Origin of the sequence: Citrobacter sp. Awk 2 (assembly GCF_028069815.1) — a bacterium.
Classification (GTDB): domain Bacteria; phylum Pseudomonadota; class Gammaproteobacteria; order Enterobacterales; family Enterobacteriaceae; genus Citrobacter.
Map to the genome: position 1 here is coordinate 1 of NZ_JANEWL010000027.1, position 48,828 is coordinate 48,828.

The 48,828-nt window shown below is 51.9% G+C and carries 39 protein-coding genes and 1 pseudogene; 24 read left to right on the forward strand and 16 right to left on the reverse strand.

Annotated elements, in window-relative coordinates:
- The first annotated feature begins 115 nt into the window (after positions 1 to 115).
- The 3 genes from NNO02_RS09410 to nhaR all read left to right on the forward strand — a co-directional run bounded on the left by NNO02_RS09410 (position 116) and on the right by nhaR (position 4,101).
- Positions 116 to 1,831, forward strand: a complete 1,716-nt coding sequence (locus tag NNO02_RS09410) for an aryl-sulfate sulfotransferase (RefSeq protein WP_271449987.1) — start codon at positions 116 to 118, stop codon at positions 1,829 to 1,831.
- A gap of 165 nt (positions 1,832 to 1,996) precedes the next feature.
- Positions 1,997 to 3,163, forward strand: coding sequence for a Na+/H+ antiporter NhaA (gene nhaA / locus NNO02_RS09415; protein ID WP_271440451.1), 1,167 nt, complete (start codon positions 1,997 to 1,999; stop codon positions 3,161 to 3,163).
- 38 nt (positions 3,164 to 3,201) lie between these two features.
- Positions 3,202 to 4,101: a transcriptional activator NhaR gene (nhaR, locus tag NNO02_RS09420; RefSeq protein ID WP_137383775.1), complete on the forward strand. Its 900-nt coding sequence runs from the start codon at positions 3,202 to 3,204 to the stop codon at positions 4,099 to 4,101.
- A 59-nt stretch (positions 4,102 to 4,160) separates the two neighbouring features.
- Here the strand turns inward: nhaR and rpsT are convergent, their stop codons facing one another.
- Complete coding sequence (gene rpsT, locus NNO02_RS09425; protein WP_003018940.1) at positions 4,161 to 4,424, reverse strand: 30S ribosomal protein S20; 264 nt, start codon at positions 4,422 to 4,424, stop codon at positions 4,161 to 4,163.
- A 105-nt stretch (positions 4,425 to 4,529) separates the two neighbouring features.
- On the opposite strand from rpsT, the pseudogene NNO02_RS09430 reads away from it, so the two are divergent.
- The 11 genes and pseudogenes from NNO02_RS09430 to caiF all read left to right on the forward strand — a co-directional run bounded on the left by NNO02_RS09430 (position 4,530) and on the right by caiF (position 18,053).
- A pseudogene (locus tag NNO02_RS09430) lies at positions 4,530 to 4,745 on the forward strand (DUF2575 domain-containing protein).
- Positions 4,746 to 4,752: 7 nt separating this feature from the next.
- Positions 4,753 to 5,691, forward strand: coding sequence for a bifunctional riboflavin kinase/FAD synthetase (ribF, locus tag NNO02_RS09435; RefSeq protein ID WP_271440452.1), 939 nt, complete (start codon positions 4,753 to 4,755; stop codon positions 5,689 to 5,691).
- Positions 5,692 to 5,728: 37 nt separating this feature from the next.
- Positions 5,729 to 8,545 (forward strand): isoleucine--tRNA ligase, encoded by a 2,817-nt coding sequence (ileS, locus tag NNO02_RS09440; RefSeq protein ID WP_271454645.1) that lies wholly within the window; start codon positions 5,729 to 5,731, stop codon positions 8,543 to 8,545.
- A complete protein-coding gene (lspA, locus tag NNO02_RS09445; RefSeq protein WP_048212740.1) occupies positions 8,545 to 9,042 on the forward strand; it encodes a signal peptidase II in 498 nt (165 codons plus the stop codon). Before ileS ends, lspA begins: the two co-directional genes overlap by 1 nt.
- A gap of 116 nt (positions 9,043 to 9,158) precedes the next feature.
- Positions 9,159 to 9,608, forward strand: a complete 450-nt coding sequence (gene fkpB / locus NNO02_RS09450; protein ID WP_137383771.1) for an FKBP-type peptidyl-prolyl cis-trans isomerase — start codon at positions 9,159 to 9,161, stop codon at positions 9,606 to 9,608.
- A 1-nt stretch (position 9,609) separates the two neighbouring features.
- Positions 9,610 to 10,560, forward strand: a complete 951-nt coding sequence (ispH, locus tag NNO02_RS09455) for a 4-hydroxy-3-methylbut-2-enyl diphosphate reductase (protein ID WP_271454646.1) — start codon at positions 9,610 to 9,612, stop codon at positions 10,558 to 10,560.
- 66 nt (positions 10,561 to 10,626) lie between these two features.
- The gene (gene rihC / locus NNO02_RS09460) at positions 10,627 to 11,541 is read left to right on the forward strand and encodes a ribonucleoside hydrolase RihC (protein WP_271454647.1); all 915 of its coding nucleotides are present in this window, start codon (positions 10,627 to 10,629) and stop codon (positions 11,539 to 11,541) included.
- Between the two features lie 173 nt (positions 11,542 to 11,714).
- Positions 11,715 to 12,536, forward strand: a complete 822-nt coding sequence (gene dapB, locus NNO02_RS09465; RefSeq protein WP_271454648.1) for a 4-hydroxy-tetrahydrodipicolinate reductase — start codon at positions 11,715 to 11,717, stop codon at positions 12,534 to 12,536.
- A gap of 454 nt (positions 12,537 to 12,990) precedes the next feature.
- Positions 12,991 to 14,139 (forward strand): glutamine-hydrolyzing carbamoyl-phosphate synthase small subunit, encoded by a 1,149-nt coding sequence (carA, locus tag NNO02_RS09470; RefSeq protein WP_271440458.1) that lies wholly within the window; start codon positions 12,991 to 12,993, stop codon positions 14,137 to 14,139.
- A 17-nt stretch (positions 14,140 to 14,156) separates the two neighbouring features.
- Complete coding sequence (gene carB / locus NNO02_RS09475) at positions 14,157 to 17,384, forward strand: carbamoyl-phosphate synthase large subunit (protein ID WP_271454649.1); 3,228 nt, start codon at positions 14,157 to 14,159, stop codon at positions 17,382 to 17,384.
- Between the two features lie 273 nt (positions 17,385 to 17,657).
- The gene (gene caiF, locus NNO02_RS09480; RefSeq protein ID WP_271454650.1) at positions 17,658 to 18,053 is read left to right on the forward strand and encodes a carnitine metabolism transcriptional regulator CaiF; all 396 of its coding nucleotides are present in this window, start codon (positions 17,658 to 17,660) and stop codon (positions 18,051 to 18,053) included.
- 76 nt (positions 18,054 to 18,129) lie between these two features.
- Here caiF and caiE read toward each other — a convergent pair whose 3' ends face one another.
- The 6 genes from caiE to caiT form a co-directional block, all read right to left on the reverse strand.
- Positions 18,130 to 18,726 carry a carnitine operon protein CaiE gene (caiE, locus tag NNO02_RS09485; protein WP_271440460.1) on the reverse strand — a complete coding sequence of 199 codons (597 nt, stop codon included), beginning with the start codon at positions 18,724 to 18,726 and terminating at the stop codon, positions 18,130 to 18,132.
- Positions 18,727 to 18,825: 99 nt separating this feature from the next.
- Positions 18,826 to 19,611: a crotonobetainyl-CoA hydratase gene (gene caiD, locus NNO02_RS09490; RefSeq protein ID WP_271454651.1), complete on the reverse strand. Its 786-nt coding sequence runs from the start codon at positions 19,609 to 19,611 to the stop codon at positions 18,826 to 18,828.
- A 54-nt stretch (positions 19,612 to 19,665) separates the two neighbouring features.
- Positions 19,666 to 21,219 carry a crotonobetaine/carnitine-CoA ligase gene (caiC, locus tag NNO02_RS09495; RefSeq protein WP_271454652.1) on the reverse strand — a complete coding sequence of 518 codons (1,554 nt, stop codon included), beginning with the start codon at positions 21,217 to 21,219 and terminating at the stop codon, positions 19,666 to 19,668.
- A 63-nt stretch (positions 21,220 to 21,282) separates the two neighbouring features.
- On the reverse strand, positions 21,283 to 22,500 hold the full coding sequence (gene caiB / locus NNO02_RS09500; protein ID WP_271440463.1) for an L-carnitine CoA-transferase: 1,218 nt from the start codon (positions 22,498 to 22,500) through the stop codon (positions 21,283 to 21,285).
- A gap of 60 nt (positions 22,501 to 22,560) precedes the next feature.
- Entirely contained in the window at positions 22,561 to 23,703 is a 1,143-nt protein-coding gene (gene caiA, locus NNO02_RS09505) for a crotonobetainyl-CoA dehydrogenase (protein WP_137383761.1), read from the reverse strand.
- A 34-nt stretch (positions 23,704 to 23,737) separates the two neighbouring features.
- Positions 23,738 to 25,255, reverse strand: coding sequence for an L-carnitine/gamma-butyrobetaine antiporter (gene caiT / locus NNO02_RS09510; protein WP_271440464.1), 1,518 nt, complete (start codon positions 25,253 to 25,255; stop codon positions 23,738 to 23,740).
- A gap of 481 nt (positions 25,256 to 25,736) precedes the next feature.
- Between caiT and NNO02_RS09515 the strand changes: the two genes are divergently transcribed.
- The 9 genes from NNO02_RS09515 to folA all read left to right on the forward strand — a co-directional run bounded on the left by NNO02_RS09515 (position 25,737) and on the right by folA (position 34,066).
- On the forward strand, positions 25,737 to 26,507 hold the full coding sequence (locus tag NNO02_RS09515; RefSeq protein WP_271440465.1) for an electron transfer flavoprotein FixA: 771 nt from the start codon (positions 25,737 to 25,739) through the stop codon (positions 26,505 to 26,507).
- A 15-nt stretch (positions 26,508 to 26,522) separates the two neighbouring features.
- The gene (locus tag NNO02_RS09520; protein WP_271454653.1) at positions 26,523 to 27,464 is read left to right on the forward strand and encodes an electron transfer flavoprotein subunit alpha/FixB family protein; all 942 of its coding nucleotides are present in this window, start codon (positions 26,523 to 26,525) and stop codon (positions 27,462 to 27,464) included.
- Positions 27,465 to 27,514: 50 nt separating this feature from the next.
- Complete coding sequence (locus tag NNO02_RS09525) at positions 27,515 to 28,801, forward strand: FAD-dependent oxidoreductase (RefSeq protein ID WP_271454654.1); 1,287 nt, start codon at positions 27,515 to 27,517, stop codon at positions 28,799 to 28,801.
- Complete coding sequence (fixX, locus tag NNO02_RS09530) at positions 28,798 to 29,085, forward strand: ferredoxin-like protein FixX (RefSeq protein WP_096758345.1); 288 nt, start codon at positions 28,798 to 28,800, stop codon at positions 29,083 to 29,085. Before NNO02_RS09525 ends, fixX begins: the two co-directional genes overlap by 4 nt.
- A 146-nt stretch (positions 29,086 to 29,231) precedes the next feature.
- The gene (locus tag NNO02_RS09535; protein WP_271440469.1) at positions 29,232 to 30,575 is read left to right on the forward strand and encodes an MFS transporter; all 1,344 of its coding nucleotides are present in this window, start codon (positions 29,232 to 29,234) and stop codon (positions 30,573 to 30,575) included.
- A 90-nt stretch (positions 30,576 to 30,665) separates the two neighbouring features.
- On the forward strand, positions 30,666 to 30,899 hold the full coding sequence (locus NNO02_RS09540; protein ID WP_271440470.1) for a YgdI/YgdR family lipoprotein: 234 nt from the start codon (positions 30,666 to 30,668) through the stop codon (positions 30,897 to 30,899).
- 104 nt (positions 30,900 to 31,003) lie between these two features.
- Entirely contained in the window at positions 31,004 to 31,534 is a 531-nt protein-coding gene (gene kefF, locus NNO02_RS09545; RefSeq protein ID WP_048212726.1) for a glutathione-regulated potassium-efflux system oxidoreductase KefF, read from the forward strand.
- Entirely contained in the window at positions 31,527 to 33,389 is a 1,863-nt protein-coding gene (gene kefC / locus NNO02_RS09550) for a glutathione-regulated potassium-efflux system protein KefC (protein ID WP_271454655.1), read from the forward strand. The genes kefF and kefC overlap by 8 nt, the downstream gene beginning before the upstream one ends.
- A 197-nt stretch (positions 33,390 to 33,586) precedes the next feature.
- Positions 33,587 to 34,066 carry a type 3 dihydrofolate reductase gene (gene folA, locus NNO02_RS09555; RefSeq protein ID WP_003018873.1) on the forward strand — a complete coding sequence of 160 codons (480 nt, stop codon included), beginning with the start codon at positions 33,587 to 33,589 and terminating at the stop codon, positions 34,064 to 34,066.
- Between the two features lie 98 nt (positions 34,067 to 34,164).
- Here the strand turns inward: folA and apaH are convergent, their stop codons facing one another.
- Genes apaH through lptD form a run of 6 tightly spaced genes read right to left on the reverse strand, consistent with a single transcriptional unit; the run spans position 34,165 to position 40,913 of the window.
- Positions 34,165 to 35,013 (reverse strand): bis(5'-nucleosyl)-tetraphosphatase (symmetrical) ApaH, encoded by an 849-nt coding sequence (gene apaH / locus NNO02_RS09560; protein ID WP_271449973.1) that lies wholly within the window; start codon positions 35,011 to 35,013, stop codon positions 34,165 to 34,167.
- Positions 35,014 to 35,023: 10 nt separating this feature from the next.
- Complete coding sequence (gene apaG, locus NNO02_RS09565) at positions 35,024 to 35,401, reverse strand: Co2+/Mg2+ efflux protein ApaG (RefSeq protein WP_003018867.1); 378 nt, start codon at positions 35,399 to 35,401, stop codon at positions 35,024 to 35,026.
- Positions 35,402 to 35,403: 2 nt separating this feature from the next.
- Positions 35,404 to 36,225, reverse strand: a complete 822-nt coding sequence (gene rsmA, locus NNO02_RS09570; protein WP_048212723.1) for a 16S rRNA (adenine(1518)-N(6)/adenine(1519)-N(6))-dimethyltransferase RsmA — start codon at positions 36,223 to 36,225, stop codon at positions 35,404 to 35,406.
- Complete coding sequence (pdxA, locus tag NNO02_RS09575) at positions 36,218 to 37,213, reverse strand: 4-hydroxythreonine-4-phosphate dehydrogenase PdxA (protein ID WP_271440472.1); 996 nt, start codon at positions 37,211 to 37,213, stop codon at positions 36,218 to 36,220. The genes rsmA and pdxA overlap by 8 nt, the downstream gene beginning before the upstream one ends.
- Complete coding sequence (gene surA / locus NNO02_RS09580) at positions 37,213 to 38,499, reverse strand: peptidylprolyl isomerase SurA (RefSeq protein ID WP_271440473.1); 1,287 nt, start codon at positions 38,497 to 38,499, stop codon at positions 37,213 to 37,215. The genes pdxA and surA overlap by 1 nt, the downstream gene beginning before the upstream one ends.
- 53 nt (positions 38,500 to 38,552) lie before the next feature.
- Positions 38,553 to 40,913, reverse strand: coding sequence for an LPS assembly protein LptD (gene lptD / locus NNO02_RS09585; RefSeq protein WP_271454656.1), 2,361 nt, complete (start codon positions 40,911 to 40,913; stop codon positions 38,553 to 38,555).
- A gap of 450 nt (positions 40,914 to 41,363) precedes the next feature.
- Between lptD and djlA the strand changes: the two genes are divergently transcribed.
- Entirely contained in the window at positions 41,364 to 42,179 is an 816-nt protein-coding gene (gene djlA / locus NNO02_RS09590) for a co-chaperone DjlA (protein WP_202039525.1), read from the forward strand.
- Between the two features lie 84 nt (positions 42,180 to 42,263).
- On the opposite strand, the gene rluA is transcribed toward djlA, so the two are convergent.
- The 3 genes from rluA to polB all read right to left on the reverse strand — a co-directional run bounded on the left by rluA (position 42,264) and on the right by polB (position 48,370).
- The gene (gene rluA, locus NNO02_RS09595; protein ID WP_137383748.1) at positions 42,264 to 42,923 is read right to left on the reverse strand and encodes a bifunctional tRNA pseudouridine(32) synthase/23S rRNA pseudouridine(746) synthase RluA; all 660 of its coding nucleotides are present in this window, start codon (positions 42,921 to 42,923) and stop codon (positions 42,264 to 42,266) included.
- 11 nt (positions 42,924 to 42,934) lie between these two features.
- On the reverse strand, positions 42,935 to 45,841 hold the full coding sequence (gene rapA / locus NNO02_RS09600) for an RNA polymerase-associated protein RapA (RefSeq protein WP_271454657.1): 2,907 nt from the start codon (positions 45,839 to 45,841) through the stop codon (positions 42,935 to 42,937).
- Between the two features lie 177 nt (positions 45,842 to 46,018).
- Positions 46,019 to 48,370 (reverse strand): DNA polymerase II, encoded by a 2,352-nt coding sequence (gene polB, locus NNO02_RS09605; RefSeq protein ID WP_271454658.1) that lies wholly within the window; start codon positions 48,368 to 48,370, stop codon positions 46,019 to 46,021.
- Positions 48,371 to 48,828: the final 458 nt, after the last annotated feature.

Consider the following 48,828-nt stretch of genomic DNA (forward strand, 5'->3'; position numbering starts at 1 on the left):
CATATTTTCCATTGATAGTAATTGATGCCTTTTTATTATCTGATTGATGATTTTCCATGTATTTGTTTTATTGTTCCGCTGTGGAACGGTGAAATGAATACAATGGAGATTTATAATGGAAAATATTCCTGCGCAGAATCTTAAGTTACCGACTCCTCGCCCGGCAGTGAATCAGGGTATCGACACTAATAATGAGATAGTTCTCAGTCATACAGCTATTTACCAAGATTGTCTGGCGCAGATCACTGACGAGAATACACTAGATAATGCACTTATTATTCTCAATCCTTATGGCACCGCTCCCTTAAGTGCTTATGCCGGTGTTTGGAGCGATGAAGTACGCACCATTACGTTAAACATTCAGGATTTGGCGCAAAATGCGATGTTGATTACCCAAGAGGTTACGTTGAGTGTGGGGGAAAATTTGCTGCCTGTACTGGGTCTGGTGGCTGATACCGATAACCTACTTACCCTATTGGTTGATGAGGAGATCAATGCGACTTACACGATTGCAACTCAACCTTTGCCTGAAACAGATTCTGCAGATGTGCAGCTTGGGTTCCCCATTGTTAATGTGACGCAATCGGCGACTGACACAGATATGCTTGCGCCGGGCTGTTATTTTATTACACATTTCGATCGTTATAATTACGCTCTGGATCAGGATGGCGTGGTGCGCTGGTATGTTACACAAGACTTCCCATCCTTCAATTTGGTTCGTGTGGATAATGGTCATTTCCTGGCAACCTCAGAAGCCAAAAATACCTATCTGGATATGTATGAGTTTGACATGATGGGGCGGCTGTATACATTTTATATGTTGGACAACCAGTTCCACCATTCAATTTGGCAGTGGGACAGTAATACTATTGTTGCGCCCTCTGAATATACTTCTGGTCGTCCTGATTCGCTGAAAACGAATGAGGATGGCGTATCTGTGGTTGATCTTTCAACGGGACAGGAGATTGCTTATTACGATATGGCAACGATTCTGGATACCTCCCGTACAGCGCGTCCAACAGGGACCGCTCCAGGTGAAGACGCGACCGTTCAGGACTGGCTGCATATCAACCAGAGCTATGTTAATGAAACGAATAATTTGCTAATTGCCTCAGGACGCCATCAGAGTGCTGTTTTTGGTATCGATCTGGAAACTGAAGCGCTGCAGTTTATTATGTCCACGCATGAGGATTGGACAGAGGATTATCAGCCTTATCTTCTTACTCCTGTCGACAGCGAAGGCATTCCTCTTTACGACCTCAGTAATCAAGATGATGTGGATGCTGCAAACCGAGATTTTTGGTCGTGGGGGCAGCATAACGTGGTTGAGGTGGCTAATGACGAACCGGGAATTGTTGAGTTTATGGTCTTTGACAACGGTAACTTTCGCTCCCGTGAAGACAGTAAAAGTCTTCTCCCGCCAGATAACTACAGCCAGGTTGTGCATTTCATCGTTGATCTGAATTTGATGACGGTTATGCGTCCTTTCGCGTATGGGAAAGAGTTGGGATCTCGCGGTTATAGCAGCTGTGTGAGCGCTAAAGAAGTACAGCAAAACGGGAATATTGTGGTGCATTTTGGCGACTGTACGTTTGATGAAAATGGACTCGCTATTTCTTGCCAGCCGGGAGACAGTGATATTGATGACCCACGAGCGGGAAGTGAAGCAATGGGTAACTTGCTCCTGCAGGAGATCGATCCAGAGACGAAGTCGGTGCTTTTTGAAGCGACGATGACCTCCGGTTACTATAAGAGTGAAGACGTTAATGGCGCAGGTTATCGCTATGACATCACCAGTTTCCGTGTGTACAAAATGAATCTCTATGCTTAAGTGTGTGTTTTACGCTCCAGCGTGAATTTTTCTCAGCCCAACGAACAGTTGGGCTTTTTTGTTCGTAAAAACCGATCTGTTCATCATGAATAATCTAATATTAACGATGAATTATGCGGAGTAAGATAGTAATTACGAAGTATTCACCCAATAGAGAGAATAAAAGTGAAACATCTACATCGTTTTTTTAGTAGCGACGCCTCGGGCGGCATAATTCTGATCATCGCTGCAGCGGTAGCCATGTTGATGGCCAATATCGGGGTCACCAGTGGATGGTACCACGCCTTTCTGGAGACGCCTGTTCAACTGCGGGTTGGCGCGCTTGAGATCAACAAAAATATGCTGTTGTGGATCAACGATGCCTTGATGGCGGTGTTTTTCCTGCTGATCGGTCTGGAAGTGAAGCGTGAGCTGATGCAGGGATCGCTTGCCAGTTTGCGTCAGGCAGCGTTCCCGATCATTGCGGCGATTGGCGGCATGATTGTCCCGGCGTTGCTGTATCTGGCATTTAACTATGCCGATCCCGTCACTCGTGAAGGGTGGGCTATCCCTGCAGCAACGGATATTGCTTTTGCGTTAGGCGTGCTGGCGCTGCTGGGCAGTCGTGTCCCGCTGGCGCTGAAAATCTTCCTGATGGCGCTGGCGATTATTGATGACCTCGGCGCCATTGTGATTATTGCATTGTTCTACACCAGCGATCTTTCACTGCTTTCGTTGGGGGTTGCCGCTCTGGCCATTGTTATTCTGGCTGCGTTGAATCTGTGTGGCGTAAGACGGACGGGTATTTACATTCTGGTCGGCGTTGTGCTGTGGACTGCGGTACTGAAATCTGGCGTGCACGCGACTCTGGCCGGGGTGATTGTGGGCTTCTTCATTCCGTTAAAGGAAAAACATGGGCGCTCACCGGCGAAGCGTCTGGAGCACGTCCTGCATCCGTGGGTGGCTTATCTGATTCTGCCGCTGTTTGCCTTTGCTAACGCAGGTGTTTCGCTGCAGGGCGTTACGCTGGATGGATTGACCTCGATTCTGCCGCTGGGAATTATCGCTGGCCTGCTCATCGGTAAGCCGCTGGGGATTAGCCTGTTCTGCTGGCTGGCGCTCCGCCTGAAGTTGGCACAGCTGCCAGAAGGCACGAATTTCCAGCAGATCATGGCGGTAGGTATTCTGTGCGGCATTGGTTTCACCATGTCGATTTTCATTGCCAGCCTGGCGTTCGGCAGCGTTGATCCAGAGCTGATTAACTGGGCAAAACTGGGGATTCTGATCGGTTCTTTGCTGTCGGCAGTGATCGGCTATTGCTGGTTACGCACTCGATTGAACGTGTCAGCCTGATCGGCTGACGCTTTTGTGACAATTTTCAGGGAGAGAGTATGTCTCATATCAATTACAACCACCTGTATTACTTCTGGCATGTGTATAAGGAAGGTTCGGTGGTTGGTGCAGCAGAAGCGCTTTATCTGACGCCACAGACCATTACCGGGCAGATTAAAGCGCTTGAGGAACGCTTACAGGGAAAACTGTTCAAGCGTAAGGGGCGCGGACTGGAGCCTAGTGAACTGGGAGAATTAGTCTTTCGCTATGCGGATAAAATGTTCACGTTAAGCCAGGAGATGCTGGATATCGTGAACTATCGCAAAGAGTCTAATTTATTGTTCGATGTCGGTGTGGCGGATGCGTTGTCTAAACAGCTGGTCAGCAGTGTGCTGGATGCCGCTGTGGTGGAAGATGAACAAATCCACCTGCGCTGCTTTGAATCTACGCACGAGATGCTGCTAGAGCAGCTCAGTCAGCACAAGCTGGATATGATTATCTCAGATTGTCCGATTGATTCGACGCAGCAGGAAGGTCTGTTCTCGGTGAAAATAGGCGAGTGCTGTGTCAGTTTTTGGTGCACGAATCCCTTACCTGAGAAGCCATTTCCGGCCTGTCTTGAAGAGCGGCGATTGCTGATTCCAGGCCGTCGTTCAATGCTGGGGCGTAAGTTGCTGAACTGGATTAACTCTCAGGGGCTGAATGTTGAAATCCTCGGGGAGTTTGATGATGCCGCATTGATGAAAGCCTTCGGTGCCACGCACAATGCTATTTTCGTTGCCCCAACGCTCTATTCGAACAATTTCTATGCCGATGATTCGATTGTGGAGATTGGACGTGTGGAGAATGTGATGGAGGAATACCATGCCATTTTTGCGGAGAGAATGATCCAGCACCCGGCGGTGCAGCGTATTTGTAATGCGGACTATTCCGCGCTCTTTACGCCAGTGAGCAAATAAGCAGACATAAAAAAACCCGCTTACGCGGGTTTTTTCACAAAGCGACAACAAGCAGACGATTAAGCCAGTTTGTTGATCTGTGCAGTCAGGTTTGCTTTATGACGTGCAGCTTTGTTTTTGTGGATCAGACCTTTAGCAGCCTGACGGTCCACGATTGGTTGCATTTCGTTAAATGCTTTCAGTGCAGTAGCTTTGTCGCCAGCTTCGATAGCTGCGTATACTTTCTTGATGAAAGTACGCATCATAGAGCGACGGCTAGCGTTGTGCTTGCGGGCCTTTTCAGACTGAACGGCGCGCTTCTTAGCTGATTTGATATTAGCCAAGGTCCAACTCCCAAATGTGTTCTATATGGACAATTCAAAGGCCGAGGAATATGCCCTTTTAGCCTTCTTTTGTCAATGGATTTGTGCAAATAAGCGCCGTTTAAATTGCAGCACTCGTTGCGTAGTGATGGCGCAGGATTCTACCAGCTTGCGTGCTGTGAATACAGCTTTTCGATGAGAAAAATTGAATTGGTTTACCGGTGAAGGGCATCAATTTGTTTCATAACAATGAAAACAATCTTCTTTCTGTTTCGAGGAAACAATCGCCGGTTAACCTTGACCGCTGTACAGGGTATACTTTCACGATTTTCACTGTTTTGAGCCAGACATGAAGCTGATACGAGGCATACATAATCTCAGTCAGGCCCCGCATGGGTGTGTGCTGACTATTGGTAATTTCGACGGCGTGCACCGTGGCCACCGTGCCTTGTTGCAGGGCTTGCAGGAAGAAGGGCGCAAACGCGGTCTGCCAGTGATGGTGATGATTTTCGAGCCACAGCCGCTGGAACTGTTTGCGACGGATAAGTCACCTGCGCGACTTACCCGCCTGCGGGAAAAACTGCGTTATCTGGCCGAATGCGGCGTGGATTACGTGCTGTGCGTGCGTTTTGACAGGCGTTTCGCCGCATTAACGGCACAGACCTTTATCAGCGACCTGCTGGTGAAGCGCCTTGGTGTACAATTTCTTGCTGTTGGTGATGATTTCCGCTTTGGCGCTAGCCGCGCGGGCGATTTCTTGTTATTACAGGAAGCGGGCGCTGAGTATGGTTTTGATATCACCAGTACCCAAACCTTCTGTGAAGGCGGTGTGCGGATCAGCAGCACCGCTGTGCGTCAGGCGCTGGCAGACGATAACCTGCAACTGGCCGAAAGTTTGCTTGGACACCCTTTTACCATTTCAGGACGCGTCGTACATGGCGATGAACTGGGGCGAACTATCGGTTTCCCGACGGCAAATTTACCGCTGCGTCGCCAGGTTTCCCCAGTGAAAGGGGTATATGCGGTTGAAGTGATGGGATTGGGTGAAAAGCCTTTTCCCGGCGTAGCTAACATTGGCACCCGTCCGACGGTTGCCGGTGTACGTCAGCAGTTGGAAGTGCATCTACTGGATGTTGCAATGGACCTCTACGGTCGCCATATAGATGTAGTACTGCGTAAAAAGATACGCAACGAACAGCGATTTGCTTCGCTGGATGAACTAAAAGCGCAGATTGCGCGTGATGAGTTAACTGCCCGCGATTTTTTTGGGCTAACAAAACCGGCTTAATGCCTATACGAGTTTTAAATACGGAACCGAGAATCTGATGAGTGACTATAAATCAACCCTGAATTTGCCGGAAACAGGGTTCCCGATGCGCGGCGATCTCGCCAAGCGTGAACCGGGAATGCTGGCGCGTTGGACTGATGATGACCTGTACGGCATCATTCGTGCGGCCAAAAAAGGCAAAAAAACCTTCATTCTGCATGATGGCCCTCCTTATGCGAATGGCAGCATTCATATTGGTCACTCGGTTAACAAGATTCTGAAAGACATTATCGTGAAGTCCAAAGGACTCACGGGTTATGACTCGCCTTACGTTCCGGGCTGGGACTGCCACGGTCTGCCTATCGAGCTGAAAGTGGAGCAGGAATACGGTAAACCCGGTGAGAAGTTCACCGCTGCGGAGTTCCGTGCTAAGTGCCGCGAATATGCTGCAACGCAGGTTGACGGTCAGCGTAAAGACTTTATTCGTCTTGGCGTGCTGGGCGACTGGTCGCATCCGTATCTGACCATGGACTTCAAAACTGAAGCCAACATTATTCGTGCGTTGGGCAAAATCATCGGTAACGGCCACCTGCATAAAGGCGCGAAACCCGTGCACTGGTGCGTTGACTGTCGTTCTGCGCTGGCGGAAGCGGAAGTTGAGTATTATGACAAAACGTCTCCATCTATCGACGTTGCGTTCCATGCGGCCGACCCGGACGCAGTAAAAGCAAAATTTGGCGTCTCTGATGTCAATGGCCCAATCTCTCTGGTTATCTGGACCACCACCCCGTGGACGTTACCGGCTAACCGTGCGATCTCTCTGGCACCTGACTTTGACTATGCGCTGGTACAGATGGACGGCCAGGCGGTAATTCTGGCAAAAGATCTGGTTGAAAGCGTAATGCAACGTATTGGCGCGGCTGAATACACTATCCTTGGCACCGTAAAAGGCGCTGAGCTGGAACTGCTGCGCTTTACCCATCCGTTTATGGGCTTTGACGTGCCGGCTATCCTTGGCGATCACGTTACGCTGGATGCGGGTACCGGTGCGGTCCATACCGCCGGCGGCCACGGTCCGGATGACTACGTCATCAGCCAGAAATACGGTCTGGAAATCGCTAACCCGGTTGGCCCGGACGGCGCATACCTGGCGGGCACCTACCCGGAACTCGACGGTGTGAACGTCTTTAAAGCGAACGACAAAATTGTTGCGCTGCTGAGTGAAAAAGGCGCGCTGCTGCACGTTGAGAAGATGCAGCACAGCTATCCATGCTGCTGGCGTCACAAGTCGCCGATCATCTTCCGCGCAACTCCGCAGTGGTTCGTCAGCATGGATCAGAAAGGCCTGCGTGCGCAGTCGCTGAAAGAGATCAAAGGCGTACAGTGGATCCCTGACTGGGGCCAGGCGCGTATTGAATCGATGGTTGCTAACCGTCCTGACTGGTGTATCTCCCGTCAGCGTACGTGGGGCGTGCCGATGTCTCTGTTTGTCCACAAAGACACCGAAGAGCTGCACCCGCGCGCTATCGAACTGATGGAAGAAGTTGCCAAACGTGTTGAGGTAGACGGTATCCAGGCGTGGTGGGATCTCGACCCGAAAGATATCCTCGGCGATGAAGCTGATCAGTACGTCAAAGTACCGGATACGCTGGACGTGTGGTTTGACTCCGGTTCAACCCATTCATCCGTCGTTGACGTGCGTCCTGAGTTTGCAGGCCATGCGGCAGATATGTATCTGGAAGGCTCTGACCAGCACCGTGGTTGGTTCATGTCTTCTTTGATGATCTCCACCGCCATGAAAGGCAAAGCGCCTTACCGCCAGGTACTGACTCATGGTTTCACCGTTGATGGTCAGGGCCGTAAGATGTCCAAGTCTATCGGTAACACTGTTTCTCCGCAGGATGTGATGAACAAACTGGGCGCGGATATTCTGCGTCTGTGGGTGGCATCGACCGACTATACCGGTGAAATGGCTGTTTCCGATGAAATTCTGAAACGTGCTGCCGACAGCTATCGTCGTATCCGTAACACCGCGCGCTTCCTGCTGGCGAACCTGAACGGGTTCGATCCGGTTAAAGACATGGTGAAACCGGAAGAGATGGTGGTGCTGGACAGGTGGGCGGTAGGTTGTGCGCAAGCGGCTCAGGAAGAGATCCTGAAAGCTTACGAAGCCTATGACTTCCACGAAGTGGTACAGCGTCTGATGCGCTTCTGCTCCGTAGAAATGGGGTCGTTCTACCTTGATATCATCAAAGACCGTCAGTACACCGCGAAAGCGGAAAGCCGGGCGCGTCGTAGCTGCCAGACTGCGCTGTTCCATATTGCGGAAGCGCTGGTTCGTTGGATGGCACCGATCATGTCCTTCACCGCAGACGAAATCTGGGGTTACCTGCCGGGTTCCCGCGAGAAATACGTCTTCACTGGTGAATGGTACGACGGTCTGTTTGGCTTAGGCGAAACCGAAGCCATGAACGACGCATTCTGGGACGAGCTGCTGAAAGTACGTGGCGAAGTGAACAAGGTTATCGAGCAGGCGCGTGCGGATAAGAAAGTCGGCGGTTCTCTGGAAGCGGCAGTGACCCTGTACGCCGAACCTGAACTGGCGGCGAAACTGACCGCACTAGGCGAAGAGTTGCGTTTTGTCCTGTTGACCTCCGGTGCGACTGTTGCGGATTATGCCGCGGCACCTGCTGATGCTCAGCAGAGCGAATTGCTCAAAGGGCTGAAGATCGTACTGAGTAAAGCCGAAGGTGAGAAGTGCCCGCGCTGCTGGCATTACACCACTGACGTCGGCCAGGTGGCGGAACATGCAGATATCTGCGGACGCTGTGTCAGCAACATCGCCGGTGATGGCGAACAACGTAAGTTTGCCTGATGAGTAAGCCTCTTTGTTCAACAGGGCTACGCTGGCTGTGGCTGGTGGTAGCCGTGCTGATTATTGACTTAGGCAGCAAATACCTGATCCTCCAGAACTTTGCTCTGGGGGATACGGTGTCGCTGTTCCCGTCGCTTAATCTGCACTATGCACGTAACTACGGTGCGGCGTTCAGCTTCTTAGCCGATAGCGGTGGCTGGCAGCGTTGGTTCTTTGCCGGCATTGCCATCGGTATTTGCGTCATCCTGATGGTGATGATGTATCGCTCGAAGGCGACGCAGAAGCTGAATAACATCGCGTATGCGTTAATCATTGGCGGTGCGCTGGGCAACTTGTTCGACCGCCTGTGGCACGGCTTTGTGGTTGATATGATTGACTTTTACGTCGGAGACTGGCATTTCGCGACCTTCAACCTGGCAGATACGGCGATTTGTATCGGCGCGGCGTTGATTGTTCTTGAAGGCTTCTTACCGTCGAAAGAGAAAAAAGCCGCATAAAAAATGCCGGATGGCGCTATGCTAATCCGGCCTACAATATACTGCGATCCTTGTAGGCCCGGTAAGCGTAGCGCCACCGGGCAAACAGTCGGCAGCAATTTTAAAGAGCAACCTGCATGTCTAAATCAGTACAGAGTAACAGTGCGGTGCTGGTGCACTTCACCCTCAAGCTCGACGATGGCTCCACCGCAGAGTCAACCCGCAATAACGGCAAGCCTGCGCTGTTTCGCCTGGGCGATGGTTCTCTGTCTGAAGGACTGGAGCAGCACCTGCTGGGGTTAAAAGAGGGCGATAAAACCACGTTCTCCCTGGAACCGGATGCGGCCTTTGGCATCACCAGCCCGGACTTAATTCAGTATTTCTCGCGTCGGGAATTTATGGACGCGGGTGAGCCAGAAATTGGCGCAATCATGCTCTTTACCGCAATGGACGGCAGTGAGATGCCAGGTGTTATCCGCGAAATCAACGGTGATTCGATCACGGTTGATTTCAACCATCCGCTGGCTGGGCATACCGTTCATTTTGATATTGAAGTGCTGGAAGTCGAACCAGTACTGGAGGCGTAAAATGCAGATCCTGTTGGCCAACCCGCGCGGTTTCTGCGCTGGCGTAGACCGCGCTATCAGCATTGTAGAAAACGCGCTGGCTATTTACGGCGCGCCGATTTATGTCCGTCACGAAGTGGTGCATAACCGCTACGTGGTGGATAGCCTGCGTGAGCGCGGCGCTATTTTTATTGAGCAGATCAGTGAAGTGCCAGACGGCTCAATTTTGATTTTCTCAGCCCACGGCGTATCTCAGGCAGTGCGTAACGAAGCCAAAGGCCGCGACCTTACAGTTTTTGATGCGACCTGTCCGTTGGTGACCAAGGTGCACATGGAAGTCGCCCGGGCCAGCCGTCGCGGCGAAGAGTCGATCCTGATCGGTCACGCCGGGCACCCGGAAGTTGAAGGTACGATGGGCCAATACAGCAACCCGCAAGGGGGGATGTATCTGGTTGAATCACCGGAAGATGTGCTGAAACTGGACGTGAAAAATGAAGGTAAACTTTCCTTCATGACGCAGACCACGCTCTCCGTTGACGATACTTCGGATGTCATCGACGCGCTGCGCCAACGCTTCCCGAAAATCGTCGGGCCGCGCAAAGACGATATCTGCTATGCCACCACTAACCGTCAGGAAGCGGTACGTGCGCTGGCGGAACAGGCGGATGTTGTGTTGGTTGTCGGCTCGAAAAACTCGTCTAACTCTAACCGTCTGGCTGAACTGGCGCAGCGGATGGGGAAAGCCGCGTATCTGATTGATGATGCGACTGATATCCAGGAAGAGTGGGTGAAAGCCGCGAAATGTGTGGGCGTAACGGCCGGTGCTTCGGCACCCGATATTCTGGTTCAGAATGTGATTGCTCGTCTGCAGGAGTTGGGCGGTGGAGAAGCTATCCCGCTTGAAGGCCGTGAAGAGAATATCGTTTTCGAAGTGCCTAAAGAACTGCGTGTGGATGTTCGTGAAGTAGAGTAAGTCTTTCACGCCACGATTATGCGAAGATGCCAGACTTAACGTCTGGCATTTTTTTTTGGAGAAACCATGCGCTTACCGATCATTCTTGATACCGATCCCGGCATTGATGATGCCGCTGCAATTGCCGCTGCGTTGTTTGCCCCTGAGTTGGATCTACAACTAATGACCACGGTAGCAGGCAATGTTTCGGTGGAAAAAACCACCCGTAACGCATTGCAGTTGCTGCATTTCTGGAATGCGGATATCCCCCTGGCGCAGGGCGCATCCATGCCGCTGGTGCGCCCGTTGCGCGATGCTGCTTCTGTACACGGGGAGTCCGGCATGGAAGGGTACGAATTTGTCGAGCACGACCGCCAGCCGCTGGCAAAACCTGCTTTTCAGGCTATCCGTGACGCGTTGATGCATGCCCCACAACCGGTGACGTTGGTCGCCATTGGCCCCTTAACGAATATTGCGTTGCTCCTCACTCATTATCCTGAATGCGTATTCAACATTCAGCGTCTGGTGATTATGGGCGGTTCGGCCGGGCGCGGGAACTTCACGCCAAACGCTGAGTTTAATATTGCTATCGACCCGGAAGCGGCAGCGAAAGTATTCCAGAGTGGGCTGGAGATTGTAATGTGCGGGCTGGACGTGACCAACCAGGCCATGCTTGCGCCGGATTATCTGGCGACGTTACCAGGGCTTAATCAGACCGGAAAAATGCTGCATGCGCTGTTCAGTCATTACCGTAGCGGTAGCATGAATACGGGGCTGCGAATGCACGACCTCTGTGCGATTGCCTGGCTGGTGCGCCCGGATCTCTTTACGCTCAAGCCCTGTTTTGTCGCCGTTGAAACGCAGGGGGAATATACCTCTGGTACAACGGTAGTAGATATCGAAGGGCGGCTGGGGCAACCCGCTAATGCCCAGGTGGCACTGGGGCTGAACGTTGAGGGGTTCCAGCAGTGGGTGGCGCACGTTCTGGCACTGGCCCCCTGATTTCCACGCTATATAACGATATGACGCTGCTTATTCCGTGGCGTCATGCCTTTTACTGATATCTTTCCCTGTTTATCATTAAATTCTAATTATCGACGTTTTCGGCTGGCGGCGCAGCGATACGCTGGTTAATCTGAAAACGATTTACGTAAAATTAACAAAAGAGAATAGCTATGCATGATGCACAAATCCGCGTTGCCATCGCGGGAGCCGGAGGACGCATGGGGCGTCAGTTGATTCAGGCCACGCTGGGTATGGATGGCGTACAGCTTGGTGCGGCGCTGGAACGTGAAGGCTCTTCCTTACTGGGTAGCGATGCCGGGGAACTGGCGGGCGCAGGAAAGACGGGCGTGACCGTGCAAAGCAGCCTTGAAGCGATAAAAGATGATTTTGACGTTTTTATCGATTTTACCCGTCCTGAAGGTACGCTGACACATCTGGCGTTTTGTCGCCAGCACGGCAAAGGCATGGTAATTGGTACCACTGGTTTTGATGATGCGGGAAAACAGGCTATTCACGATGCCGCACAGGATATTGGCATCGTCTTCGCCGCTAACTTTAGCGTCGGCGTTAACGTCATGCTGAAGTTGCTGGAGAAAGCCGCGAAAGTCATGGGTGACTATACCGACATTGAAATTATTGAAGCTCACCACCGCCATAAAGTGGATGCGCCGTCTGGTACCGCGCTGGCGATGGGGGAGGCGATAGCCGGGGCACTGGATAAAGATTTAAAAGACTGTGCCGTCTATGCGCGTGAAGGTTATACCGGTGAACGTGTGCCGGGCACTATCGGTTTTGCTACGGTGCGTGCGGGAGATATCGTTGGGGAACATACCGCGATGTTTGCTGATATTGGTGAGCGCATCGAGATTACGCATAAAGCCTCCAGCCGTATGACATTCGCCAACGGTGCGGTGAGATCGGCAGTTTGGCTGAAATCTAAATCAAATGGTCTTTTTGATATGCGAGACGTGCTTGATTTACGCAATTTGTAAGGTTTATTACCCTTCGTGATGTGGTTATTGTAGTCGTAATTATTTGATTACATAGGGCAATATTTTATTGCCCTTTATTTTATCTGTTTAATGTTGTTTTTAAATTGAGTGCCTTGTTTTTATAAGTTTCATTGTCTTTTTTTGTTGGTTAAATGTAAATTTTGACCATTTGGTCTGCTTTTTATCTCTTGTTTCTGAGATTTGATACTCTTCCTGCTCCGCAAGCGTTTTCCACTCTAAGTTAGTTGATCTTTTTGATGCCTGGAGGCGGGTTAATTCGTCAGTGGCGCAAAATAATAATAAAAATTGTCCTTTTGGGTAGACTTTTACGTGGGCTATCTCTAGAATGCCGCCGTTTGCCAGAAATCCATAGGTAAGCAAATTTGCATTGATTCATGGTGTGTTAATGAATTAATATGCAAATAAAGTGAGTGAATATTCTCTGGAGGGTGTTTTGATTAAGTCAGCGCTATTGGTTCTGGAAGACGGAACCCAGTTTCACGGTCGGGCCATAGGGGCAACAGGTTCGGCGGTTGGGGAAGTCGTTTTCAATACTTCAATGACCGGTTATCAAGAAATCCTCACTGATCCTTCCTATTCCCGCCAAATCGTCACTCTTACTTATCCTCATATCGGTAATGTCGGCACCAATGAAGCCGATGCAGAATCTTCTCAGGTACATGCGCAAGGCCTGGTCATTCGCGACCTGCCGCTGATTGCCAGCAACTTCCGCGATACTGAAGACCTTTCTTCTTACCTGAAGCGCCATAACATCGTGGCGATTGCCGATATCGATACCCGTAAGCTGACGCGCCTGCTGCGTGAAAAGGGCGCACAGAACGGCTGCATTATTGCGGGTGACAACCCGGATGCGGCACTGGCGCTGGAAAAAGCCAAAGCATTTCCGGGCCTGAACGGTATGGATCTGGCGAAAGAAGTGACCACTGCGGAGCCGTATAGTTGGACGCAGGGTAGCTGGACGCTGGCAGGTGACTTACCGGAAGCAAAATCTGCTGATGAACTCCCGTTCCACGTTGTGGCTTATGATTTTGGTGCCAAGCGCAACATTCTGCGTATGTTAGCGGATCGCGGCTGTCGCCTGACGGTAGTACCGGCGCAGACCTCTGCAGAAGAGGTCCTGAAGATGAATCCTGACGGTATCTTCTTGTCCAACGGTCCTGGCGACCCGGCGCCATGCGATTACGCGATTACCGCGATTCAGAAATTCCTCGAAACCGATATTCCGGTATTTGGCATCTGCCTCGGTCATCAACTGCTGGCGCTGGCGAGCGGTGCAAAAACCATCAAGATGAAGTTTGGCCACCACGGCGGCAACCATCCGGTGAAAGATATTGATAACAATACCGTGATGATCACCGCGCAGAACCACGGTTTTGCGGTTGATGAGGCCTCCATGCCTGCCAACCTGCGCGTGACCCACAAGTCACTGTTCGACGGCACCCTGCAGGGGATTCATCGTACCGATAAACCGGCATTCAGCTTCCAGGGACACCCGGAGGCGAGCCCAGGTCCGCACGACGCTGCGCCGTTGTTTGACCACTTTATCGAGCTTATTGAGCAATACCGTCAGTCCGCGAAATAATCAGGAGTAAAAGAGCCATGCCAAAACGTACAGACATAAAAAGTATCCTGATTCTGGGCGCGGGTCCGATTGTAATCGGTCAGGCGTGTGAGTTTGACTATTCCGGCGCGCAGGCGTGTAAAGCCCTGCGTGAAGAGGGTTACCGCGTCATTCTGGTGAACTCCAACCCGGCAACCATCATGACCGACCCGGAAATGGCCGATGCAACCTATATCGAGCCGATTCACTGGGAAGTGGTACGCAAAATTATCGAAAAAGAGCGCCCGGATGCGGTGCTGCCGACTATGGGCGGCCAGACGGCGCTGAACTGTGCGCTGGAACTGGAACGTCAGGGCGTACTGGCTGAGTTCGGCGTGACCATGATTGGCGCGACGGCAGATGCCATTGATAAAGCAGAAGACCGTCGTCGCTTCGATATCGCGATGAAGAAAATCGGCCTCGACACTGCGCGTTCAGGCATCGCCCACACCATGGAAGAAGCGTTGGCGGTTGCCGCTGATGTTGGCTTCCCGTGCATTATCCGTCCCAGCTTCACCATGGGCGGCACCGGCGGCGGTATCGCCTATAACCGCGAAGAGTTCGAAGAAATCTGCGAACGCGGTCTGGATCTCTCCCCAACCAACGAGCTGCTGATTGATGAATCGCTGATTGGCTGGAAAGAGTACGAGATGGAAGTGGTGCGTGATAAAAACGACAACTGCATCATCGTCTGCTCCATTGAAAACTTCGACGCGATGGGTATTCATACCGGCGACTCCATCACCGTTGCCCCAGCGCAGACACTGACCGACAAAGAATATCAAATCATGCGTAACGCCTCGATGGCGGTGCTGCGTGAAATCGGCGTTGAAACCGGTGGTTCCAACGTGCAATTTGCGGTGAATCCGAAAAATGGTCGCCTGATTGTCATCGAAATGAACCCGCGCGTTTCCCGCTCTTCAGCGCTGGCGTCTAAAGCAACAGGCTTCCCGATTGCGAAAGTAGCGGCGAAACTGGCGGTAGGTTACACCCTCGATGAGCTGATGAACGACATCACTGGCGGTCGTACTCCGGCATCTTTCGAGCCGTCCATCGACTACGTTGTGACGAAGATTCCACGTTTTAACTTCGAGAAATTTGCGGGCGCAAACGACCGTCTGACTACCCAGATGAAATCTGTTGGTGAAGTGATGGCGATTGGCCGCACCCAGCAGGAATCCCTGCAGAAAGCGCTGCGTGGCCTGGAAGTGGGCGCGACCGGTTTTGACCCGAAAGTAAGCCTGGATGACCCGGAAGCACTGACTAAAATCCGCCGTGAGCTGAAAGACGCAGGCGCTGAGCGTATCTGGTACATCGCTGATGCGTTCCGTGCTGGCCTGTCCGTCGATGGTGTGTTCAACCTGACCAACATTGACCGCTGGTTCCTGGTGCAGATTGAAGAACTGGTGCGTCTGGAAGAAAAAGTGGCAGACGTGGGCATTAACGGCCTCGACGCTGACTTCCTGCGTATGCTTAAACGCAAAGGCTTCGCCGATGCGCGTCTGGCTAAACTGGCTGGCGTGCGCGAAGCAGAAATTCGCAAACTGCGTGAACAGTATAAGCTGCACCCGGTTTACAAGCGCGTTGACACCTGTGCCGCAGAATTTGCTACCGATACTGCTTACATGTACTCCACGTATGAAGAAGAGTGTGAAGCGAATCCGTCCGTAGACCGCGATAAAATTATGGTTCTGGGTGGTGGTCCGAACCGTATCGGCCAGGGGATTGAATTCGACTACTGCTGTGTACACGCTTCATTGGCGCTGCGTGAAGACGGTTACGAGACCATCATGGTCAACTGTAACCCGGAAACCGTTTCAACCGACTACGACACGTCTGACCGTCTGTACTTCGAGCCGGTGACGCTGGAAGATGTGCTGGAAATCGTGCGTATCGAGAAGCCGAAAGGCGTTATCGTTCAGTACGGTGGTCAGACTCCGCTGAAACTGGCTCGTGCGCTGGAAGCTGCAGGTGTTCCGGTTATCGGTACCAGCCCGGATGCGATTGACCGTGCCGAAGACCGTGAACGTTTCCAGCAGGCGGTTGACCGTCTGAAGCTGAAGCAACCGGCCAACGCCACCGTAACCGCTATCGAGCAAGCTGTTGAGAAAGCAAAAGAAATCGGTTATCCGTTGGTGGTGCGTCCGTCCTACGTTCTCGGCGGCCGCGCGATGGAAATTGTCTACGACGAAGCCGACCTGCGTCGTTACTTCCAGACGGCAGTTAGCGTGTCCAACGACGCGCCAGTGCTGCTGGACCGCTTCCTCGACGATGCGGTAGAAGTTGACGTGGATGCTATTTGTGACGGTGAAATGGTGCTGATTGGCGGCATTATGGAACACATTGAACAGGCGGGCGTGCACTCCGGTGACTCCGCATGTTCTCTGCCTGCTTATACGCTGAGTCAGGAAATTCAGGACGTCATGCGTCAACAGGTGCAGAAACTGGCCTTCGAACTGCAGGTTCGTGGCCTGATGAACGTCCAGTTTGCCGTGAAGAACAACGAAGTTTACCTGATTGAAGTTAACCCACGTGCGGCGCGTACCGTTCCGTTCGTCTCTAAAGCCACTGGTGTACCGCTGGCGAAAGTGGCGGCACGTGTGATGGCGGGTAAAACATTGGCACAGCAGGGCGTCACCAAAGAAGTCATCCCGCCGTACTACTCGGTAAAAGAAGTGGTGCTGCCGTTCAATAAATTCCCGGGCGTTGACCCGCTGTTAGGGCCAGAAATGCGCTCTACCGGTGAAGTCATGGGCGTGGGGCGTACCTTTGCCGAAGCGTTCGCTAAGGCACAGTTGGGCAGCAGTTCTACCATGAAAAAACAGGGCCGTGCGCTGCTCTCCGTACGTGAAGGCGATAAAGAACGTGTAGTAGACCTGGCGGCGAAACTGTTGAAGTTTGGTTTCGAGCTGGATGCTACACACGGCACGGCGATTGTGCTGGGTGAAGCGGGTATTAATCCACGTTTGGTAAACAAGGTGCATGAAGGCCGTCCGCACATTCAGGACCGTATCAAGAATGGCGAATACACCTACATCATCAACACCACTGAAGGTCGTCAGGCGATTGAGGACTCCAAGCTGATTCGCCGCAGTGCGCTGCAGTATAAGGTGCATTACGACACAACGCTGAACGGCGGTTTTGCCACGGCGATGGCGCTGAATGCAGATGCGACCGAGAAGGTGACTTCTGTCCAGGAAATGCACGCGCAGATCAAAAAGTCATAAAAAATAGGTTCGGTGATAATTGCGTTAACCTGACCAGCAATATAATTTTGAAAGGGTTTCTGTAAAGAAACCCTTTTTTAAATTCGAGTAAGGTCATTCCTGGCCAAATGCACTTTCATAACCACATTTTCAATGTAATAAGCACGATATAGCTCACACTAATCAACATTCAAGTCGCATACTATCCTTTATATCCACAATTTTAATATGGCTTAGTTTTTATTAATTTGGACAGGCCGTAGCCAGATTTTTAATTTGTGAAATGGTGTGCTTATGTGTGAAAAATATGTTGAAAGACCGCTTTATTTGTTAATTGCTGACTGGATGATGGCTGAGGATCGTTGGATCACTGCAAAGGAAATTTCCCTCCATTTTGATATTGAACACTGCAAAGCGATTAATACGCTCTCCTATATTCTGTCCGAAGTAGGGGAAATCGTTTGTGAAGTTAAGATGATCCCTAATCAGATTGCCGGTCGGGGCTGTCAGTGCCAGCGACTGGTGAAAGTTGTGAGTATTGATTCTCATCTTTACAGCAGGTTGAATCACAATTTGCAGGAAAAAAAGGTGAGCATGGCGAAAACGCCGCGCCTGTCAGCGGTTCCTCCAACAGAGCTCAACCGTGAGCAGAAATGGCAAATGATGCTCTCCAAGAGTATGCGTCGCTAATGGTCAGTTTGCCTGATGGCGGTACAAACGGTGATTGACGCGTAGGCCGGATTAGCGTGAGCGCATCCGGCATCAATTACTGTGCTGATTTCGGCTTCACATCCGTCGTGCCTTTCAGGCGCGGTCGGTTTTTTTCGACCTGCGTTAGTGGCTGCGTTTCGTGTAAGCCAGTCTGACAGCGAATGGCAAGATCCTGATACTCTTTGGTGTTCAGCCGTTTCCAGTGTAGTTCCTGATCGGTGACTTCGCGCAGTACGCGAGCCGGTGAGCCAACCAGCATCTGTCTTGCCTCCCCTTGAAATCCGGCTTTGACAAAGCTCATGGCGGCAACGATGCTCTCTTCGCCAATCACTGCGCCGTCCATAATGACGCTGTTCATGCCAATCAAAGCATCCCGACCGACCACGCAGCCATGTAAAATAGCGCCATGACCGATGTGTCCATTCTCATGCACGATGGTATCGGTGTCGCAATAGCCGTGCATGATACAGCCATCCTGCAGATTAGAACCTGCCTCGAGGATCAGACGGCCATAATCACCACGCAGTGACGCGTGCGGGCCTATATACACACCGGCCCCCACAATGACATCGCCAATCAGCACGGCGCTGGGGTGGACATACGCATCCGGGTGTACGACCGGAATCAGTCCTTCAAAGGCGTAATAGCTCATGGTTGCTCCTCGCTTTTTTGCCGGATGGCGCTTATCGGGCTAACATGCCGTGTTCGTAGGCCGGATAAGGCGTTTATACCGCTATCCGGCATGTCTTGATTAACGGCCTTTCCACACCGGATCGCGTTTTTCCGCAAATGCCTGTGGTCCTTCCAGCGCATCTTCAGAGTGCAGGACAGCCGGATAGTGTTTCAGTACGCCGCTACGGATGTAACGGTAGCCTTCTTCCACCGGCATTTCGCTGGTCGCACGGTAAATCTCTTTCAGCGCGGCGATAGCCAGCGGGGCGCTATTAACCAGTTGTTGCGCCAGTTCGCGGGCGCTGTTCATCAATTCACTCTGGCTAACGACACGGTTCACAATCCCCCAACGCAGCGCTTCTTCGGCGCTCATGCGTCTGCCGGTCATCACCATTTCGTTGACGATAGCCGGCGGCAGCAGTTTCGGCAGACGCAGTACGCCGCCACTGTCCGGCACGATACCGAGTTTTGCTTCCGGCAGGGCGAAGCTGGCGTTCTCTGCGCAGACGATCAAATCGGCCGCCAGCGCCAGTTCGAAACCACCACCAAATGCATAGCCGTTTACCGCAGCGATGACCGGTTTATCGAGATCGAATATTTCGGTTAAACCGGCAAAGCCGCCTGGGCCAAAATCGGCATCAGGTGCTTCACCTTCCGCTGCGGCTTTTAAGTCCCAACCTGCGGAAAAAAACTTCTCACCGCCACCAGTGATGATGGCGACGCGTAATTCAGGATCGTCACGGAAATTAAGAAAAACTTCGCCCATTTTAAAGCTGGTTTTGGCGTCAATGGCATTTGCTTTGGGCCTGTCCAGCGTAATTTCCAGAATCGGGCCATTGCGGGTCAGATGTAATGATTCACTCATGGTTCATCTCCAGATAAATAGGTTTTCAGGCAGGAGATATTCCTGCCAGAGAGGTTATTTCAGATTTTTTTTAATTATTTTCCCTGAACAATTTCGCGGCAGGTCGGTTCTGATCTCCATAAAAGAGGGAACCTTAAATTTCGCCATATTGTGTTCGCAGAAGCTGAAAAACTCGGCCTCGCTTAATGTTTCACCTTCATTCAGGACAATAAATGCTTTAATCGCTTCATCACGGATAGTGTCCTTGATACCGACAACAACAATGTCCTGAATTTTCGGATGTGCAGAAATGATATTTTCCAGCTCAACGCAGGAGACATTTTCTCCGCCGCGTTTAATCATATTGCAGCGTCTGTCGACAAAATAAAAAAAGCCATCCTCATCCTGGTAACCCGAATCACCCGTATGTAGCCAGCCCTCCGGCTCCATCGCTTTAGCCGTTGCTTCTGGCTGAGCGTAGTACTCTTTAAAAATCGTTTTACCCGGCACGCCTTTAATGCATATTTCACCAATTTCACCGGCGGGCAGGGGGCGGTTTTGGTCGTCGCGGATTTCTGCTTCATAGCTAAAGCCGACACGACCAATTGAAGGCCAGCGCCGTTTGTCTCCTGGACGGTCGCCAATAATGCCGACGATAGTTTCTGTCATACCGTAGGAGGTCAGCAGCCTGACACCAAAGCGACCGGTAAAGTCGTCTTTTTCCTGCTCTGATAAGTTGAGGTAGAACATCACTTCACGCAGATGATGTTGCCTGTCAGTCGGTGAGGCGGGCTGTACCATCAGCGTTCTGATCATCATCGGGATGCATTCCGTCACCGTCGCTTGATATTTACGTACCTGGTCCCAGAAGCCCCGGGCGCTGTACTTCTCAATCAGCACGAAGGTGCTCCCTGATGAAAATGCCGGCATTGCAGCCGTGCACTGGCAGTCGATATGGAAGGCGGGCATCACCGTCATGTACACATCATCATCGCGCAGGGCGATCTGCCAGGCAGAGTAGTAACCTGCAAAACGCAGGTTGTAGTGGGTAATCACCACCCCTTTAGGCCGCGAGGTGGTGCCTGAGGTAAACAGAATTTCTGCCGTGTCGTCAGTGGATAGCGCAGGTGTATAGCATAGCGTGGCCGACTGTCGGTCTTTCAGGAGGGAAAAGTGGCTCACGCCGTCATCCGCCGGAAGCCGATCGCCAATCAGACAGATGTGATTCAGTGGTGTCTCGTTTTCCAGGCGTATCTGGCGGTACATAGGATAAAACTGGGCGCTGGTGACCAGCAGACGCACCTGACTGTTTCGCAGGATCCAGGCGCTTTCTTCACCCAGCAGACGGGCATTGATCGGGACCATAATGGCACCGATTTTTGCCAGTCCAAACCAGCAAAAAATAAACTCCGGACAGTTATCCAGATGCAATGCGACCTTATCGCCCTTGCGAACCCCTAAGGAATGGAACAGGTTTGCCGTGCGGTTAATCTCTTCATTGAGCGAGGCATAGCTAAACTGCTGAACGTTTCCTTCGCAGGATTCGAAAATAAGTGCCGTTTTATCTCCGTACGCCCCGGCCAGGTCGTCCCACATCTGACGTAAGTTTTGTCCGCCAACGATATCCATATTGCTTTATCCACTGAAAACAGGCGTGAGCGCTAACCAAACCCGTGGGTTAGCGCGTCGCGTTTATTCCTCAACCCTGGCCAGGCCTTTGCCGACCAGCTCATTTATGTCTGCTTCGCTATAACCGATATTTTTCAGAATGGCGGCGGTATCCATGCCGTGTGATGGCATGCCACGCCAGATTTTCCCCGGATTATTTTTGAATTTCGGCATGATGTTTGGCCCTTTGCAGGTGCGACCATCCATCGTTTGCCACTGAGTAATGGATTCACGGGCAACGTACTGCGGGTTGCCTTCCAGTTCTGGAATAGTCAGTACTTTCGCGCAAGCGATGTTCAGCTCGGCAAAGCGTGCCTGGACCTCGGCAATCGTGTGTTCCGCCAGCCAGGCATCCAGTTTTTCTTCGACTAATGGGCCGTATGGGCATTCAACGCGATGGATAAGCTGAGTGCCTTCCGGGACTTCAGGGGTACCGAGGATGTGAGCCAGACCAATATCTTTAAAACACTCGTTGATTTGCGTGATACCAACCAGTTCCATAACAATGTAGCCATCAGCACATTTGTACAGACCACAACCGGCGTAGTAGGGGTCTTTACCTTTGGTCATGCGTGGGCAAATTTCGCCGCCGTTGAAGTAATCCATCATGAAGTACTGACCCATACGCAGCATCACTTCGTACATGGCAACGTCAATACTTTCCCCTTTCCCTGTTTCGCGTACTTTGTGCAGCGCAGCCAGCGCGGCGGTGGTTGCGGTCATGCCAGAAAAGTAATCGGCGGTGTATGGGAAGGCGGGCATAGGTTGATCAACGTCGCCGTTTTGGATCAGATAGCCGCTGAATGCCTGCGCGATGGTGTTATAAGCCGGAAGATTGGTGTACTCCTCGGTGCCAAACTGACCGAAGCCGGAAAGGTGGGCGATAACCAGTTTCGGGTTATGCTCCCACAATACCTCATCAGTAATGCCGCGACGGGCAAAGGCTGGACCCTTACTGGCTTCGATGAAGATGTCGGTGGTTTCCATTAATTTCAGAAACGCTTCCCGGCCTTCATCTTTGAAAATATTGAGCGAGAGTGCGTGCAGGTTACGGCGTGAAAGCTGCGGGTAGTTGGGTTGCACGCGGATGGTATCGGCCCATGCCACGTTCTCTATCCAGATAACTTCCGCACCCCATTCGGCAAACATTTGCCCGGCGAACGGCCCGGCAATTTCAATTCCTGAAAAGACAACCCGCAGCCCAGCAAGTGGCCCAAAGGTTGGCATTGGTAAATGATTCATTCTTTTGCTCCTGGCAGTTAGTTGTAGGCCGGATAAGCGCAGCGCCATCCGGCATCCCACTTAGCGGTATTGCTTGAGTACCGCACGACCCAACGTCAGGATCTGCATTTCGTCAGAACCACCAGAAACACGGTCAACACGCAGGTCACGCCAGAAACGGGTAATGCGATGGTTGCCCGCGATACCCACGCCACCCAGTACCTGCATAGCGCTGTCTACCACTTCGAACGCTGCATTGGCGCAGAAGTATTTGCACATTGCCGCGTCACCCGAGGTAATGGTGCCGTTATCCGCTTTCCATGCGGCTTCCAGTAACATGTTTTTCATGGAGTTCAGTTTGATCGCCATATGCGCAAACTTCTCCTGAATCAGCTGGAAACGGCCGATAGTTTCGCCAAACTGTACACGCTGATTAGCGTAGCGCGCTGCGTCTTCAAAGGCGCACATTGCCGTACCGTAGTTGGTCAGAGCGACGAGGAAACGTTCGTGGTCAAACTCTTCTTTTACGCGGTTGAAACCATTACCTTCCCGACCGAACATGTCTTTCTCATCCAGTTCGACGTCATCAAAGGTGATTTCACAGCAGCTATCCATGCGCAGACCAAGTTTCTCCAGCTTGTTGACCTTGATACCTGCTTTGCTCATGTCAACAAACCACTCGGTATAAACAGGTTTATCCGGCGATGCACCATCTCTCGCCATCACCACGATATACGGTGTATAGGCGCTACTGGTGATAAAACACTTACTGCCATTAAGATAAACCTTACCATTTTTACGTGTATAAGTGGTTTTCAGACTACCAACATCTGATCCCGCTCCCGGTTCGGTGATCGCGGAGTTCCACATCTGCTTACCGGTTCCCTGGAACGCCATGATTTTATCAATTTGCTCCTGTGTGCCTTCACGCAGGAAAGTGTTAAAACCTCCCGGCAATTGGTACAACACGTAAGTCGGTGCGCCAAGACGACCCAGTTCCATCCAGACGGCGGCAACGGTGACGAAACCCGCTTCCAGACCACCGTGTTCTTCCGGGATCAGCAGGCTATCAATCCCCATATCCGCCAGTGCTTTTACAAAACGTTCTGGATAGACGCTGTCGCGATCGCACTCGGCAAAATAAGCTTCCCAGTTCTCACTGGCCATCAGTTCACGAATACCGGCGACAAACAGTTCCTGTTCGTCATTTAAGTTGAAATCCATCTTTCAGCCTCTTGATCAATTGGGTTAATGAGAATTACTTGTCTTTCCAGTGCACTTTGGCGTCTTTAATAAAGGACAGCGTTACCATGATGTTGACGAAGAACAGCGGACATCCCCCGGCAATGATGGCAGTTTGAATCGGCTTCAATCCTCCCAATGCCAGCAGAACAATACCGATGATGCCCACCAGGACGGACCACCCGATACGGACCAGCAGCGGTGGTTCTTCACCGTCGCGAACTTCGCGACAGGTCGACATCGCCAGGGTATAGGAACAGGCGTTAATCAGAGTGACAGTGGCAATGAAGCAGAGGATAAAGAATCCCCACATCGTGGCGGTGCTAAATGGTAAGGCGGCCCAGGTTTCGATAATGGCGCGCGCCACACCGTGTTGTTCAATCAACTGCGGGATATTGAGGATGTTTTTATCCATCAGCAGCAGCGTGTTACTGCCAAGGACAGTCCACAGGATCCAGGTCGAAGCGGTCAGACCCAGCACCATCCCGAAACACAGTTCACGTACGGTACGACCACGAGAAATACGTGCAAGGAAGATACTCATCTGGATGGCGTAAATGACCCACCATGCCCAGTAGAAGACGGTCCAGCCCTGCGGGAAGCCGCCTTTGCCGATAGCATCGGTATAGAACAACATGCGCGGCAAATACATCAGCAGCATCCCGACGGAGTCGGTGAAGTAGTTCATGATGAAGCTGGCACCGCTGACGATAAACACCCAACCGAGCATCAGGAAACTCAGGTAGCTACGCACATCACTGGCGATCTTGACCCCTTTTTGCAGGCCACAGGCTACGCAAATAGCGTTCAGGATGATCCAGCAGGTAATGATGATGGCATCTAATTGCAGCGTATGCGGAATGCCGAACAGGTACTGCATACACTCGGTTACCAGCGGTGTCGCCAGACCTAGACTGGTACCCATCGCAAAGATCAGCGCCACCAGATAGAAGTTATCGACGATCGTTCCGAACAAGCCCTTTGCATGCTTTTCGCCAACCAGCGGCACCAGTGTAGAGCTGGGGCGGATGACGTCCATTTTGCGCACAAAGAAGAAGTAGGCGAAGGCAACGGAGAGGAAGCTATAGGTTGCCCATGGCAGCGGCCCCCAGTGGAACAGGCTGTATGCCAGGCCTATCTCTTTCGCACCTGTAGAGTTCGGGGCGAGAGCAAAGGGGGGCGTAGAGATATAGTAGTAGATCTCTATCGAGCCCCAGAACAGTACGGCAGCGGATGTACAGGAGGCGAACATCATAAAAATCCAGCTGGCGGTGCTAAATTCTGGTTTTTCGTCGCCTAATTTCTTTTTGGCGTACGGACCAAAAACCAGCCAGAACCAGCCGAAGAGCATGATGACCATATACCATTCAAATGCCCAACCCCAGACATTGGTGACATAACTAAATACCGCATTAATAACCACATTAGCGGCATCAAGATCTCTTACTGTTAGCCAGCAAAGTATCCCGACAATTATTAATGGCGGAAAGAAAACCTTAGGTTCAATTCCCGACTTTCTCTTTTCATTTTTCATAATTGAATTCCAGTGTGAAAACGAAATTTATTTAGCGTTCCCGTTTGTAATCTTTTGTTTATTTATTATTAATGATTTGTTGATAACTATTNAACCTCTGGGGCGCCTCAGTGAGTAACTCATAATGGGTATTCGTAACGGGTGGTTCTGTGATGTGTATCACGATTTTTTATGCTGGCAATTTTGGCTTAAATATCAATATTAATCCTTAATATTCAATTGTTTGCGGTTGGTTTTTTAACTTTTTTAAGTGTTTATCTTTCAATATTGTTGAACCAGCAAACAATATTGAAAATTTTCCTGTTTGACACGTTTCTTTCAATATTGGTGAGATGCATAACACTATTGAAAGTTATGAATATCAATGTGTGACATTTTCAATATTGGTGATTAATGTTTTATTTCCGAATTAAAGAGCGTGATATTTGTATTTAACACCGCCGATATAAATAACGTTTCCTTCATGATTTCTGGAGATGCAATGAAGATAATTACTTGCTACAAATGCGTACCTGATGAACAGGATATTGCAATTAATAATGCTGACGGTTCACTGGATTTCAGCAAAGCGGATGGCAAAATCAGCCAATATGATCTGAATGCAATCGAAGCTGCGTGTCAGTTAAAACAGCAGCAAGGAGAAGCACAGGTTGTCGCTATGAGCGTGGGGGGGAAAGCACTGACCAACGCCAAAGGACGTAAAGATGTGCTCTCCCGTGGCCCTGATGAGTTGATTGTCGTGATTGACGATCAGTTTGAACAGGCACTGCCACAACATACCGCGAGCGCGCTGGCCGCTGCCGCACAAAAATCAGGCTTTGATCTGATTATCTGTGGTGATGGCTCTTCCGATTTGTACGCACAGCAGGTTGGTCTGCTGGTGGGCGAAGCACTGAATATCCCGGCGATTAACGGTGTAAGCAAGATCCTGTCCCTAACGGATAACACCCTTACGGTAGAACGCGAACTGGAAGATGAAATTGAGACCCTGAGCATACCGCTGCCAGCGGTGATTGCGGTCTCAACTGACATCAACACGCCACAAATCCCTTCGATGAAAGCCATTCTCGGTGCAGCGAAAAAGCCAGTTCAGGTCTGGTCGCCAGCGGACATTGGATTTACTGGCGCACAGGCGTATTCCGTACAACAGGTTGCCGCACCGAAACAACGCGAGCGTCAACGCGTTGTGATTGAAGGCGACGGTGAAGAACAGATTGCCGCATTTGTCGAGAATCTTCGCAAAATCATTTAATTATCAGGGGATGTTATGAACAAGTTTTCCAGTGTCTGGGTATTCAGCGATACCCCTTCTCGTCTGCCGGAACTGATGAGTGGTGCGCAGGCTTTAGGTGAAAAAGTTAACACATTCGTACTGAATGACGCTGATAGCGCGATGGCATTCCAACTGGGTGCGGATCATGCTTGGTTGCTCAGCGGTAAACCAGAAGATCGCATGGTGGAGGATTATGCCGGGGTAATGGCTGAGACGATTCGTCAGCACAGCGAAGGGGGTGCGGTACTGCTGCCGAATACGCGTCGCGGCAAGTTGTTGGCGGCAAAACTGGGTTTTCGTTTGTCAGCGGCAGTTTCCAATGATGCCAGTGCAGTGACATTGCAGGACGGGAAAGCAGCGGTCAAACATATGGTCTACGGTGGCCTGGCAATGGGAGCGGAAACCATCGCGTCACCGTTTGCCGTACTGACGCTTAGTAGCGGGACATTTGACGCCCAACAGCCAGATACCTCCCGTAACGGCGAGATGCACACCGTGCAATGGCAGGCTCCGGCCATTGCCGTGACCCGTACGGCAACTCAGGCGCGTCAGAGCAACAGTGTCGATCTTGACAAGGCTCGTCTGGTGGTCAGCGTGGGACGTGGTATCGGCAGCAAAGAAAATATCTCTCTGGCTGAAGCGCTGTGTCAGACGATTGGCGCTGAGCTGGCCTGTTCCCGCCCGGTAGCGGAGAACGAGAAGTGGATGGAACACGAGCGTTACGTTGGTATTTCTAACCTGATGTTGAAACCTGAACTGTATCTGGCCGTGGGGATCTCCGGGCAGATCCAACATATGGTTGGCGCCAACGGCGCGCAGACGATCTTCGCTATCAACAAAGACAAAAATGCACCGATCTTCCAGTACGCGGATTTCGGCATCGTTGGTGATGCACTGAAGATCCTGCCTGCGCTGACGGCCGCCTTAGCGCGCTAAACCATATCGGGCAGGGTACGAGAGTACCCTGCTGCAGAGAGGAGTTTGTTATGTCCGAAGATATCTTTGATGCCATCATCGTGGGTGCAGGCCTGGCCGGTTCGGTTGCGGCGCTGGTGCTCGCCCGCGAAGGCGCACAAGTGTTGGTTATCGAGCGCGGAAATTCTGCTGGCGCGAAGAATGTCACTGGCGGGCGCATGTATGCGCATAGTCTGGAGCGCATTATCCCAGGCTTTGCCGAACAAGCCCCGATTGAACGTGTGATTACCCACGAAAAACTCGCCTTTATGACCGACAAAGGGGCGATGACTATCGACTATTGCAACGGTGAGGATGCTGCATCGTCGCAGGTTTCTTACTCCGTATTACGCAGTAAGTTTGACGCCTGGCTGATGGAGCAGGCCGAAAAAGCCGGCGCTCAGCTCATTACCGGTATTCGTGTGGATAACGTCGTGCAGCGCGATGGCAAAGTCGTGGGCGTGGAAGCCGATGGCGATATTCTGGAAGCGAAAGTGGTGATCCTTGCCGATGGGGTGAATTCTCTGTTGGCAGAAAAGTTGGGAATGGCAAAGCGCGTTCAGGCTGCGCATGTCGCCGTTGGCGTGAAAGAGCTGATCGAGTTGCCAAAGTCGGTGATTGAGGATCGCTTTCAGTTGCAGGGTAACGAAGGCGCCGCCTGTCTGTTTGCCGGGTCGCCAACCGATGGCCTGATGGGAGGCGGCTTCCTGTATACAAATGAAACAACGCTCTCTCTGGGTCTGGTCTGTGGTCTTCATCATCTGAAAGACGCGAAAAAATCGGTCCCGCAAATGCTGGAAGATTTCAAACAGCATCCGGCTGTAGCGCCGCTGATTGCCGGTGGCAAGCTGGTGGAATACGCCGCGCACGTCGTACCTGAAGCCGGAATGAATATGCAGCCTGAGCTGGTAGGCGATGGCGTTCTGATTGCCGGTGATGCTGCCGGGATGTGTATGAATCTCGGCTTCACCATCCGCGGTATGGATTTAGCGATATCGGCAGGTGAGGCCGCGGCGAAGACAGTGCTTTCTGCCATGACGCGTGACGACTTTAGCAAACAGTCGCTCGGTGAATACCATCAGCACCTGGATGATGGCCCGATGCGCGACATGCGCATGTATCAAAAGCTGCCTGCATTTCTTGATAATCCACGCATGTTTACCGCCTATCCCGAAATGGCGGTCAGTATCGCGCGCGACCTGTTCACCGTGGATGGTTCCGCTCCGGTGCCCATGCGTAAAAAAATCCTGCGCCATGCGAAGAAAGTGGGTTTCATCAACCTGATGAAAGATGGCCTGAAAGGAGTGACCGTATTATGACATCTCCCGTCAATGTGGACGTCAAACTGGGCGTCAATAAATTCAATGTGGATGAAGAGAGCCCACATATCATTCTGAAAACGCAGCCGGATAAACAGGTACTGGAGGTGCTGATTAAGGCCTGTCCGGCGGGGCTGTATAAAAAGCAGGATGATGGCAGCGTGCGTTTTGATTATGCCGGGTGCCTTGAGTGCGGGACGTGCCGAATTCTCGGACTTGATACAGCGCTGGAGAAATGGGAATACCCGCGCGGGACGTTTGGCGTGGAGTTCCGCTACGGCTAATAAGTACGAGGTTGTGCCCCGTAGGCCGGATAAGATGCGGTAGCATCGCCATCCGGTAATCATGTGGCGCCAATGCCGGATGGCGGCGTAAACGCCTTATCCGGCCTACAGATGACGCTTTGCCCGTGTTGAAACAGGAAGTCGCTATGCAGCAGCCCAGGAACTTTGATGACATCAAATTTACCTCTATTCACCGCCGGATAATGCTGTGGGGCAGCGGTGGACCATTCCTGGATGGATATGTGCTGGTGATGATTGGTGTTGCGCTGGAGCAGCTCACGCCAGCGTTAAAATTGGATGCCGAGTGGATTGGCCTGCTGGGTGCCGGAACGTTGGCCGGGCTATTTGTCGGTACGTCGCTGTTTGGTTACATTTCCGATAAGGTCGGGCGGCGCAAAATGTTCATCATCGATATTATCGCCATTGGCGTGATATCGGCGGCGACGATGTTTGTGACCTCGCCCGTTGAGTTGTTAGTGATGCGTGTATTAATTGGGGTGGTTATTGGCGCCGATTACCCGATTGCGACCTCGATGATCACCGAGTTTTCCAATACCCGTCAACGCGCGTTCTCCATCGGTTTTATTGCCGCGATGTGGTATGTCGGTGCCACCTGCGCCGATCTGGTCGGCTACTGGCTGTATGATGTTGAGGGCGGATGGCGCTGGATGCTCGGCAGCGCCGTGATCCCCTGCATTTTGATCCTGATTGGCCGTTTTGATCTTCCTGAATCGCCGCGCTGGCTATTGCGAAAAGGCCGGGTGAAAGAGTGTGAAGCGATGATGATCAAACTGTTCGGTGAACCGGTGGTGTTCGATGAAGAAGCGCCACAGGAAACCCGTTTTCTTCAGTTGTTTAATCGTCGTCACTTTCCATTTGTTTTGTTTGTCGCGGCTATCTGGACCTGCCAGGTGATCCCGATGTTTGCTATTTACACTTTTGGTCCGCAGATTGTTGGCTTGCTGGGCCTTGGTGTTGGAAAAAGCGCCGCGTTGGGGAATGTGGTGATCAGCCTGTGTTTCATGCTGGGCTGTATTCCACCGATGTTCTGGCTCAATAGCGTAGGTCGTCGGCCGTTGTTGATTGGCAGCTTTATCATGATGACGCTGGCGTTGGCCGCTCTGGGGTTGATCCCGGATATGGGGGCCTGGTTGGTGGTGGTGGCTTTCGCTGTGTATGCGTTTTTCTCTGGGGGGCCAGGGAACCTGCAATGGTTGTATCCTAATGAACTGTTCCCTACCGATATTCGTGCGTCTGCCGTTGGTGTGATCATGTCGTTGAGCCGCATCGGAACCATTGTTTCAACATGGGCACTGCCGATCTTCATCACTAAATATGGGATCAACTCCGTGATGTTAATGGGGGCAGGGATATCGTTGATTGGCCTGCTGGTTTCTATTGCCTTCGCGCCAGAAACGCGAGGATTGACGCTGACGCAAACCAGTCAAATGACGATTCGTAGAAAACCGATGTCCAGAGCGAGTGGCTAAGAGTGTTCTGTATTTTCCCTGTGACTCAGTTAGTTAGCCTACAGTTAACGGGTATATCACTGAAAATGACTGAAAAGCAGGGAGAACACCATGCAAAAACATATTCTGATCACCTCCATTTTTACCGCCGCAGCACTGTTTACCGTTGCCGGTTGTTCCTCTAATCAGGCGGTCAAAACGACCGACGGTAAAACGATCGTCACCGATGGCAAACCGCAAGTGGATGAAGATACGGGCCTGGTCTCGTATAAAAATGCGGAAACAGGTAAGACGGAACAAATTAACCGCGATCAGGTTAAGAATATGAGCGAGCTGGACAACTAGTTCAGTTTTCTACATTCATCTACTCAATAATATTGACTTTTAGCCTGCGGATTAACTGACTAAACTCACTGTTATTACAATAATGCAGTGATCGCAGGCTAATCATGATTCTCATCATTTATGCACATCCCTATCCGCAGCATTCGCATGCGAATAAGCGGATGCTTGAGCAGGTAAGGACACTGGAGGGAGTGGAGGTTCGTTCGCTCTACGAACTCTATCCCGATTTCAATATCGATATCGCCGCAGAACAGGACGCGCTGTCACGTGCGAGCCTGATTATCTGGCAACATCCCATGCAATGGTACAGCACACCTCCGTTACTTAAACTGTGGATGGATAAGGTCCTCTCCCACGGCTGGGCGTATGGTCACGGCGGCACCGCGCTGCATGGCAAACACCTGATGTGGGCAGTAACCACTGGCGGCGGTGAAAACCACTTTGATATCGGTTCCCACCCCGGGTTTGACGTGCTTTCCCAGCCTTTACAGGCCACGGCGTTATATTGCGGACTCAAATGGCTGCCACCGTTTGCCATGCACTGTACGTTCATCTGTGATGATGAAACGCTACAGGCGCAGGCGCGCCACTATAAACAACGTCTGATGGAATGGCAGGAGGAACACCATGGATAGTCATACGCTGATACAGGCGCTGATTTATCTCGGTTCGGCAGCGCTAATTGTACCCATCGCCGTGCGCCTGGGTTTAGGGTCGGTGTTGGGCTATCTCATCGCCGGGTGCATTATCGGCCCGTGGGGCTTGAGGCTGGTGACGGACGCCGAATCTATCCTGCATTTTGCGGAAATCGGCGTAGTGCTGATGCTGTTTGTTATTGGTCTGGAGCTGGATCCACAGCGTCTGTGGAAGCTGCGGGCCTCGGTGTTTGGCGGCGGTGCATTGCAGATGGTGGTCTGTGGAGGGCTGATTGGCCTGTTCTGTATGTTCCTCGGACTGCGCTGGCAGGTGGCGGAGCTGATCGGTATGACACTGGCGCTTTCATCCACCGCGATTGCGATGCAGGCAATGAATGAACGTAACCTGATGGTTTCGCAAATGGGGCGTAGCGCGTTTGCCGTGCTGTTGTTCCAGGATATCGCGGCCATTCCGCTGGTGGCGATGATCCCATTGCTGGCAGCGAGCGGTGCATCGACAACACTGGGGGCATTTGCGCTGTCGGCGCTTAAAGTGGCGGGGGCGCTGACGCTGGTGGTGCTGTTAGGGCGTTATGTCACGCGTCCGGCATTGCGTTTTGTCGCCCGCTCGGGCCTGCGAGAAGTGTTCAGCGCCGTCGCGCTGTTTCTTGTTTTCGGCTTTGGCTTGCTGCTGGAAGAAGTCGGGTTATCAATGGCGATGGGCGCGTTTCTGGCGGGCGTTCTGTTGGCGAGCTCTGAGTATCGTCATGCGTTGGAAAGCGACATTGAGCCGTTTAAAGGCCTGCTGTTGGGGCTGTTTTTCATCGGCGTGGGTATGTCTATCGATTTTGGTACGCTGATTGATAACCCATTGCGTATTATCGTTCTGTTGGTCGGTTTCCTGGTAATTAAAACCGTGATGCTGTGGCTTATTGCCCGGCCATTACAGGTGCCGGGTAAGCAGCGTCGCTGGTTTGCCGTATTATTAGGGCAGGGCAGTGAATTTGCTTTCGTGGTATTTGGCGCGGCACAAATGGCAAATGTGCTCGATCCCGAATGGGCGAAAGCACTGACGCTGGCGGTGGCATTATCGATGGCGGCTACACCGATTTTACTGGTTGTCCTGACGCGTCTGGAAAAATCGGCTACCGGTGAAGAACGTGAAGCAGATGAAATTGATGAAGAGCAACCGCGAGTCATCATCGCTGGATTTGGACGCTTCGGGCAGATAACCGGTCGTCTGCTGCTGTCGAGTGGTGTCAAGATGGTGGTCCTTGATCACGATCCGGATCATGTTGAGACGTTGCGCAAATTTGGTATGAAGGTTTTCTATGGTGATGCGACGCGAATGGATCTGCTGGAGTCTGCGGGAGCAGCCAAAGCGGAAGTGATCATTAATGCCATCGACGACCCCCAAACCAGCCTGCAACTGACCGAGATGGTGAAAGATCACTTCCCGCATCTGCAAATTATTGCCCGAGCGCGCGATGTGGATCACTACATTCGCCTGCGCCAGGCCGGGGTGGAAATGCCGGAACGTGAAACCTTCGAAGGCGCATTAAAAACCGGACGACTGGCGTTGGAAAGTCTCGGGCTTGGGCGCTATGAAGCACGTGAGCGTGCTGACGTCTTCCGGCGCTTCAATATATTGATGGTTGAGGAGATGGTGAAAGGCGAAGATGACGCGATTTCCCGTGCGGCTGTATATAAGCGTACCAGTGCAATGCTGAGTGAAATTATTGCCGAAGATCGTCAACATTTATCGTTAATTCAACGCCATGGCTGGCAAGGCACGGATGAAGGTAAACATACGGGCGACATCGCCGATGAGCCGGAAGTGAAACCGTCAGCGTAGGGGAAAAATGTGATGTTCTGCAAACTTTACTGCTAGTTGACTGTTTTTGAACGACTGTAATGCTGGGAGTCCACTCAGAATTCACGGACTCGCCAGCAGAACAGAAAATTTTCCTGCACATCTTCCTTTGGCTAGTCGACGAAAGATTGCGCTTTCCGTATAGTGGCGACAATTTTTTTGTATCCGGGAAATAATCAATGATCAGTCTGATTGCGGCGTTAGCGGTAGATCGCGTCATCGGTATGGAGAACGCCATGCCGTGGAACCTACCTGCCGATCTCGCCTGGTTTAAACGTAATACCTTAAACAAACCGGTTGTCATGGGACGCCATACCTGGGAATCCATCGGGCGACCGCTGCCTGGGCGTAAAAATATCGTCATCAGCAGCAAACCCGGCACCGACGATCGCGTGCAGTGGGTGAAGTCTGTCGATGAGGCGATTGCAGCCTGTGGCGATGAACCTGAAATTATGGTGATTGGTGGTGGGCGCGTGTATGAGCAGTTCCTGCCGAAAGCGCAGAAACTGTATCTGACACATATTGATGCGGAAGTGGAAGGGGATACGCATTTCCCGGACTACGAACCGGATGACTGGGAATCGGTGTTCAGCGAATTCCACGATGCCGACGCGCAAAACTCCCACAGCTACTGCTTCGAGATTCTGGAGCGTCGTTAATCATGTCACTGCCGGATGGCGCTGCGCTTATCCGGCCTACAGGGTGACATATGCGTAGGCCGGATAAGGTGCGAGCACCGCATCCGGCAGACGACTTATCAGGCGTTGACCGCCTCGCCGGGGTCCAGATTCAAATGGCGATTTGATGGCTGTACAAAGTACTGTTTGTCTTCCCAGCGCAGACAGGTGAGATCTCCCCCCCAACAGCAACCCGTATCCAGCGCGTAAATCCCTTCCGGCGTGCCTTTTCCCTCCAGCGATGCCCAGTGTCCGAATGCAATGCTATAGGCTTCACTGACGGGGCCGGGGATAGCAAACCACGGCTTTAGCGGGGCAGGTGCATCTTCTGGCGACTCTTTACTGTACATATCTAACTGGCCATTGGGGAAGCAGTAACGCATGCGGGTAAACGCGTTAGTAATAAAACGCAGGCGGGCCAGCCCCGTCAGCTCCGGCGTCCAGTTGTTCGGCATGTCGCCGTACATAGCATCAAGGAAAAACGGATAAGAGTCACTCGACAGCACGGCTTCCACGTCCCGTGCACAGTCTTTCGCGGTCTGCAAATCCCATTGAGGGGTAATGCCAGCATGCGCCATGACCAGTTTTTTCTCTTCGTCTACCTGCAGCAGCGGCTGACGGCGAAGCCAGTTAATTAATTCGTCAGCATCCGGTGCTTCGAGCAGCGATGTGACTCTGTCTTTTGGTTTATTACGACTGATTCCGGCAAACACGGCCAGCAGGTGTAAATCGTGATTACCCAATACCAGACGCACGCTGTCACCCAGCGATTTCACATAGCGCAGGACGTCCAGCGATCCTGGCCCACGTGCGACCAAATCGCCGGTGAGCCATAAGGTGTCTTTTCCAGGGGTAAAGTCTACTTGATGCAGCAATGCTGTCAGTTCATCGTAGCAACCATGAACGTCGCCAATCAGGTATGTTGCCATAGATATTGTTTTAATGAATGAGTGTTGGAACGGCAAGTCGGAATACGGGAATATCGATAGTAAAGGCGATGCCCTGCTCATCGATCATTTCGTAATGACCCTGCATGGTGCCCAGCGGTGTTTCAATAACGGCACCGCTGGTGTACTGGTACTCTTCGCCAGGTTCGATGTGAGGCTGAACGCCAACTACACCTTCACCCTGAACTTCGGTTTCGCGCCCATGACCATTGGTTATCAACCAATAACGCCCCAACAGCTGCACTGGCGCTCGCCCCAAATTGCGGATAGTCACGGTATAAGCAAAAACGTAACGTTCATCATCAGGTGAGGATTGCGCCTCAATGTAGACGCTTTGTACCTGAATACACACTCGGGGCGAATTGATCATGCTTAACTCTCCTTCGAAGGCGCGTTTTCTGACAGATAGTTAGCCATCCGGCAGTATTGCGCGACAGAGATATTTTCCGCTCGCATTGCCGGGTCGATGCCCAACTCTGTCAGTACTTCAACGCTGAACAGATTACCGAGGCTATTACGTACCGTTTTACGGCGCTGATTAAACGCTTCGGTGGTAATTCGGCTCAGGACGCGAACATCTTTAACCGGGTACGGCATCGTCGCGTGAGGGACCAGGCGTACAACGGCGGAATCTACTTTCGGTGCTGGTGTGAAAGCCGACGGTGGAACCTCGAGCACCGGGATCACATTGCAGTAATATTGCGCCATGACGCTTAATCGACCATACGCTTTACTGTTTGGCCCTGCAACCAGACGATTGACCACCTCTTTTTGCAACATGAAATGCATGTCGGCAATGGCATCAGTATAGGTAAAAAGATGGAACATCAGCGGTGTGGAGATGTTGTACGGCAGGTTGCCAAATACGCGCAGCGGCTGACCCATCGTTTGTGATAGCTCACCGAAGTTCATGGTCATGGCATCTTGCTGATAAATAGTCAGCTTTGGCCCTAAAAACGGGTGTGTTTGCAGACGTGCAGCCAGATCGCGGTCCAGTTCGATGACCGTGAGCTTGTCCAGACGTTCGCCAACTGGCTCGGTCAATGCAGCAAGGCCCGGGCCGATTTCGACCATTGCCTGACCCTTTTGCGGGTTGATAGCAGAGACAATACTTTCGATCACAAACTGATCGTTGAGGAAGTTTTGCCCGAAACGTTTACGGGCTAAATGGCCCTGATGGACTCGATTATTCATTGGTATTAACAATCATTTTGATGGCGAGATTAAGCGCCGTAATAAAACTGCCGACATCTGCTTGCCCACGACCCGCCAGTTCGAGTGCGGTGCCGTGATCAACGGATGTGCGAATAAAGGGCAGGCCCAGCGTGATATTCACTCCGCGACCAAATCCCTGGTATTTTAGCACGGGGAGGCCCTGATCGTGGTACATTGCCAGCACGGCATCCGCGCTGTTGAGATATTTGGGCTGAAACAGGGTATCTGCAGGCAGTGGACCGTTTAATTTCATCCCCTGCGCACGCAGTTCATCCAGTACCGGGATGATGGTGTCTATTTCTTCCGTCCCCATATGACCGCCTTCTCCCGCATGTGGGTTCAAGCCGCAAACCAGAATATGCGGATCGTTCAGGCCAAATTTGGTACGTAAATCATGATGCAGAATGCCGATCACTTCCCGCAATAATGCCGGGGTGATGGCGTCAGCAACGGCTTTAAGCGGCAGATGTGTGGTCGCCAGAGCAACACGCAGCTCTTCCGTTGCCAGCATCATCACGACTTTCTTCGCCTGTGAGCGGTCTTCAAAAAACTCAGTATGCCCGGTAAACGGCACGCCCGCGTCATTGATCACGCCTTTGTGGACGGGGCCGGTTATCAGCGCTGCAAATTCGCCCTGTAGACAACCATCGCAGGCACGAGCCAGCGTGTCGACGACGTATTGCCCATTCTCTACCATCAGTTGACCCGCGACGACAGGCGTGCGGCGAAGCGCAACCGGCAATAGCGTCAGCGTACCGGCTGATTGTGGTTTGGCTGGGGTATCTGGAGAGTAGGGTAGGAGCGAGAGCGGTAAACCGAGCATGGCTGCCCGGTCACGGAGTAGCGTGGCATCAGCACAAACAACGAGTTCTACCGGCCACTCGCGCTGTGCAAGCTGGACCACAAGGTCCGGACCAATCCCGGCAGGTTCGCCGGGAGTGATCACAACACGTTGAGTTCGAGTCATTAGTTGCTCAGAATTTTAACGTACGCACTGGCGCGTTGTTCCTGCATCCAGGTCGCTGCTTCTTCCGAGAATTTACGGTTCATCAGCATGCGATAAGCCCTGTCTTTCTGTGCCGCGTCAGTTTTATCAACATTTCGCGTATCCAGCAGCTCGATCAGATGCCAGCCGAAGGAAGAGTGCACCGGCGCGCTCATCTGACCTTTGTTCAGGCGGGTCAGTGCATCGCGGAAAGCAGGATCGAAAATATCGGCTGCAGCCCAACCCAGGTCACCGCCCTGGTTTGCTGAGCCCGGATCCTGAGAGAACTCTTTTGCTGCTGCTGCAAAGGTCGTTTTACCGCTCTTAATATCAGCCGCGATTTGTTCCAGTTTCAGGCGAGCCTGTTGATCGGTCATGATCGGCGACGGTTTCAGCAGAATATGGCGGGCATGAACTTCAGTCACGGAGACGCTCTGGCTCTGACCACGCATATCGTTGACTTTCAGAATATGGAAGCCGACACCTGAACGAATCGGGCCAATAATATCGCCTTTTTTCGCGGTGCTTAATGCCTGAGCAAAGATACCGGGCAGTTCCTGAATTCGTCCCCAGCCCATCTGGCCGCCTTTCAGCGCCTGCTGGTCAGCAGAATAGGTGATGGCCAGCTTGCCAAAATCGCTACCGCTACGCGCTTCGTCAACCACAGAACGCGCCTGGCTTTCCGCCTGGTTAACCTGGTCTGACGTTGGGTTTTCCGGTAATGGAATCAAAATGTGGCTCAGGTTCAGCTCAGTGCTGGCATCATTTTGGTTGCCAACTTGCTGCGCCAGGGCATCAACTTCCTGTGGCAGGATCGTGACGCGACGGCGAACTTCATTATTACGCACTTCAGAGATGGTCATCTCTTTACGGATCTGGTTGCGATAGGTCGAATAACTCAGACCATCCTGAGCCAGACGGCTGCGCATTTGATCCAGCGTCATATTGTTCTGCTTGGCAATGTTGGCAATAGCCTGATCTAACTGCTCATCAGAGATTTTTACACCCATCTTCTGACCCATCTGTAGAACGATTTGATCCATGATCAAACGTTCCAGGATCTGATGACGCAGCGTGGCATCGTCCGGTAATTGCTGACCTGCCTGACCCGCATTAAGTTTTACTGACTGCATTAAGCCATCGACGTCGCTTTCCAGAACGACGCCGTTATTGACGACGGCTGCGACTTTATCGACCACCTGTGGGGCAGCGAAACTGGTATTCGCGACCATGGCGATACCGAGAAGCAGCGTTTTCCAGTTCTTCATACTTTTTCCATTTCAATTAACCGCAATGCGGATTACGTTGTAAATCAATCAGATCATAAAGAGCTTTGATACGGCAAAATGTTCGAACGCAGCATCTGGTTGGTGCCAAGGCCATAGTTAGAGCTCAGGCCGCGCAGTTCGATATTAAAGCCGATCGAGTTGTCATATACCGCGTGTTTCTGGGTGTCATCCCAACCATTCAGCTTACGTTCGTAGCCGACGCGAATGGCATAACAGCAGGAGTTGTACTGCAAGCCCAGCATGGAATCCGCCACTTTGTTCACATTGGTATCGAAGTAGTAAGCCCCGACGATTGACCAACGCTCAGCGATCGGCACGCTCGCCACTGCACCCACCTGAGAAATCCCGTTTTTATACTGATCTGCCGTAGAGTAATACGAGGGCAGGGTCGCCTGGATATATTCCGGGCTGGCATAGCGGTAGTTCAACTGCAGCATACGGTTTTCGTCGCGACGGTACTCGATGCTGCTGCTGCTGGTGGCGATACTGTCCAGACGCGTGTCGTACTGAATCCCACTGCGTAAACCCCAACGATCGGAGATGCGCCAGTAGGTATCGCCAGCCCATACCAGTGAACCGGTTTTGTCGTCATTCTCCCATTTAATGTTGTCATCGCCAGTGCGAGACTCGGTGAAATAGTAGATTTGACCCACAGAAATATTAAAACGTTCAACGGCCGCGTCATCATAAACGCGAGATGTGACGCCGGTCGTTACCTGGTTTGCGGAGGCAATACGGTCCAGACCGCCATAGGTGCGGTCACGGAACAGGCCGCTGTAGTCAGATTGCAGCAGGGAAGAGTCATAGTTATAGATATGACTTTGGTTGCGATACGGCACATATAAATACTGCGCACGCGGCTCCAGTGTCTGGGTATAGCCTGGCGCCAGCATTTCCATATCACGTTCGAAGACCAGCTTACCGTCAACTTTGAACTGCGGCATGACGCGGTTAGCGGAATCGTCGAGCTTATTTACGTTACTCGGATTGTTGTTATACCAGTCCAGATTGGTCTGCTGGTAATGCGTCGCCATCAGCTTCGCTTCAGTGTTGATACTTCCCCACTGATTGGATAGCGGCAGATTGATGGTCGGCTCAAGGTGAACACGCGTCGCTTCCGGCATGTCGTCATTGGTATTGACGAAATGCACCGCTTGTCCATAAATACGGGTATCAAATGGACCGACGTCATTCTGATAGAAGTTGACGTCTAACTGTGGCTGAGCGGAATAACTGCTGTTGTTCTGATCGTCAAAAACCTGGAACTGTTTGGTGGAGACCGTCGCATCAAAGTTTTGCACCGCATAGCCGACACTGAATTTCTGTGTCGCATAACCGTCGGTGCTGGAACCGTACTTATTGTCAAAATCATTAAAGTAGCTGGAGTCGCTGACTTTGGTGTAGTCGACGTTGAAACGCCACACCTGGTCCATCACACCAGCGTGTTGCCAGTAAAACAGCCAGCGGCGTGAATTATCATCATTTGGATGTTCGTCGTCGTAGACCCGGTCGGAATTCAGATAATCGAACTCCATCAGCCCCATACCTGCCTGGGTCAGGTAACGGAATTCGTTCTCCCACATCACGCCGCCACGGCGATGCATATAATGCGGCGTAATGGTGGCGTCCATGTTGGGCGCGATATTCCAGTAATACGGCAGGTAGAACTCAAAATAGTTCTTGGTGGAGTATTTTGCGTTCGGGATCAAGAAACCGGAACGGCGCTTATCGCCGACAGGGAGTTGTAAATAGGGGCTGTAAAACACCGGAACCGGGCCCAGTTTAAAACGGGCGTTCCAGATTTCAGCGACCTGTTCTTCACGGTCATGGATCACTTCACTACCGACGACGCTCCAGGTATTGGAACCCGGAGGACAGGAGGTAAAACTGCCGTTTTCCAGAATAGTGTAGCGATTTTCACCACGCTGTTTCATCAGGTCCGCTTTCCCGCGCCCCTGGCGTCCCACCATCTGGTAGTCACCTTCCCAGACGTTGGTGTCTTTCGTATTCAGGTTTGCCCATCCCTTTGGTCCCTTCAGAATGACCTGGTTGTCATCATAATGGACGTTGCCCAGCGCATCGACGGTACGAACGGGAGCGGTTTGACCTTCGGCCTGCTTTTGATGAAGCTGCACTTCATCGGCTTGTAGGCGGCTGTTACCCTGCGCAATATCCACGTTGCCGGTAAACACGGCGTCATCAGGGTAGTTCCCTTTCGCGTGATCGGCATTGATGGTGACAGGTAACTCATTGGTCTCGCCCTGCACCAGAGGACGGTTGTAGCTTGGCACGCCCAACATGCACTGTGAGGCGAGATCGGCTGCCAGGCCCTGTTGACTATAGAGGGCGCTGGCAATCATGGTGGCCAGAAGAGTGGGAATACGTTTTTTCATACGTTGTATTTATTGTTCCATCATCAGTAGCGTCGCGCGTGACAAACGGTCACAGCCTAACTTATCTCATCTTCACTTCGCTAGTATTAATCCTGCCCATTTTATGCCCGTCACCTTTCAAGCTGCATATTCGTTGTCTTCTTCGTTTTCCCCAGTTACCTGCACTGTAAAGCGTCAGGGGATGCGATGAGGGATTTCTTTATCCCTCTTCGGCGGCAGTCTGCGGTTGTTCAAATTCGTTCCAGACGAATTTGTCACTGCGTTGCTGCCTTGTCGTAACTCGAAATCCAACGGGTATAGCGTTTGTGGTGTTAGGCACGGCATTGAATGACAGGTATGATAATGCAAATTATAGGCTATGTCCCACAATTGACCGCAGCCGTAAAACGGTAAAAGCACCTTATATTGTGGGACATAGCCTGGCCAAGAGCATAAAGATTTGGGGAATGTATGCAGTATTGGGGAAAGATTATTGGTGTGGCCGTGGCCTTAATGATGGGCGGCGGCTTCTGGGGTGTGGTGTTAGGCCTGTTAGTTGGCCATATGTTCGACAAAGCCCGCATGCGCAAAATGGCATGGTTCGCCAACCAACGAGAGCGTCAGGCGCTGTTTTTTGCCACCACTTTTGAGGTGATGGGGCATCTGACTAAATCCAAGGGACGTGTTACTGAGGCGGATATTCATATCGCCAGCCAGTTGATGGATCGCATGAATTTGCACGGTGATTCGCGTACTGCGGCGCAGCATGCTTTCCGCGTGGGAAAATCAGACAATTACCCATTACGTGAAAAGATGCGTCAGTTTCGTAGTGTCTGCTTTGGTCGATTCGATCTGATCCGCATGTTTCTGGAAATTCAAATTCAGGCCGCATTTGCCGATGGTTCTCTTCATCCTAACGAGCGTGAAGTGCTGTACGTCATCGCTGAAGAACTGGGGATTTCGCGTACCCAGTTTGATCAGTTCCTCCGCATGATGCAGGGTGGAGCGCAGTTTGGTGGCGGATATCAACAGCAATCTGCGGGCGGTGGCTGGCAGCAGGCGCAACGTGGACCCACGCTGGAAGATGCCTGTAACGTGTTGGGGGTAAAAGCAACAGATGATGCAACCACCATTAAGCGCGCCTATCGTAAGCTGATGAGCGAGCACCATCCGGACAAACTGGTTGCGAAAGGCCTGCCACCAGAAATGATGGAAATGGCGAAGCAAAAAGCACAAGAAATTCAAAAAGCGTATGAGCTAATTAAAGAACAGAAAGGCTTTAAATAATCGTTATACCGCGCCTTATCCGGCCTACGTTGATAACTGTAGGCCGGGCAAGCGAAGCGCCCCCGGCATAAATGGGAACTGAATTTAAAAATCCGCCGGGACTTTAAACGTCATACTGTTGCCGTATTCGGGATGGGTGATGGTTAACATCTCTGCGTGCAGCAGCAGCCTCGGTGCCATTGCCAGCGCCTCCGGTGGCGCATAGAAACGGTCACCCAGAATCGGGTGTCCTAACGCCAGCATATGCACGCGTAGCTGATGGGAACGTCCAGTAATAGGTTTTAGCACCACCCGGGCGGTATTATCCGCGGCAAACTCCACGACTTCGTATTCTGTTTGCGCGGATTTTCCGGTTTCATAGCACACCTTTTGCTTTGGCCGGTTGGGCCAGTCACAAATCAGCGGTAAATCAACCAGGCCTTCGGCAGGTGCAGGATGTCCCCACACCCGCGCCACGTACTGTTTCTTCGGCTCACGCTCGCGAAACTGGCGTTTGAGTTCGCGCTCTGCTGCTTTGGTCAGCGCCACTACAATCACGCCGCTGGTAGCCATATCCAGACGATGTACGGATTCGGCTTGTGGATAGTCGCGCTGAATACGTGTCATCACGCTGTCTTTGTGCTCATCCAGACGACCCGGCACGGACAACAAGCCGCTCGGCTTGTTGACCACCATAATGTGCTCATCCTGGTACAGGATAACCAACCAGGGCTCCTGCGGCGGATTGTAGTTCTCCATCCCCATTTTCAGCTCCGTTACTGATGCGTCACGACGATCAGGCGTAGCGCATCCAGTCGCCAGCCGGCCTGATCGAGGCTTTCCATCACCTGCTGACGGTTGCTTTCTATGGCTGCAAGCTCGTCATCACGGATGTTCGGGTTTACGGCTCGTAACGCTTCGAGGCGCGACAGTTCCGCAGTCAGCTTCTCATCTGCTTCTTTACGGGCTGCATCGATAAGCGCTCGGGCCGACTTCTCAACCTGCGCTTCGCCCAGTTGCAGAATGGCGTGAACATCCTGCTGCACGGCGTTGACCAGTTTGCTACCGGTGTGACGGTTAACCGCGCTGAGCTGACGGTTGAAGGTTTCGAATTCAACCTGGGCGGCGAGGTTATTGCCGTTTTTATCCAGCAGCATGCGCACCGGCGTAGGGGGCAGAAAACGGTTCAACTGCAGTTGCTTCGGTGCCTGCGCTTCCACCACATAGACCAGCTCAACCAACAGAGTGCCGACCGGCAATGCTTTGTTTTTCAGCAGAGATATTGTGCTGCTACCCGTGTCACCAGAGAGGATTAAATCCAGACCGTTGCGGATCAGCGGGTGCTCCCAGGTAATAAACTGAGCATCTTCACGAGACAAGGCCACATCACGTTCAAACGTAATGGTACAGCCATCTTCCGGAAGTCCTGGGAAGTCCGGAACCAGCATATGATCGGACGGTGTCAGCACGATCAAATTGTCGCCACGGTCATCCTGATTAATACCAACGATATCAAACAGGTTCATGGCGAAGGCGATCAGACTGGTATCGTCGTCCTGTTCTTCAATACTTTCAGTAAGCCGCTGAGCTTTTTCACCGCCGTTCGAATGGATCTCCAGCAGGCGATCGCGCCCTTGCTCCAATTGAGCTTTCAGCGCGTCATGCTGTTCGCGGCAGGTCTTGATCAGGTCATCAAAGCCATCGGTGTTTTCTGGCTCAGCCAGGAAGCCGATCAGATTGTTATAAACCGTATCATAAATGGTGCGTCCGGTCGGACAGGTGTGTTCGAACGCATCCAGACCTTCGTGGTACCAGCGCACCAGCACGGATTGCGCGGTTTTTTCCAGGTACGGAACGTGGATCTGAATATCATGCGCCTGACCAATACGGTCCAGACGACCAATACGCTGTTCCAGCAGGTCCGGGTTAAACGGTAGGTCAAACATCACCAGATTGCTGGCGAACTGGAAGTTACGCCCTTCGGAGCCGATTTCAGAACACAGCATTACCTGGGCGCCGCTATCTTCTTCGCTAAACCAGGCTGCGGCGCGGTCACGCTCAATGATCGACATCCCTTCATGGAACACGGCGGCGCGGATACCTTCGCGCTCGCGCAGCACTTGCTCAAGTTGCAACGCGGTGGTTGCTTTCGCGCAGATCACCAGCACTTTCTGTGAGCGGTGGCTGGTCAGGTAACCCATCAGCCATTCAACGCGCGGGTCAAAGTTCCACCAGGTACCGGTATCACCTTCAAATTCCTGATAAATCTGTTCGGGGTAGAGCATGTCGCGTGCGCGATCTTCCGCACTCTTACGTGCGCCCATAATGCCCGAGACTTTGATTGCTGTCTGGTATTGGGTTGGCAGCGGCAGCTTGATGGTATGCAGTTCGCGTTTCGGGAAGCCTTTCACACCATTACGGGTGTTACGGAACAGCACGCGGCTGGTGCCGTGTCTGTCCATCAGCATCGAAACCAGCTCCTGACGCGCGCTTTGGGCGTCATCACTGTCGCTGTTCGCAGCCTGCAACAGCGGCTCAATATCCTGTTCGCCAATCATGTCGCCAAGCATGTTTAGCTCATCGTTACTCAGCTTGTTACCTGCCAGCAGCATGGCAACCGCATCGGCAACCGGGCGATAATTTTTTTGTTCTTCAACGAACTGGGCAAAATCGTGGAAGCGGCTTGGGTCCAGCAGGCGCAAACGCGCAAAGTGACTTTCCATGCCGAGTTGTTCCGGCGTTGCGGTCAGCAGCAGGATACCCGGCACGCGCTCTGCCAGTTGCTCTATCGCCATATACTCGCGGCTGGGCGCATCTTCGCTCCATACCAGGTGATGGGCTTCATCGACAATCAACAGGTCCCATTCCGCATCACACAGATGCTCCAGACGTTGCTTATTACGACGGGCAAAGTCCAGAGAGCAGATAACCAGTTGCTCAGTTTCAAACGGGTTGTAGGCGTCGTGTTGCGCTTCTGCATAGCGTTCGTCATCGAACAGCGCAAAACGCAGGTTGAAACGACGCAGCATTTCGACCAGCCACTGGTGCTGTAAAGTTTCAGGGACGATGATCAGTACACGCTCGGCAGCACCAGACAGCAGTTGCTGATGCAGGATCATCCCGGCTTCAATGGTTTTACCTAAACCAACTTCATCAGCCAGCAGAACGCGAGGCGCATGGCGGCGGCCGACATCGTGGGCGATGTTAAGCTGGTGTGGGATCAGGCTGGTGCGCTGACCGCGCAGACCACTCCACGGCATGCGGTACTGCTCGCTTTGAAATTTACGCGCACGATAGCGCAGTGCGAAGCGGTCCATACGGTCAATCTGGCCAGCAAACAGGCGATCCTGGGGTTTACTGAACACCAGCTTGCTGTCGAGCAGCACTTCACGCAATATGACGCCCGTTTCTTCGGTGTCGAGGCGGGTTCCGATATAAGCAAGCAGGCCGTTTTCTTCTTTTACTTCATCGACATGCAGTTGCCAGCCTTCATGGCTTGTTATCGTATCGCCAGGATTGAACATCACGCGGGTCACGGGGGAATCACTGCGCGCATACAGACGGTTTTCGCCCGTCGATGAGAAAAGTAAAGTGACGGTTCGCGCATCCATGGCGACAACGGTACCAAGTCCCAATTCGCTTTCTGTATCGCTGATCCAGCGTTGACCAAGTGTAAAAGGCATATGTGTTCGGCTCTATATCTTTAATTGCAGGTAATACTCGTCATTTTTCGGGCTAGCCCGAGGTTTTGAGAGCATACGACCCCGCTACCAGGCTAATAAATCAGTGGTAGGGGTGTTAAATGGGTCCAGGAATGGAAAGGGCGCTATGGTACTGGATGGCGGCGGTTTCGTCACGCGTCAAAATAACCCCAGTTGCCCTGTGAGTAGTGTAGCAAAGTTATCATCGATAAAGGGAAGTATTCCCTCGGCAACCGGTTGTATCTGACGTGTCAGATAGTGCTCGTAATCGAGAGCAGATTGCTGATAATCCACAGGTTCAGGGCCGTTTACCGTCCAGACATATTTAATGGTGCCACGGTTTTGGTACTGCGGTGGGCGGCCAAGTTTTGCATTCTGTTCATCGGCGAGTCGCGCCGCACGAACGTGTGGTGGAACATTTCGCTGGTATTCGCTTAACGGGCGGCGCAGACGTTTGCGATAAATCAGTTGTTCATCCAGTTCACCCGCCATCAGCTTGTCGATGGTCTCGCGGACAAACTCCTGATAAGGTTCGTTACGAAAAATTCGCAGGTACAGCGCCTGCTGAAACTGCTGTGCCAGCGGTGTCCAGTCGGTTCGTACCGTTTCCAGTCCCTTAAACACCATTCGTTGCTCAGCACCGTCCTGAATCATCCCCGCATAGCGTTTTTTACTGCCGGTATCTGCACCGCGAATGGTCGGCATTAGGAAGCGACAAAAATGGGTTTCAAACTCCAGCTCCAGCGCGCTGGTCAGATTTTGCTGCTTCAGCGATTGCGCCCACCAGGTGTTGACATAGCTCACCAGCTCCCGACCAATTCGGGTTGCATCGTCTTCTGAGTGCGCCTTTTTAAGCCAGACAAAGGTCGAGTCGGTATCACCATAGATGACATCGTAGCCCTGTGCTTCTATCAGCGCTTTGGTCTGGCGCATGATCGCATGGCCGCGCATGGTGATCGACGAGGCCAGCCGCGGATCAAAGAAGCGACAAGCGGTGGTGCCAAGTACGCCATAAAACGCATTCATGATGATTTTTAGCGCCTGAGAGAGCGGTTTATTACCGTGGCGTTTCGCTTCGTCGCGCCCGTGCCAGATTTGGGTAACAATCTCTGGCAGACAGTGCTTTTCGCGGGAGAACCACGCGTCGAGGAACCCTTCTGTGCTGTGCAACGGTTCTGGATGAGCCATCCCTTCGATGAGTCCGACAGGGTCGATCAAGAAAGTACGGATAATTGAGGGATACAGGCTTTTGTAATCCAGTACCAATACAGAGTCGTACAAACCCGGGCGCGAGTCCATCACATAGCCGCCGGGGCTGGCATGAGGGGGAACTTCCCCCAGATTGGGCGCGACGTAACCGGCGCGGTGCATCCGGGGTAAGTAAAGATGCCCGAAAGCGGCAACCGAACCGCCGTGCCGGTCGACAGGCAGACCGTTTACCGTCGAACGTTCCAGCAGAAACGGCATGATCTCGGTTTTATGAAAAATACGCGTGACCAGCTCACAGTCTTTGAGGTTGTAAGTAGCAAGAGCGGGCTTATCCTGGGCAAAACGACGGTCAATTTCGTCCATTCTGTCCCAGGGATTATCAATCGACTTCCCTTCGCCAAGGAGTTCCTGCGATACCGTTTCCAGCGAGAATGACGAAAAATTCCAGAATGCGGATTTCAGCGCCTCAATGCCGTCAATAATCAGACGCCCTCTGGCCTGCGCGAAAAAAACACCGTTTTTAAAACCGTGTTCACGCCACTCCAGTTCGCTGTTGTCGCGACCAAAACGCAGTGGGATACGATAACGTTCAGCATGATTTTGCAGGACGCGTAAATCGAACTGCACCACGTTCCAACCGATGATCACATCGGGATCGTGACGGGCAATCCAGTCGTTAAGTTTTTCCAGCAACAGCGGGCGACTGGCGACGTACTCAAGTTCAAAATCCAGCCGGGAGGCATCGCCATTCGGCGGGCCGAGCATATAGACAATACGCTGCCCGCAACCTTCAAGGCCGATGCAGTACAGCTCGCCGTGACGCGTTGTTTCGATATCCAGCGATACCCATTTCAACGGTGGTCGGTAGTCCGGATTCGGCTTCAGTCGGGCATTAATGAGTGTGTTGTTTTGAGGAGTACCTTCGACCCAAACCGGGGAGGTAATAAAGCGTTCCATCAGATAACGTTCTGGTGGGCGGACATCGGCCTCGTAAACCGTCACACCATTTTCACGCAGCAGTTTTTCCAGCCGCATAAGCTGGCGGTGCGAGCGGCAATACAGGCCCGAAACTGGCTGACGGTGGAAATCCTGGAGTGTGAGCGGTGTCAGCCGATAGCCGTTTTCTGTGCGTAATAATGACGTTACACGAGGCGTCTGGTGTGTGGGGATAAACGCGACGGATTCCTGTGGCGCGAGCGTAACCAGCAGTGGCCCATTGTCCGTTGCCAGCCAGAATGAAACCTCTGTCCCCTGCGGGGTATCCCGCCAGTGTCGGGTTAAAATAAAACCAGCCTGCGCCACGCTGCGTATCCGTCAAAAAACCAGGCATTATTATAGCCTGGTTCTGATAGGTTGGCTGTGATTTTATACAGTTGTCATGCTCAGAAGAGGTTACTGCCCAAAATACGCTTTCCTGAGTAAAATGCTTATTTCTACCTGACAATGTTATCTTCATATTCAATATATGAATAAAATGTCTTGGATAGGCTACAGATAGATATCTTATAGCTGGCATTTGTACCTTAGCCTCCATTACATACGTTGTTTATGTTTTGATTATTAATTACAAGTTCGCTTTCATACTTTTCCTGATTTTTAGGAAAAGTGCTCGTTTGATTTTGCCACATATTTCTCAGATTAGTGAAAAAATTATATTTTTATTTGTTTTTATTAGCTGTTAGTGTAAAGCTTTCATTCGAAATGTTTGGGCCATTATCTTAAGTATAATATATTTAAGCGGGGTTGTTATTGCTCTAAAT

What these genes read in the sequence shown, in the direction of transcription:
- kefC (WP_271454655.1), top strand. Translation starts at nt 31,527, where the DNA reads ATGGATAGTCATACGCTGATACAGGCGCTGATTTATCTCGGTTCGGCA.
- NNO02_RS09515 (WP_271440465.1), top strand. Translation starts at nt 25,737, where the DNA reads ATGAAGATAATTACTTGCTACAAATGCGTACCTGATGAACAGGATATT.
- apaG (WP_003018867.1), bottom strand. Translation starts at nt 35,401, where the DNA reads ATGATCAATTCGCCCCGAGTGTGTATTCAGGTACAAAGCGTCTACATT.
- rapA (WP_271454657.1), bottom strand. Translation starts at nt 45,841, where the DNA reads ATGCCTTTTACACTTGGTCAACGCTGGATCAGCGATACAGAAAGCGAA.
- NNO02_RS09535 (WP_271440469.1), top strand. Translation starts at nt 29,232, where the DNA reads ATGCAGCAGCCCAGGAACTTTGATGACATCAAATTTACCTCTATTCAC.
- rihC (WP_271454647.1), top strand. Translation starts at nt 10,627, where the DNA reads ATGCGCTTACCGATCATTCTTGATACCGATCCCGGCATTGATGATGCC.
- rsmA (WP_048212723.1), bottom strand. Translation starts at nt 36,225, where the DNA reads ATGAATAATCGAGTCCATCAGGGCCATTTAGCCCGTAAACGTTTCGGG.
- ribF (WP_271440452.1), top strand. Translation starts at nt 4,753, where the DNA reads ATGAAGCTGATACGAGGCATACATAATCTCAGTCAGGCCCCGCATGGG.
- rluA (WP_137383748.1), bottom strand. Translation starts at nt 42,923, where the DNA reads ATGGGGATGGAGAACTACAATCCGCCGCAGGAGCCCTGGTTGGTTATC.
- nhaR (WP_137383775.1), top strand. Translation starts at nt 3,202, where the DNA reads ATGTCTCATATCAATTACAACCACCTGTATTACTTCTGGCATGTGTAT.
- NNO02_RS09410 (WP_271449987.1), top strand. Translation starts at nt 116, where the DNA reads ATGGAAAATATTCCTGCGCAGAATCTTAAGTTACCGACTCCTCGCCCG.
- ileS (WP_271454645.1), top strand. Translation starts at nt 5,729, where the DNA reads ATGAGTGACTATAAATCAACCCTGAATTTGCCGGAAACAGGGTTCCCG.
- caiA (WP_137383761.1), bottom strand. Translation starts at nt 23,703, where the DNA reads ATGGATTTCAACTTAAATGACGAACAGGAACTGTTTGTCGCCGGTATT.
- ispH (WP_271454646.1), top strand. Translation starts at nt 9,610, where the DNA reads ATGCAGATCCTGTTGGCCAACCCGCGCGGTTTCTGCGCTGGCGTAGAC.
- caiB (WP_271440463.1), bottom strand. Translation starts at nt 22,500, where the DNA reads ATGAATCATTTACCAATGCCAACCTTTGGGCCACTTGCTGGGCTGCGG.
- lspA (WP_048212740.1), top strand. Translation starts at nt 8,545, where the DNA reads ATGAGTAAGCCTCTTTGTTCAACAGGGCTACGCTGGCTGTGGCTGGTG.
- caiT (WP_271440464.1), bottom strand. Translation starts at nt 25,255, where the DNA reads ATGAAAAATGAAAAGAGAAAGTCGGGAATTGAACCTAAGGTTTTCTTT.
- lptD (WP_271454656.1), bottom strand. Translation starts at nt 40,913, where the DNA reads ATGAAAAAACGTATTCCCACTCTTCTGGCCACCATGATTGCCAGCGCC.
- NNO02_RS09525 (WP_271454654.1), top strand. Translation starts at nt 27,515, where the DNA reads ATGTCCGAAGATATCTTTGATGCCATCATCGTGGGTGCAGGCCTGGCC.
- dapB (WP_271454648.1), top strand. Translation starts at nt 11,715, where the DNA reads ATGCATGATGCACAAATCCGCGTTGCCATCGCGGGAGCCGGAGGACGC.
- fkpB (WP_137383771.1), top strand. Translation starts at nt 9,159, where the DNA reads ATGTCTAAATCAGTACAGAGTAACAGTGCGGTGCTGGTGCACTTCACC.
- caiF (WP_271454650.1), top strand. Translation starts at nt 17,658, where the DNA reads ATGTGTGAAAAATATGTTGAAAGACCGCTTTATTTGTTAATTGCTGAC.
- apaH (WP_271449973.1), bottom strand. Translation starts at nt 35,013, where the DNA reads ATGGCAACATACCTGATTGGCGACGTTCATGGTTGCTACGATGAACTG.
- caiE (WP_271440460.1), bottom strand. Translation starts at nt 18,726, where the DNA reads ATGAGCTATTACGCCTTTGAAGGACTGATTCCGGTCGTACACCCGGAT.
- surA (WP_271440473.1), bottom strand. Translation starts at nt 38,499, where the DNA reads ATGAAGAACTGGAAAACGCTGCTTCTCGGTATCGCCATGGTCGCGAAT.
- kefF (WP_048212726.1), top strand. Translation starts at nt 31,004, where the DNA reads ATGATTCTCATCATTTATGCACATCCCTATCCGCAGCATTCGCATGCG.
- carB (WP_271454649.1), top strand. Translation starts at nt 14,157, where the DNA reads ATGCCAAAACGTACAGACATAAAAAGTATCCTGATTCTGGGCGCGGGT.
- NNO02_RS09520 (WP_271454653.1), top strand. Translation starts at nt 26,523, where the DNA reads ATGAACAAGTTTTCCAGTGTCTGGGTATTCAGCGATACCCCTTCTCGT.
- folA (WP_003018873.1), top strand. Translation starts at nt 33,587, where the DNA reads ATGATCAGTCTGATTGCGGCGTTAGCGGTAGATCGCGTCATCGGTATG.
- caiD (WP_271454651.1), bottom strand. Translation starts at nt 19,611, where the DNA reads ATGAGTGAATCATTACATCTGACCCGCAATGGCCCGATTCTGGAAATT.
- pdxA (WP_271440472.1), bottom strand. Translation starts at nt 37,213, where the DNA reads ATGACTCGAACTCAACGTGTTGTGATCACTCCCGGCGAACCTGCCGGG.
- djlA (WP_202039525.1), top strand. Translation starts at nt 41,364, where the DNA reads ATGCAGTATTGGGGAAAGATTATTGGTGTGGCCGTGGCCTTAATGATG.
- caiC (WP_271454652.1), bottom strand. Translation starts at nt 21,219, where the DNA reads ATGGATATCGTTGGCGGACAAAACTTACGTCAGATGTGGGACGACCTG.
- NNO02_RS09540 (WP_271440470.1), top strand. Translation starts at nt 30,666, where the DNA reads ATGCAAAAACATATTCTGATCACCTCCATTTTTACCGCCGCAGCACTG.
- fixX (WP_096758345.1), top strand. Translation starts at nt 28,798, where the DNA reads ATGACATCTCCCGTCAATGTGGACGTCAAACTGGGCGTCAATAAATTC.